General features: G+C 34.7%; 41 protein-coding genes, 1 tRNA gene and 1 pseudogene. 26 read left to right on the forward strand and 17 right to left on the reverse strand.

Annotation, left to right across the window (positions count from 1 at the left end; genetic code table 11):
- Positions 1 to 98 precede the first annotated feature (98 nt).
- From ACTND6_RS02970 to ACTND6_RS03015, 10 genes are all read left to right on the forward strand, one after another.
- On the forward strand, positions 99 to 512 hold the full coding sequence (locus tag ACTND6_RS02970; protein WP_441045049.1) for a phosphotransferase family protein: 414 nt from the start codon (positions 99 to 101) through the stop codon (positions 510 to 512).
- Positions 509 to 1,234, forward strand: a complete 726-nt coding sequence (locus ACTND6_RS02975) for a sugar phosphate nucleotidyltransferase (RefSeq protein WP_441021707.1) — start codon at positions 509 to 511, stop codon at positions 1,232 to 1,234. The genes ACTND6_RS02970 and ACTND6_RS02975 overlap by 4 nt, the downstream gene beginning before the upstream one ends.
- Positions 1,227 to 2,744 carry a BCCT family transporter gene (locus ACTND6_RS02980; RefSeq protein ID WP_441021709.1) on the forward strand — a complete coding sequence of 506 codons (1,518 nt, stop codon included), beginning with the start codon at positions 1,227 to 1,229 and terminating at the stop codon, positions 2,742 to 2,744. Before ACTND6_RS02975 ends, ACTND6_RS02980 begins: the two co-directional genes overlap by 8 nt.
- 71 nt (positions 2,745 to 2,815) lie before the next feature.
- Positions 2,816 to 3,601: a class B sortase gene (gene srtB, locus ACTND6_RS02985; RefSeq protein ID WP_441021711.1), complete on the forward strand. Its 786-nt coding sequence runs from the start codon at positions 2,816 to 2,818 to the stop codon at positions 3,599 to 3,601.
- Positions 3,591 to 5,417, forward strand: coding sequence for an LCP family protein (locus ACTND6_RS02990; protein WP_441021713.1), 1,827 nt, complete (start codon positions 3,591 to 3,593; stop codon positions 5,415 to 5,417). The genes srtB and ACTND6_RS02990 overlap by 11 nt, the downstream gene beginning before the upstream one ends.
- Before the next feature lie 15 nt (positions 5,418 to 5,432).
- Positions 5,433 to 6,104 carry an acyltransferase gene (locus tag ACTND6_RS02995; RefSeq protein ID WP_441021715.1) on the forward strand — a complete coding sequence of 224 codons (672 nt, stop codon included), beginning with the start codon at positions 5,433 to 5,435 and terminating at the stop codon, positions 6,102 to 6,104.
- A gap of 95 nt (positions 6,105 to 6,199) precedes the next feature.
- Positions 6,200 to 6,817, forward strand: a complete 618-nt coding sequence (locus tag ACTND6_RS03000; RefSeq protein ID WP_441021717.1) for a pentapeptide repeat-containing protein — start codon at positions 6,200 to 6,202, stop codon at positions 6,815 to 6,817.
- A gap of 211 nt (positions 6,818 to 7,028) precedes the next feature.
- The gene (locus ACTND6_RS03005) at positions 7,029 to 7,595 is read left to right on the forward strand and encodes a manganese efflux pump (RefSeq protein WP_441021719.1); all 567 of its coding nucleotides are present in this window, start codon (positions 7,029 to 7,031) and stop codon (positions 7,593 to 7,595) included.
- 2 nt (positions 7,596 to 7,597) lie between these two features.
- Entirely contained in the window at positions 7,598 to 8,167 is a 570-nt protein-coding gene (locus tag ACTND6_RS03010) for a TetR/AcrR family transcriptional regulator C-terminal domain-containing protein (protein WP_178176126.1), read from the forward strand.
- A 25-nt stretch (positions 8,168 to 8,192) separates the two neighbouring features.
- Entirely contained in the window at positions 8,193 to 9,488 is a 1,296-nt protein-coding gene (locus ACTND6_RS03015) for a carboxylesterase/lipase family protein (RefSeq protein ID WP_441021721.1), read from the forward strand.
- A gap of 19 nt (positions 9,489 to 9,507) precedes the next feature.
- Here the strand turns inward: ACTND6_RS03015 and ACTND6_RS03020 are convergent, their stop codons facing one another.
- Positions 9,508 to 11,874, reverse strand: coding sequence for an LTA synthase family protein (locus ACTND6_RS03020; protein ID WP_441021723.1), 2,367 nt, complete (start codon positions 11,872 to 11,874; stop codon positions 9,508 to 9,510).
- Positions 11,875 to 12,128: 254 nt separating this feature from the next.
- On the opposite strand from ACTND6_RS03020, the gene ACTND6_RS03025 reads away from it, so the two are divergent.
- Complete coding sequence (locus ACTND6_RS03025; protein WP_441021725.1) at positions 12,129 to 13,262, forward strand: acyltransferase family protein; 1,134 nt, start codon at positions 12,129 to 12,131, stop codon at positions 13,260 to 13,262.
- Between the two features lie 34 nt (positions 13,263 to 13,296).
- Here ACTND6_RS03025 and ACTND6_RS03030 read toward each other — a convergent pair whose 3' ends face one another.
- Complete coding sequence (locus ACTND6_RS03030; protein ID WP_178175710.1) at positions 13,297 to 14,238, reverse strand: TIGR03943 family putative permease subunit; 942 nt, start codon at positions 14,236 to 14,238, stop codon at positions 13,297 to 13,299.
- Position 14,239: 1 nt separating this feature from the next.
- Positions 14,240 to 15,415: a GTP-binding protein gene (locus tag ACTND6_RS03035; protein ID WP_441021727.1), complete on the reverse strand. Its 1,176-nt coding sequence runs from the start codon at positions 15,413 to 15,415 to the stop codon at positions 14,240 to 14,242.
- Positions 15,416 to 15,575: 160 nt separating this feature from the next.
- Between ACTND6_RS03035 and ACTND6_RS03040 the strand changes: the two genes are divergently transcribed.
- The 3 genes from ACTND6_RS03040 to ACTND6_RS03050 all read left to right on the forward strand — a co-directional run bounded on the left by ACTND6_RS03040 (position 15,576) and on the right by ACTND6_RS03050 (position 18,063).
- On the forward strand, positions 15,576 to 16,775 hold the full coding sequence (locus ACTND6_RS03040) for an extracellular solute-binding protein (RefSeq protein ID WP_441021729.1): 1,200 nt from the start codon (positions 15,576 to 15,578) through the stop codon (positions 16,773 to 16,775).
- Between the two features lie 60 nt (positions 16,776 to 16,835).
- The gene (locus ACTND6_RS03045; RefSeq protein WP_441021731.1) at positions 16,836 to 17,627 is read left to right on the forward strand and encodes a Cof-type HAD-IIB family hydrolase; all 792 of its coding nucleotides are present in this window, start codon (positions 16,836 to 16,838) and stop codon (positions 17,625 to 17,627) included.
- Positions 17,628 to 17,700: 73 nt separating this feature from the next.
- Entirely contained in the window at positions 17,701 to 18,063 is a 363-nt protein-coding gene (locus ACTND6_RS03050; protein ID WP_441021733.1) for a hypothetical protein, read from the forward strand.
- On the opposite strand, the gene ACTND6_RS03055 is transcribed toward ACTND6_RS03050, so the two are convergent.
- On the reverse strand, positions 18,057 to 18,857 hold the full coding sequence (locus tag ACTND6_RS03055; RefSeq protein WP_441021735.1) for a helix-turn-helix transcriptional regulator: 801 nt from the start codon (positions 18,855 to 18,857) through the stop codon (positions 18,057 to 18,059). The two genes, ACTND6_RS03050 and ACTND6_RS03055, sit on opposite strands and share 7 nt — an antisense overlap.
- Before the next feature lie 112 nt (positions 18,858 to 18,969).
- Between ACTND6_RS03055 and ACTND6_RS03060 the strand changes: the two genes are divergently transcribed.
- Both ACTND6_RS03060 and ACTND6_RS03065 read left to right on the forward strand, forming a co-directional pair.
- Positions 18,970 to 20,937, forward strand: a complete 1,968-nt coding sequence (locus tag ACTND6_RS03060) for an FAD-dependent oxidoreductase (RefSeq protein ID WP_441021737.1) — start codon at positions 18,970 to 18,972, stop codon at positions 20,935 to 20,937.
- Between the two features lie 243 nt (positions 20,938 to 21,180).
- Positions 21,181 to 24,450, forward strand: coding sequence for a response regulator (locus tag ACTND6_RS03065; RefSeq protein WP_441021739.1), 3,270 nt, complete (start codon positions 21,181 to 21,183; stop codon positions 24,448 to 24,450).
- A gap of 30 nt (positions 24,451 to 24,480) precedes the next feature.
- Here the strand turns inward: ACTND6_RS03065 and ACTND6_RS03070 are convergent, their stop codons facing one another.
- Positions 24,481 to 25,467: a S66 family peptidase gene (locus ACTND6_RS03070; protein ID WP_441021741.1), complete on the reverse strand. Its 987-nt coding sequence runs from the start codon at positions 25,465 to 25,467 to the stop codon at positions 24,481 to 24,483.
- Between the two features lie 105 nt (positions 25,468 to 25,572).
- Between ACTND6_RS03070 and ACTND6_RS03075 the strand changes: the two genes are divergently transcribed.
- Positions 25,573 to 26,157 (forward strand): class I SAM-dependent methyltransferase, encoded by a 585-nt coding sequence (locus ACTND6_RS03075; RefSeq protein WP_441021742.1) that lies wholly within the window; start codon positions 25,573 to 25,575, stop codon positions 26,155 to 26,157.
- A gap of 1 nt (position 26,158) precedes the next feature.
- Positions 26,159 to 28,636, forward strand: a complete 2,478-nt coding sequence (locus tag ACTND6_RS03080) for a DEAD/DEAH box helicase family protein (RefSeq protein ID WP_441021744.1) — start codon at positions 26,159 to 26,161, stop codon at positions 28,634 to 28,636.
- A gap of 21 nt (positions 28,637 to 28,657) precedes the next feature.
- Here ACTND6_RS03080 and ACTND6_RS03085 read toward each other — a convergent pair whose 3' ends face one another.
- Genes ACTND6_RS03085 through ACTND6_RS03095 form a run of 3 tightly spaced genes read right to left on the reverse strand, consistent with a single transcriptional unit; the run spans position 28,658 to position 31,419 of the window.
- On the reverse strand, positions 28,658 to 29,170 hold the full coding sequence (locus ACTND6_RS03085; RefSeq protein WP_441021746.1) for an O-acetyl-ADP-ribose deacetylase: 513 nt from the start codon (positions 29,168 to 29,170) through the stop codon (positions 28,658 to 28,660).
- Positions 29,167 to 30,279, reverse strand: coding sequence for a nucleotidyltransferase family protein (locus ACTND6_RS03090; protein WP_178175698.1), 1,113 nt, complete (start codon positions 30,277 to 30,279; stop codon positions 29,167 to 29,169). Before ACTND6_RS03090 ends, ACTND6_RS03085 begins: the two co-directional genes overlap by 4 nt.
- Positions 30,280 to 30,333: 54 nt before the next feature.
- Positions 30,334 to 31,419, reverse strand: a complete 1,086-nt coding sequence (locus ACTND6_RS03095) for a DUF871 domain-containing protein (protein ID WP_441021749.1) — start codon at positions 31,417 to 31,419, stop codon at positions 30,334 to 30,336.
- Positions 31,420 to 31,509: 90 nt separating this feature from the next.
- Between ACTND6_RS03095 and ACTND6_RS03100 the strand changes: the two genes are divergently transcribed.
- The 6 genes and pseudogenes from ACTND6_RS03100 (at position 31,510) to ACTND6_RS03125 (ending at position 36,322) form a co-directional block, all read left to right on the forward strand.
- On the forward strand, positions 31,510 to 32,142 hold the full coding sequence (locus tag ACTND6_RS03100) for a DNA-3-methyladenine glycosylase 2 family protein (protein WP_178175696.1): 633 nt from the start codon (positions 31,510 to 31,512) through the stop codon (positions 32,140 to 32,142).
- Positions 32,132 to 32,638, forward strand: a complete 507-nt coding sequence (locus tag ACTND6_RS03105; protein ID WP_441021751.1) for a methylated-DNA--[protein]-cysteine S-methyltransferase — start codon at positions 32,132 to 32,134, stop codon at positions 32,636 to 32,638. Before ACTND6_RS03100 ends, ACTND6_RS03105 begins: the two co-directional genes overlap by 11 nt.
- Positions 32,639 to 32,641: 3 nt before the next feature.
- On the forward strand, positions 32,642 to 33,778 hold the full coding sequence (locus ACTND6_RS03110) for an ATP-binding protein (protein WP_441021753.1): 1,137 nt from the start codon (positions 32,642 to 32,644) through the stop codon (positions 33,776 to 33,778).
- A 116-nt stretch (positions 33,779 to 33,894) separates the two neighbouring features.
- Positions 33,895 to 35,100: an aminopeptidase gene (locus ACTND6_RS03115; protein WP_441021755.1), complete on the forward strand. Its 1,206-nt coding sequence runs from the start codon at positions 33,895 to 33,897 to the stop codon at positions 35,098 to 35,100.
- 38 nt (positions 35,101 to 35,138) lie between these two features.
- A pseudogene (locus ACTND6_RS03120) lies at positions 35,139 to 35,456 on the forward strand (response regulator); the annotation flags it as partial.
- Between the two features lie 20 nt (positions 35,457 to 35,476).
- A complete protein-coding gene (locus ACTND6_RS03125) occupies positions 35,477 to 36,322 on the forward strand; it encodes a YitT family protein (protein WP_178175692.1) in 846 nt (281 codons plus the stop codon).
- Between the two features lie 122 nt (positions 36,323 to 36,444).
- On the opposite strand, the gene ACTND6_RS03130 is transcribed toward ACTND6_RS03125, so the two are convergent.
- Positions 36,445 to 36,517: transfer RNA gene (locus ACTND6_RS03130), tRNA-Thr, on the reverse strand.
- Positions 36,518 to 36,544: 27 nt separating this feature from the next.
- Positions 36,545 to 37,429, reverse strand: coding sequence for a helix-turn-helix transcriptional regulator (locus ACTND6_RS03135; protein WP_441021757.1), 885 nt, complete (start codon positions 37,427 to 37,429; stop codon positions 36,545 to 36,547).
- A gap of 96 nt (positions 37,430 to 37,525) precedes the next feature.
- Between ACTND6_RS03135 and rbr the strand changes: the two genes are divergently transcribed.
- Both rbr and ACTND6_RS03145 read left to right on the forward strand, forming a co-directional pair.
- On the forward strand, positions 37,526 to 38,065 hold the full coding sequence (gene rbr, locus ACTND6_RS03140) for a rubrerythrin (protein ID WP_441021758.1): 540 nt from the start codon (positions 37,526 to 37,528) through the stop codon (positions 38,063 to 38,065).
- A gap of 11 nt (positions 38,066 to 38,076) precedes the next feature.
- Positions 38,077 to 38,451 carry a desulfoferrodoxin family protein gene (locus tag ACTND6_RS03145; protein WP_178175689.1) on the forward strand — a complete coding sequence of 125 codons (375 nt, stop codon included), beginning with the start codon at positions 38,077 to 38,079 and terminating at the stop codon, positions 38,449 to 38,451.
- Positions 38,452 to 38,479: 28 nt separating this feature from the next.
- Here the strand turns inward: ACTND6_RS03145 and ACTND6_RS03150 are convergent, their stop codons facing one another.
- From ACTND6_RS03150 to ACTND6_RS03180, 7 genes are all read right to left on the reverse strand, one after another.
- Positions 38,480 to 39,001: a CYTH domain-containing protein gene (locus ACTND6_RS03150; RefSeq protein WP_441021760.1), complete on the reverse strand. Its 522-nt coding sequence runs from the start codon at positions 38,999 to 39,001 to the stop codon at positions 38,480 to 38,482.
- 2 nt (positions 39,002 to 39,003) lie between these two features.
- Entirely contained in the window at positions 39,004 to 40,332 is a 1,329-nt protein-coding gene (locus ACTND6_RS03155; RefSeq protein ID WP_441021762.1) for an MATE family efflux transporter, read from the reverse strand.
- A gap of 51 nt (positions 40,333 to 40,383) precedes the next feature.
- Positions 40,384 to 40,539, reverse strand: a complete 156-nt coding sequence (locus ACTND6_RS03160) for a hypothetical protein (RefSeq protein ID WP_441021764.1) — start codon at positions 40,537 to 40,539, stop codon at positions 40,384 to 40,386.
- A gap of 75 nt (positions 40,540 to 40,614) precedes the next feature.
- Entirely contained in the window at positions 40,615 to 42,042 is a 1,428-nt protein-coding gene (locus ACTND6_RS03165) for a 6-phospho-beta-glucosidase (RefSeq protein ID WP_441021766.1), read from the reverse strand.
- 82 nt (positions 42,043 to 42,124) lie between these two features.
- A complete protein-coding gene (locus tag ACTND6_RS03170) occupies positions 42,125 to 42,916 on the reverse strand; it encodes a MurR/RpiR family transcriptional regulator (RefSeq protein ID WP_441021768.1) in 792 nt (263 codons plus the stop codon).
- Between the two features lie 89 nt (positions 42,917 to 43,005).
- Entirely contained in the window at positions 43,006 to 43,218 is a 213-nt protein-coding gene (locus ACTND6_RS03175; RefSeq protein ID WP_441021772.1) for a zinc ribbon domain-containing protein, read from the reverse strand.
- Positions 43,203 to 43,793 (reverse strand): RNA-guided endonuclease TnpB family protein (locus ACTND6_RS03180; protein WP_441021770.1); only part of this gene is annotated, 591 nt, incomplete at its 5' end. The genes ACTND6_RS03175 and ACTND6_RS03180, both read right to left, overlap by 16 nt.

Raw genomic sequence — 43,793 nt, forward strand, 5'->3', positions numbered from 1 at the left:
GAAAAATGGCCGAAATCTAATAGAATTCTGCGCCATTTAGTTCTTGAAAGGGTTAGATTTAAGCGTAAATAAGCCATTTGTCAACCACACGATTGTAGATTAGCCGATTAAGAAATTTTGTGGAAAAACATATTGAGAAGCGTTGCTTAACGCATATCGATGCAGTTCCTGATAATTTCTTGTTTGTTGAGGATGGAAGTGTGCGATTGATTGACTGGGAATATGCTGGCATGCAGGATCCACATGTGGATATTGCGATGTTTTGCATATATGCATTATATGATCGACAACATGTGGATATGTTGATTGATCAGTATTTTGATGGAAGTTGTCCAAAAGAAACGCGAATCAAGATTTATTGTTATATAGCTTTATGTGGACTTCTCTGGAGCAACTGGTGTGAATATAAGAGAAATCTTGGTGTTGAGTTTGGTGAATATTCTTTAAAACAATATCGATATGCAAAAGATTATTATCGTATTGTTGAAAAAGAGCTGGGGAAAAATTTATGAATCAAGTTGAAAGAGCAATTATTATGGCAGCAGGAACTGGAAGTAGAATGCATCCAGTGACTTTAGATACTCCTAAACCAATGGTTGAAGTAAATGGAAAAAGAATGATTGATACTGTCATTGATGCACTGCATCAAAATGATATTTACGATATTTATGTTGTTGTGGGATATTTGAAAGACAAATTTAATGCGTTGCTGACGAAGTACCCAGATATTCATCTTATCGATAATCCTTATTATGATTCCTGTAATAATATTGCATCTTTATATGTTGCAAGAGATTATATCTGCAATGCAATTATTTTAGATGGAGATCAGATTATTTATAATCCAAAGATTCTTTTTAAAGAGTTTGATAAATCTGGATATAACAGTATTTATACGGAAACTAAAACAGATGAATGGCTGCAGACAGTAGAAAACGGTATTGTGACGCATTGTAGTCGTACTGGTGGAGAAAAAGGATGGCAGCTTTATAGTATCTCAAGATGGAATGAAAAAGATGGAAAGAAACTAAAACATCATCTGGAAATAGAATTTGAACAGAAGAAAAATAGACAAATTTATTGGGATGATGTAGCGATGTTCTGTTATCCACAGGAATATCAGTTAGGTGTTTATCCTATGGAAAAGGATGATGTGATTGAAATTGATAACTATGATGAATTGATTCAATTAGATAAGAAATATGTAAACTATGAGGCGAAAAATCATGAATAAGAAAAAAATAGACTGGATGATCACAATTGTTCCTTTAACGCTGATTATTGTTCTTTGCGTTTTGTTTTTCTTCATGCCAGAACAATCTAATGTAGTTTTATCGGAAATTCGTTTCTTTTTTGGAGATACATTTGGTGTCTATTATTTGGTGATTGGTCTTGGTATTTTCTTATTATCCTTCTATATTGCTTTATCTAAATATGGAGATATTGTTTTGGGAGAAAAGAATGAAAAGCCAAAATATTCATTTTTTGCATGGGGTTCCATGATGTTTACGTGTGGACTTGCGGCAGATATTTTGTTTTATTCATTTTCTGAATGGATTTTATATGCGACAGATCCACATATTAAAGAATTAGGCAATATTCAGGAATGGGCTGGTGTATTTCCATTATTCCATTGGAGTTTTATTCCTTGGTCCTTTTATCTTGTTTTAGCAGTTGCCTTTGGTTTTATGCTTCATGTAAGAAAAAGGAATCGTCAGAAATATTCAGAAGCATGTAGACCAATCCTTGGTGAACATACGGATGGATTTGTTGGAAGAGTGATTGATTTGCTGGCAGTATTTGCTTTACTTGCAGGTACTGCAACGACATTTAGTGTTGCGACGCCTTTGATGGCCGCAATCATTGAAAGATTATTTCATTTCGCAGTAGATAGAACTACGATCAATGTGATTATTCTTTTGATTACATGTGCAGTTTACACATATTCTTTATTACATGGTTTTAAAGGAATCAGTTATCTTGCAAATGCTTGCATTTATATGTTTTTTGGACTGCTTGCATTTGTATTTGTTTTTGGTGGACAGGCAAGATATATCATTGAAACAGGTTTTGCATCTCTTGGTACAATGATTCAGAATTTCATAGGATTATCTACATATACAGATCCTCTAAGAACATCTAATTTTCCACAAAACTGGACAATTTATTACTGGGCATACTGGATGGTCTGGTGTGTTGCGGCGCCATTCTTTATTGGAAATATTTCTAGAGGAAGAACAGTTCGCCAGACAATTTTGGGTGGTTATGTATTTGGCGTTGGATCTACATTGGTTAGTTTTATTGTTTTGGGAAATTATTCCATGGGACTGCAGATGAGCGGTGCTGTAGATTTTATCTCAAACTATCTTGCGAGTGGTGACATGTATGGATTAATTGTATCAATGATTGAAACAATGCCTTTTTCTAAAGTTATCATGGTTGTTGTATTATTTACAATGATTGCATTTTATGCGACTTCTTTTGACTCTATTGCTTTAACAGCGTCATGTTATAGTTATCATTCTTTAAAAGAAGATGAACAGCCACATAAGGCAGTACAATTAATGTGGTGTATATTATTGATATTATTGCCAATTGCATTATTATTTGCGGATAGTTCTATGAGTAATTTGCAATCCGTCAGTATTGTTGCGGCATTTCCGATTGGAATTGTTATTGTTTTGATTTCTATGAGTTTCTTGAAAGATGCAGAGCAATATATAAAAGAACTGAGTGAGAAGTAATGATACTAAAGTTATTATGATTTCCTTAAGCTTCCTTGAATCATAGCTGGATTACATTTAAAATAATGTCTATGGCAAAGAAAAAAAGAAAATTAACAAAATTTGGAAGAATATTATCAGATATTGTAATAGTAGTTTGCTTAATCATAGCTGGTTTTTCAGGATGGAATCTTTATAAAGAATTACATGAATATCAAGAAAGCAAAGAAACGTATGAAAAACTGACACCATCAGTTGTGATTGAAAAGCCAAGTACAGATGAGAGTGGCAATACAGTTACTGCACCTGAATTTGATTGGGAAAAATTGAAAGAAATCAATGGTGATTTTGTTGGATGGATCAGACTGGATGACAGTACAGTTGATTATCCATTTGTACAAGGTACAGACAATGAATATTATTTAAGACATTTATTTGATGGAACATATAATAATTCAGGCTGCGTATTTATGGATGTGAATAACAATAGAGACTTCAGTGATAAGAACACAATTCTTTATGCGCATAACATGAAGAATGGGACAATGTTTGCTTCTATTGAGAAGTACAAAGATGCTTCATATTATGATGGCCATAAAGTGATTCATATATACACAGAAGCAGCGACGTATGATGTTTACCCAGTTGCTGGTATTGTGACAGATGGACAAGATGATTATGTTCGTACGTCTTTTAGCGATGATAATGATTTTATGTCTTATGTAAATCGCTTTGTGAGTTCGTCTACATTTACATCTGAGCAGTCTATTGAAGCATCGGATCGTATGATTATGTTAAGCACATGTAATTATGATAGAAGTGATGGTAGATATGTTCTGATTGGGAAACTAGTTCAAGAGGATAATAATGCACAATAAGCATAGAAACGAAGAATACATTGAAGATGTTCAAATGATTCAACCAGTAAAAAGAAAAAAGAAAAAGAAGAAAAAAAGAAAGAGAAGACTATCTTCTCAATTTTACTGGATGCTGCTTGTAATATCTGCCATTGCGACGTTTTTAGTTCTTTTTAATGCGCCTATGTTTCCAAAGAAATGGTCATTTTTAATACTGTTTTTATTGGTGGGGATATTACTTTTAACAGGTATTTTTACAGCTGTTTTTTCTCCGAGAAATAGAATTCAAAAGTTTATTAACTGTACGCTTGCGTTATGTTTGGGTTTTGTATCTGTATTAACACCTTACTATATAAATAAAATTACTGAATTATTTGAAAGTGCTTTAGGAGATAAAGTAAGAATTAATCTATATGTTTTAACGGATGAATATAAATCACAATATCCTGACACTTTTAGAAATGTGATTACACTGCCAGAAATGGATAGTAACGGAAATTTTAAAAATGTCGATATGAAGGATTATGCAGATGCGGTATATGGTACAACAATTGAAACAGATACAACGAATCAACAATACGCACTCAAACAGTTAAAACAATTGTGTGGAAAACAGGTACAGACAATTGATAAAAATGCATTATCTGATGCAGTTCAGGCATTTTATGATAATCACACTGATATTCTTATTATGTCAGAAGCTTTAGCGGGAACCATTTCAGATATTCAGGGATTTGAGAATTTTGAAACAGACACGAAGATTCTATATTCATTTGATCGTCCAATTGATGCATCTGCTTCTGATACAGTTGCGGTAGATATGACTACAAAACCATTTACAATCTTCTTTGGAGGAAATGATACAACAGGTGCATTATCTTTAGAGGGAAGAACAGATGTTGATATGACGGTTACCGTAAATCCAAATACACATCAAATAATTATTTCTAATCTGCCAAGAGATTCCTGGATAAAGAATCCATATTACAACGATAAGAGAGATAAATTAACACATCTTGGATTAGCAGGTATTGATAATACATTAAAGGGATTGGGTAATATTTATGGTATTGAAATTCCAAACTATGTTATCGTAAACTTTACGACATTTATGTCAATTGTTAGTGCACTTGGTGGAGTAACAATCCAAAATCCATATACGTTTACCGCAATTACAGGTACAGTTTTCTATGAAGGGGAAATATCTATGCCTGCGGATATCGCATTGTTATATTGTCGCGAACGAGAAAATCTGCCTGGTGGAGATTTTGATAGAAATATGCATCAACAAATTGTAATGAAAGCAATTATTGATAAATTAACATCAAAAGATATCATCACAAAATTTGATTCATTGTTAAATGAGATTAATGGACAGTTCTTAACAAATATTTCCCCAAATTCTTTGTATGCATTAGCACAAAAGCAATTAGATGAAGGAATTGAATGGAATATTGTGAATTATCATGTTGGTGGTGAAACAGGTATGGAAATCTGTGCTTCTGCAACAGGTCAATATTTATCTGTTGTGTATCCATATGATAACCAGATTGAATTTGTAAGAAATGAAATTCAAAAAGTCATGGATGGCGAAACAATTACACAGGAAGAATTGCCTGAAGGAAGAATTACGTCAGATTATTCTGCAGATCATATCTCACTGAATTCACAAAAAAATCAAACATATCAATACGAAGAAGATGATTATAATGAACCTGTAGAAGATTCTACTGACTATGAAGAACCATCGTATGATCAAAATTATAGTGAAGATGATGATAATCAGGACTATAATAGTACGGATGAAAATACATACAATGAAGATGTAGAAGAATAGAAAGAAGGAAAATGTATGTACACAATAAATGATTTATACGATTTAGATCACACACAGGCAAAAGAATACTTATCTAAGTTTACATATCCATGGGAAGCATTAAAAGGAATCAAAGATATGATTGTTGAAATTGGTTCTCAATTGCCAAAGGATGAATATGACGAAGTGAAAGAACATGTATGGGTTCATAAAACGGCACATGTATTTGCATCTGCATATTTAGGTGCACCTTGTATTATTGGTGCGAATACTGAAGTTAGACATTGTGCATTTATTCGTGGTTCTGTTTTGGTTGGAGAAGATTGTGTTGTTGGTAACAGCTGTGAATTGAAGAATGTCATTTTATTTGATCATGTGCAGACACCACATTATAACTATGTTGGTGATTCCATTCTTGGCTATTATGCACATACTGGTGCTGGTGCGATTACTTCTAATGTTAAGAGTGATAAGAATCTGGTTGTTGTACATGATCGTATCCATCATGAAGAAATAGAAACAGGCTTAAAGAAGTTTGGAGCTATGCTAGGGGATCATGTTGAAGTTGGATGCAATAGTGTATTGAATCCTGGTACAGTGATTGGTAGAAATAGCAGAGTTTATCCTACAAGCTGTGTAAGAGGTGTTGTTCCTGAAAATAGCATCTGGAAGAATGATGGAACAATTAAAATGCAAGAAAATGTGTGATGAATGGGAGTATACTGGAGTATACTCTTTTTGTAAGTTTAGGGAAATGAATGTATGTTGTTTACAAGTGAAGCAATTGATAAGGATAATGCAAAATGAAAAAAACAGTATTACCGAAATTTTCACAAGAATGTGTTCTATGTAACTGTAATGAAATCAATGACCGTATGGATAATGTATGCTTCAGTGAAGATAGTATTACAGATGATCTGTACCAACAAGAGTTTTTTGAGTGTGAATTTAAAAATGTATCCATCCATTCAAAAATGATTTCCTGTTTATTTGCGGATGTGATTTTTGATCATTGTGATTTATCTAATGCTTGTTTCAGTGAATCTGTTTTTCGAAGATGCATCTTTCGTAATTGCAGGATGACAGGTATCGATTTCTCGGATTGTTCTTTTACAGATGTAACGATGCATGATTCCCTTGCTTTATTGGCAAATCTGAATCAATCAACATGGAAAAATGTGGAATGGAAACAAATGTGTTTTCAGGAAACTTCCTTCTATAATGTAAAGCTTAAAGATATCAACGTCAAAGATTGTGATTTTACATCCAGTGAATTTAACCAGACAAAACTATCGGGTATTGATGTATCTTCAAGTAATATTGAATCTATCGCTACACAGCCAGAAAATTTAAAAGGGATGATTGTCAATCGTGAACAGGCAGTTGCTTTAGCACAACTGTTAGGAATTATTGTTAAGTAACTACTTTCACAATACTTTCACAAATTACACATATATTTCTCACAACTACTGTGTAATATATAATTGTTTTCAAGAAGAATAATTTCTTTCCCTCCCAGAAGATCTGTTTCAACAGGTCTTTTTTTTACGAATGAACAAAAGTATAGGATTGTATATCACAATTGTTTGATTCTTTATGTAAAATATGAATGCTGAAGAAAAGGAGAGAAACATGCTGAAGGAGATAATGATTTTTTTTGGATTGTCCATTGATAGTTTTGTGCTGATGATGAATAAAGGTGCACAATTAAGAAATATGAATATGAAGAAAATTTCCACGTACGCACTAGAATTTGCATTTGTAGCGATGGGAATGTTTATGTTTGGTTTTTTGTGTAGCAAACCATTTATAGTCAGTATTGCAAGAGTAAAAATTGAAATTGCAATTGCTTGTCTGATTATTTTGATTATTGGTACAGTGATCGCAACAAAAGCAGTTTTAAACAAAGATTTTGAAGAAAGACTTGATACTAGCTTTGATTGTAAAGTGTTATTGAAGCAGGCATTATTTACAAGTATAGATGTATTCTTTGTTGGTGTAGCGTATGGATTTTTGGAAGTTCATGCAATTAATGCATTGATTATTTCTTTCGTAATTACATTTTTAGCTGTGTCAACTGCACTGCTAATAGGGTATAATTGTGGTGCGAAGTATCAAAGAATCATACGATTGGTTGGTGGAATTCTTATGATAGTCTTCGGCATTTATTTGATAACTACTTATATAGTGATGAGGTAATTATGGAATATCATAAAAATCTCATGAAAATATCTTTGGCTGAGAATTTGAGAAGTCTGATGCTGCGTCATATGTTTGAAAAGATTACAATCAAACAGATCTGTGATGCAACGGGAGTCATTCGTGCTACATTCTATAACTATTTCAGTGATAAATATGATTGCCTGAATTGGATCGTTTATCATGACATTGTAGAAAACACAAAAGATTACGTAGAAAGTGGCGATTTTGAAAAAGCTCTGACAGCTGCGCTTGAAGTTCTCATTCAAAACAAGCAATTCTACCGTATTGCGTATCACGTAACGGGACAGAATAGCTTTGAAGATATGATTCGTGATAACTTAAGAATATTAGTCATGAAATTTCTGGAAAAATATCGTAAAGAAAATTTTCTTCCTCAATATTCAAATGAATTATTGTCTCGATATGATGCAGAATCTTTAGCGTTTAATATTCGTATGTTTGTCAACGAAATTGGTGGTGCAAAAAGTGTTGAAGAAACAAAACAAATGACACTTGATCTTATGAAGAATTCATTCTTTGACTTTGCGGATGTAAAAGAAGTCAAATGAATGAGTTCTTTTTTTAGAGGTTACTATGAAAACAATACAAGTAAAAACAAAACTAGGAATATTAGAAGGCGAATCTAAAGTGAATTCTATGATCTTTAGAGGAGTACCATATGCAGAAGCTCCTGTAGGAGATAGAAGATTTAAAGTACCGATGAAAAAGGCAAAATGGGATGGGATTTATGAAGCATTGGAATTCAAGAGCCAATGTCCTCAGGCAGATCCAACGGAAGGTTTCTATGGGAAAGAATTCTATACGGATCCAAAGTATCCATTGCCTCCACAAAGTGAAGATTGCTTGTACTTGAACATCTGGGTGCCAAAGAAAGAAGGGAAATTTCCAGTGGCATTCTGGATCCATGGAGGTGCATTTGATCATGGCTTTTCTTCAGAAATGGAATTTGATGGAGAAAAATATGCCTCTCATGATGTTATCCTTGTAACAGTGAATTATCGTGTTGGTGTATTTGGATTTTATGCAGATCCTGTCTTAACAAAAGAGAATACATTCCATACAACAGGAAACTATGGCTTATTAGATCAAATCATGGCTTTGCAGTGGGTGTATGACAATATTGATGCATTTCATGGAGATCGTAACAGAATTACGGTGTTTGGTCAGTCTGCAGGTGCAATGAGCACACAGGCACTGATTACTTCGCCTTTAACGAAAGGCTTGATCCATAGTGCAATTTTCCAGTCAGGTGCAGGGGTGGAAAATGGCATCACACGTACAAAGAAGATGAGTGATGCATATCATACAGGAGATTTGATTCGTAAGCTGTGCAAAGTGAAAAATGTCAATGCACTTAGAAAACTGGATGCGAGTAAACTTGTTTCCATTTTACCGGAGTTATATAAAGAATGTGGCGGGCTTGCGTTTGGTCCTGTGAATGATGGATATCTTCTGCAGGAAGATATGGATGTTGCCGCAAAGAATGGCAGAATTCATAACATTCCTTATATGATTGGTATGACAAGTGATGATATAACAATTGAAAAAGGTACAGATGCTAGAAAATCAAAGTTCTATGAGGGATGTATGAAGTTTCTAGAGCTTCGTTTGATTTATTCCAAGAAGCCTTGTTATATGTATTATTTTTCTAAGAATTTACCATCAGATGATGCTGGTGCATTCCATTCTTCTGAATTGTGGTATATGTTTGGTACATTGGATCGCTGCTGGAGAAATATGAATGCACGTGATTATCGTTTGTCGGAAGCAATGATTACTGCGTGGACAAATTTCATGAAAGATGATGATCCGGGTGCTCAATGGAAACCATATACAAAGAAAGAACAATTTGTTAGAAATTTTATGTAAGATGACAAAAAAAAGCAGATTAGTCCGTAGACGCATCTGCTTTTTTGTCATTTTTGCTTTTTGGGTAGAATAATTCAACATCACGATTTTTATCAAATACGTTGTTGTATTGTAGCATTCTATATTCCTGAATACATTCATCATCAATGTCATCGACAGATTCATAGAAGTTACCTTCAGCATCATAACATCCATATAATGAAATAACAGGATATTGATCTTTTAATTCATACAAGAACTGCTGGTATGGAGTGAGTTCCATATTCGCTGTGTGAAGAATTAAACTAGATAGATAGTTTGCGCTGAGCTTGTCATATGTCTGATCTTCAATGTCATAGTTTGCCCAGATCAAGAATGGTGTAACATACTGCTTGATATCTTCTTCTGGCGTTCCACTTGTTGGGAAGAAGAGACGATCACTTGCAGAACCAAGGGATGGCTGGTGGTCACCATACATGATGATCATGACATTTTCATCGACATTCTCAAAGTATGCAATGAGTTTTTTAAAAGCCTCGTCTGTTAGTTTGATCAATGAAAGATAGTTTTCTGCAGTGTCATAGTTTTCATTGCCATAGCTTGTAAGATCTACAGTCTGCGTTAAATCATCCGCATTTTTATAAGAGCCGTGGTTCTGATAAGTAACGTTGAATAAGAATTGATTCTTACCTTTGTTTTCTTCGTAATTCTCGATAACTTTTTCAAAATCCTGTTCATCTGTTGGATAACCGTGAATTGTATCTAAACCATCAAATGTTTCTGCGAAAACCGTATCTTTGAATTGGAGTTTCTGGTATGCAGTTCTTCTGTTCCAGTTTGTTGATTTGCCTAAATGCATGCCTGTTGTTAAATAATCATTACGATTCATATAAGAAATCGTTGAAGGAACAGAACGGTTCATATACATGTTGTATGGATATACACCTGCCTGGAAGAATGCTGTTGAGTTACCTGTGAGTGTTTCATATTCTGTATTACATGTACCACCGCCACGAACAGATACATAGAGATTTCCGCGAATCGTATTCTCTAAGGAATTAAAGTAAGGCGTCATGCCTTCGGCAATCGTTGTGCCGCCAATATCTAGATCAGAGAATGATTCATTCATGATCTGAATGATTGTTGTTGGTTTTGTGTTTTTTTCATCTGCTTCTGCATCTGCTTTTGCTTTTGTACTGTATTCTTCTTTTAATGCATTGAGTTTATCTTCACTGTATCCATCTGGTTTTGTTGGCTGGTTTTCTAAGAACTGACGAACCAGACCCGTGAAAGTTAAAGTTGTACCTTCATTCTGGAATGTGGATAGTAATCGAATATCCCATAAATAGTAAGAACCAATACTGTTAAAGAACAATGCAACGACAAGTACAATGATTGGATACGCTGTATACCATTTATTGATCTTTGTTTTGTCTCTTGGTACACAACGCATAACGAGATATAACATTGCATCCACGATGAATGCAAAAATCATAATGTAATTTAAACGAATATCATAGTTTGCGGCAACATCCATTGCAGTTCCGAGTGCTGTAAAGTCCCAAGGGGCAATTGGACGATTTCTAAATACGACTACAAATGTGGAAACAATTGCATAGAGTGTAAATGTGATATTCGCAAGATTTAATCCCATTGGCCTTCTAAAGCAGATGAGATGGAAAATCTTGTAGATGACAATCATAATACCGACGTTTAATAAACGTAATCCAGTATTAATATAGAAGAAGTTGCCTAATATGTTCTCCATCATGAAGAATACCCAGCATGGAGCTGCGAGTAACATGAGTTCATTTAATGGAATGGCGTTAGATAATTCTAAATGTTTATCAATCATTACCGCAATGATCCATGCGAGTACCATGATAAATGCATAAACTTGAATGATAATAAATTTTGGAAGATATTCTTCTGTCTGGAATTGTACCCAGCCTTCTACATTCTGCAGATTCAAATGAATTTGATCATTTTCAAGAGAGATATCAATGCCTTGGGAACCTGCTAATTGAGATGTAAAGTTGCTGGAAGTATATTCACGAACAGTCATTGGACCAAACGACAATGTAATTTTATTGATGGTCATGCTCTTTACACCTTGCAGCTGCATCTGCAGGCTGTTTGTTACGATAGGTACATTCGTAATTGCAATCTCTTTATAATATGGTGCGACATCGTACCATGTTTTATGACCGTTGTAGTTGTATGTTTCGAAGATTTCTTCGTTACGATCAGTGTTGTAGTTGGCAAGTACAATCGTTCCTTCACTGCAGCTATCTAGATCTACATGGTATGACAAGTGTGGTGTATATAATACAAGAAATAACCCTGAAACAAATAAGAACCACACAATTCTTTTAATAGAAAATATCCGTTTTAATTTCTTCAACATATTTCACAAAAATTTCACTTTCTTTTATAACCGTTATAGTTTAGCACTTTTCGCATATAAAATCTTGTTAAAAACGTGTGAAAATCTGAAGATTCAGTGAAGATGAGAAAAAAGTTATACAATAAGATAGAAGCGAATAACATCTGTTAGACATTTTATCATTGAGTCTTATAAAAACTTAGAAAATGTGAGATGATTTTAGAACGGAATTTGATGAATCACTAGATAATGAACTTGTTGAAACTGGAGGAAGAATGAAAAAAGAAAGAGAATCGGGCATAGAACTATATAAAGTGATTGCCATTTTTTTGATTGTATTATCACATGTAATACAAACTTTAACAGAACCAAACTATGTTTTAGGAATAGGAGAAGGAACATTTATTAATATTGCTACTGCAACAACAGATTTGTATGTTTTGCTGCTGGCTCTTTTTAGAATTTGTGGTGCATTAGGAAATAATATGTTTTTTATATGTTCTGCATGGTTTTTAGTGAACAGTAAAAAAATGAGTTTGAAAAAAGTAATTCATATGGTACTTGATGTGTGGATCATCAATATGATTGTTTTTTGGGGGTTGCATGCAATTGGAATACAATTTCAGATATCTGATACTGTAAGAACATTCTTTCCAACAACATTTGCGAACAATTGGTATATTACTTGTTATTTGTTGTTTTATTTGATTCATCCATTCTTGAATCGCATGCTGGAACAGTTAAATATAAGTGAACATTTTGCCTTAACATCTTTTTTATTTATGATTTATTTTATTATTCCTGTATTACCTTTAGAGGAAATCAACTTGTTCTTTGCAAATGAATTAGTGATTTTCCTTGCAACATATGTCATTGTCAGTTTTATAAAAACCTATAAAAATGAATGGACAGAAAATCTAAAATTAAATAAAGGTATTCTTTTTGTTTCTATCGTTAGCTATGTTGTATTGATTCTAAGTGTGGATTATCTTGGGCTTAGAACAAATTATTTTTTAAATAGACTCGTACGCTGGAATATGAATAATAGTTTATTTATGTTTCTGATTGCATTTTCTTCATTTAATATGATGAAAAAAAAGAAGTTTATCAATCGTACGATAAATTACTTTTCTTCTTTATCATTACTTGTGTATATATTTCATGAAAATCTTGCTTTTAGAAGATATTTTAGACCAGTGATTGAATTTTCAATATTGCGTCGATTTGGTATAGAACATGCATTTATATGTGCTGTTTTTATGGCTGTTTCTTTAGCAATCCTATCATTCATCATCAGTGCAATCTACAAGATATTCTTTACAAAAATTGTATCGAAACTGAGTTCCATCATTTCCCAGAATATTCAAACATTGTGGAAGAAATATGAACGTTTGGTAATAGAAGAATAATGAAAAAAAGATGACGTCGACGTCATCTTTTTCGCTAATTAAAGGTTACAAATTCATCTTCTGGTTTATGATAGTTGGAAATACGGTTTGCATATAGAACGCATGTTTTACCGCCATTTTCCATAGGGATTGTTTTGAGATGCCCTTGTACTTCATACCAGTTGCCTTTTGTCATTTCCTGGATCTTTACACCTGTGACTGTAATACCGCATTCAGATGTATCTGCTGCACAGCAAACCATTGCACGTCTAGCCATAATAAATGTCTGATGATAGCCTGGAATACTTTCAGCATAGTATCCACGAAGAATAACTTCTTTTTCATCATATTTATCTGGATTTTCCACAGCATCCATATACCATAATCCGTAGTCATCATCTTTGATGTCAATGATGGGAGCATTGATATCAAATGGCAGACCACCATCTTTTAATTCAATTGCTTCACCAAAATTTCCTTCATAGAAGATTTGTGCCCTGCGGTTAATTGCTTTGATATTTCCTCTTAGCATGCTTCCGGATGTTTCTTCTGTGCATCGATTACAGATAACAGTATCAGAATAACGAATCTGTTCATACATCATTTGACGTAATGGTCCCATGAATGTAGCAAATGTTGAAGCATCTACTGGTGTTAGAATCTGTACAAGTGGCCAGAAATCAGGCATGTTAGAAATGATACTTTCAGGAATTGCCAGTGTACCATTCCATTCAATGAATACCTGATCTGGATGATAGATTGTATCTAATTCATGCATCTTTTCTGGTGTAAATGTTTCCACATCATCAACATATTCAATAAATGCATGATGATCATTCAGCCAGTCTTCTTCATATTCTTCTTCGCCTTGTTCAAAGCAGACAATTAAAGTTCTAGATACACCTTCCATGAAGTTTGGATCACTTAATGTATCTTTAATTAATGTTGTTTTTCCAGAATCTAGAAAACCAGTGAATAAATATACAGGTGTTGCCATATTACTTCACCCTAAATAATGTCTTAATGTTTTCTACATCAACATGTTCACCAATGACAGTAATCAATCCAGTATAGGCAGCTTTACCTGTACGGATATCTACATCACCAGGAACATAGTCAAAGAATAACCAGGATCCATCTGTTGCAGGAACGATACCTTTCGCACGAACGATATTTTCGCCAAGGCCTTTGAGCGCTTCACGAATGTCGTCTTCTGTATAACGGTTAACTGTTTCAATACCAATAGAATCAAATACATCATCTGCATCTAATCCGTGATGGTGATGATGGTGGTGATGGTGTTCATGTTCACCTCCACCAATATGTACTTTATTTCCTTCACTTAAGCCTTCATTTGCATGTTCAATTTCTTCGGAATGATCATGATGGTGGCAGCATTCATGCTCTTCATCATGGTGATGTCCACAACAGCATTCATGTTCTTCTTCGTCATGATGGTGATGGCATTCATGCTCTTCGTCATGATGATGTCCACAACAACATTCATGTTCGTCCTCATCATGGTGATGATGTTCATGTTCCTCTTCATCAAAATCTAATTCTTCCAGACCTTCAGGGAAGCCGTTACTGGAACCAGTCATTGCTTCATAGATACTTTCCCCATTGAGATCATCCCATGGTGTTGTGATGATTCTTACATCAGGATTCAGCTCACGAATGATAGAAACATCTTCATTTAATTTTTCTTCATTGACCATCTGTGTTCTACTTAAAATAACACAACAAGCTGTAGAAATTTGATCATCAAAGAATTCTTTGAAGTTCTTGTGATAGATCTTGCATCTTTTCGCATCTACGACAGCACTATAGCTGTTGAGCTCCAATCCTTCTACAGATTTTACGATAGAAAGAATATCTGATAATTTACCTACACCACTTGGTTCAATGATGATATGGTCAGGATGGTATGTATTTTCAACTTTTTCCAGAGCATCATGGAAATCTCCCTGCAATGTGCAGCAGACACATCCACCATTAATTTCATTGATTGTGATACCAGCTTCCTGTAAGAAACCGCCATCAATACCAATTTCACCAAATTCATTTTCTACTAATACTACTTTTTTGCCCGCAAATACATCTTTGATTAATTTCTGAATCAATGTTGTTTTACCAGCACCTAAGAATCCGCTAATGACATCTACTTTACTCATTTTTTTATCCTCACTTTCACGTGCTTTATCATTATAACAAAGTCGTCAAATATTGGTTGTAAAGTGATTTTTGAAATATTCAGAATTATTTGAAGATAATGGAGTGAATGTTGTAAAATCTATAAGTGTTATGAATATGAACCAGGAGGGAATGAGTAATATGAATACGAACAAGTTAATGAAAATAGGACTATCCGCATTGATATCTACGAGTATGCTGGCTGGTTGTACAAAAAAAGAAATATCTAAAACTTCTGAAGAACAAACGTCTACTGTTGAAGAAGAATCCTTAAGTGCGACGTTAAAAGTCTGGGCACCTGAAGAAGAAACTGGAAAAGACAGCTGGATGGAAAAAGAAATCAAAGCATTTAAAAAAGCACATCCAAAATGGGATTTAACAATTGAAACAGAAGCAGTTGCTTTTGCGGATGTGAAAAATAAACTGGCAGAAGATGCAGAAAATTTACCTGATGTATATTTATATGATTCGAATGATCTTCCAAGTCTTATCGAAACAAATGCTATTGCAGAGCTTGGTGGTGAAACTTTAAATACAATTGAAAATGAGAATAGCTCTACAATTGTAAATACAGTGACATATGATGGTGCAGTGTATGGTGTTCCGTATACATCTAGTGATACGTGGTGCATGTATTATGACAAGAGTGTGTTTGGTGAAGATGTTGTTAAGAATATTGATGCAATGCTAAAAAAAGGAAAAGTTGGCTTTTCTTTACTGGATGGGAAATATATTTCAGCATTCTATTTTGGTGCTGGAATGAATAGTGCAGTTGATTTTGCCAGTGAAAATGCAACGGCAGTGACAGACTATCTGGTTGATTTAAAGAATTCTAAAAACTTTGTGAATTCCAAAGAAGATCCCGCAACACTTTTAAAGAACGGTACAGTAAATGCGGTATTTGCTTCCACAAGTGATTATGCATCCATGGAAGAAGCACTTGGAAAAGAAAACATTGCGGTATGTGCAATGCCTGAATATACATTGAACGGAAAAGAAGTACAGTTGAAAACAACAGTTTCTACAAAAGCAGCTGCAGTTGTTCCAACAAGCAAAAGTATTAAGGCAGCCGTGGCATTTGCAGGCTTTTTAGGCAGTGCACAGTCACAATTGAATCATTATGACAAGTGGCATGTACTTCCAGTCAATATGAGTATTGAAACAGATGATGCTGCAATCAAAATACAGATCGATGCTTTGCAGAATACATCCATTGTTTTGACATCACAGAATAGTGATGTTTCTCGTTTTGAAAAAATGGGAAATGATATTGCAAGTGGTGTTGTAAAACATACTGTTGTTGAACAACCTGTTGAAGAAAATAGCACTTCAAATGAGTAAAAAAAGATTTTTATTCAAAGCAGTTTTTGTATATAATCATTTCGATGTGAGGAAATGATTATGAAAGCTGCTTTTTTTGATATTGATGGCACATTAAAACCATTTAATGAAATTGAATTACGAGATACAACGATTGCAATGCTGCATGCATTACAGGAAAAAGGAATCAAGGTGTTTCTGGCGAGTGGTAGACCACCTGTACAATTACCATTGCTTGGAAAGAAATTGAATGCTTTTCCATGGGATGGGTATGTCCTTTTGAATGGTCAATACGTCATGGATAAAGACAAGCATTGTTTTTATAAACTGCCGATTTGTAAGGAAGCGTTGCATTCTTTAGTTCCATGGCTCAAAGAGAATGCGGACTATGCTTGTACATTCATGGAAGAAAATGATTCTTATGATATTACATTTAATAAAGCACATTATGAATATTTAAAAAGTATTGGAAAAGAAGATTATATGTTAAGAGTAGAAGATCCGGTTCGCTCATATACACATGATACGTATCAGATCTGTCCACGTATTCCAAGCAAGGATGATGCGGAATGGGTAAAACATGCACCAGGTATGAAATCTGCAAGATGGACAGAAGAATTTGCGGACATGATTCCATTAGAAGGTGGAAAACCTGTAGGGATGCGGAAAATACTGGATTACTATGGTATTGATCAGAAAGATACCATTGCCTTTGGTGATGGTGGAAATGATATGACAATGCTTGAATTTGCGGCAATTGGTGTTGCGATGGGAAATGCGAATGATGAAGTGAAATCACATGCAGACTACGTTACAGATACAAGTGAAAACGATGGTATCCTGAAAGCATTTCAGCATTTTGGTATTTTATAATATTCAAGTTTTGTTCACTTAAAGAAGAAAAAAATGTTGTATTCTAGATAGGCAAAAAAGTGGGGAAAAGAACATGTTTAATTTCTTGAAAAAACTGAAAAAAGAGAAAAAAGAAGAAAACAGAACAGAAGAAAAAAGCGTTGCCGCAAAACAAGACCTCAGTAATGGGATTGCTAGAGGAATGTATTGTGAATTATGTGGATATATGGAAGTAAATGAAGATAGTAATGAACTTCCAATGGAAGGCTATGCTATTTGCCCAAATTGTGGCGGTACTTTAAAAATTGGCTGGTTTATGAAAACAGAAGATGGATATCATCTGGCTGAAAATGCTGCACCAGTTGCATTGGAAAAGAAGAAAACAAGTGGTGGACATTATCGTGTGAGAAAACCTGGTCCAAATAGAAGCAGAAGAAAAGGAAATCGAAATCATTGATCATTGAGATTGATGATTTTTTGATGGCTTTTTCGGAATTGTTTTGGTGACATGCCTGTATATTCTTTGAAGTTTCTTGAAAAATGGGAACGATCATGATAACCATTGAACTCAGCAATTTCTTGAATTGTCATTTCTGTTGTGAGTAGAAGATGCATGGATTCTTCCATTCTGATGGATAATAGTTTTTTTGAAAATGACATGCCTGTAATCTTTTTGAAGCGATAGGAAAGATAGTCTGGGTGGTAGTTGAATTCTTTTGCGACCTGATCTAACGTAATATCGCGATAGTGCTCTCCAATATATTTCATGATTTTACCAAAGATATGATTCTGGATCATTGTGGATCTTGGAATGAGTAAAGTTTCTGAATGATTTCGATCTAAGAATGAAAATAAGCCTACAAGTAATAAACGGATTATTTTTTCATGATATATATCATCTCTTGGAAATTCGTTGAAAATGAGTTCAAGTGTATAGAGTGCATCATTGCCAATATTAGAAAAATATAAGTGTTCTCCACTTGCATCTGGCGCATGTAGAAAATCATACAGGATCCTGCAGTCTGAAATCTGGGAATCAAATAGACTGTCAAAAAAGGATGCTTGAAAATCATAGACAAGAAGTGATTCTGTTGCCTGATATTGCATGTCTTCTCTTGAGAATATTAAATCATGAGACAGTGCATGATATGTTGTTCCGTCTAATGCAATTTCACATTCATTTTGCGGAGTGATCATTGTGAAATATGTACTGATACCTTCCGTGGTAATCGATGCTTGAATATCTTTCATGACCAATAGTATATCATTCGAATATAAGAATCAGCCACGTTTTTAATTGGATTAGTCCATTGTTCACAAATTCACAACCTCGTACACTAGTAGCACTGAAAGGGTAGAGGAAATGAAAAAGAAATTATTAACATGCATGCTTGCATGTGTAATGAGTGTTTCTCTTTTTGGATGTTCCAGTACTTCTAATAGTACAGCGGCAGAAGCAAAAGATGGCACTTACACAGCAACAGCACAAGGATTTGAAAAGGGTGATGTTAAAGTCACAATTACAGTGAAAGATGGAAAGATTACAGATGCTGAAGTAGATTCTAGCAGCCAGTCAAAAGGCTATGGTGCAGATGCTGCGGAAGGGTTAGCAAAGGAAATCGTAGAAGCACAGTCTGGTGATATTGATGTTGTATCTGGCGCGACTGCTACACGTGATGCGGTAAGCGAAGCTGTAGAAGATTGTATGAAGCAGGCTGGTCTATCCACAGAAACAAAGAAGGGTGAAGATGAAACATTAGAAGCAGATGTTGTCGTTGTAGGTATGGGTGCATCTGGTACAACTGCTGCTTTAAGAGCAAGTGAAGGTGGTGCTTCTGTCATTGGTATTGAAGCAACAGAATCTATTGGTGGCTTTGGTAATGCAGCGCAGGGGATGTTCGCAGTTGGATCTGTTGAACAAAAAGCACGTTATGCTGATGGTGAAACAACAGATGAAGAATACTGGTATGATCACTTCCAGGAACGTAACAACAACATGGGAAATTCTAAGCTGATCCGTGAATTTATTGCAGAAGCTAAGAATACAGTTTCTTATATGTTAAATCATGGAGTTGGATTCTTCCTGTCTGAAACAGCACAGCAGATTGCACACTTTGATACAGAAGTTGTATACCACAGATGGAACAATGCAAACCCATTTGAATATTTAGGGGATGCATTGGATAAAGCTGGTGTGGATGTGCATTATGCTACTACAGCGAATTCTATCATTGTTGACAAGGATGGAAACGCAACTAGTGTAAAGTGTACAAAGAAAGATGGCGGCACATTAACGGTCAATGCAAAATCCGTTGTAATTTCTACAGGTTCTTTCGCAAATAATGAAGAACTTATGAAAGAAACATTAGGTGAAGATGTATATGCAAACTGCAATGTTTTAGCTGGTTCTTATGCGCCTGGTGTGGATATGATGTGGAACATTGGCGCTGACAAGGGTGAATTGTTAACAATGAACCATGGTGTTACAACACAGGGATGTGATGATGAAGTTGTATCTCAGTTAACACTCAACTCTCCAATTTTATGGGTCAATAACCAAGGCAAGAGATTTATGAATGAAGATTTATTGAAAGATACTGTTGAATTTACATCTTCTGTACTTTCTCAAGGTGGCTATGCGTATACAATCGTTGATCAGGCTACAGTAGATAGATGGACAGATATGTCTCAGGAAAATACAGGTACCTGGGTACATTACTGGGATCGATTTGGTATCGTTGATGAAAATGGCAATCCAACAATCTACCATGCACCTGTCAGCAGTGATGATTGGAAGAGTGGCTTTGATCAGTTGACAGAAGCAAATGAAGGTGGTGTATTTGATACACTTGAAGAAGCTGCAGAATTTATTGGATGTGATGTAGAAGATCTGCAGGAAACAGTAGATAACTATAATAGCTATGTGAAGAGTGGCAAGGATGAAGAATTCTTCAAGTCTAAGGAATCTTTGAAGTATTCTGTTTCTGAAGGACCTTACTATGTAACTAAGGGACATGCTGGTGTATTAGGCGCTCTTGGTGGCGTGAATACAAACGAAAAGCTTCAGGTATTGAATGAAGATCATGAAGTCATCAAGAATCTCTATGCAACTGGTAATAACGTTTCTGGTATCTCTTATGGTACATATCAGGATGTTGAAGGTGTTGGTTTAGGTTTCTCATTGACTTCTGGCAGACTTGCAGGTATTCAGGCCGCAAGAAATGCTGGATATGAAGTTGAAGATGACACAACAGCATTAACAGAAACTGGTAAAGAAACGATGCAGACAGCTACAGAACGTGGTATGAATGGAAATTTAGAAAGTCATTAATTCTTTAGGAGCTTAATGAAGTAAAAACAGCTTTAAATGGCATCAACAAGCCTTTTAGAGCTGTTTTGTGTTTTGTTGATGTTTATCGTATTTTTTGCTTTTCATATGAGATATATTTGTTTTTCTTTTTTTTGAATCGCAGTGAAAAATCTTTTCTAATTTGTTAAAAATTCATTTGAACTATACCCGTTCTCAATTTATATTATTTTTACCAGATATATCCTTGATGGAAAGGAGCCTTGTGTGAGACACTATGTAAATAATGAAACAGACTCCGCATTGTATAAGGAGTTGAAATACTCACAATTACTACAAGAAAAAAATGACAGTGAGCAATTTTTAAAATTAATCGCACCTAAGTATCTAGGTGTTTATGTTGTAGATAAACAAACAGATCAATTTAGAGAAATCATAACACCGGAATTTTTCCCAACACTACTGAAAGATAAAGAGTGGAAGTTTTCAACGATGATAGATGAATATCGGAAGCATTTTGTAAAGGAATCTTATCGTAGTGTATTTGATGCGGTGATGGATTATGGCTATGTGTATTCTGTTTTAAAAGAAAAGTCAGAACTATGTTATCTTTACCGCAAGATGGATGGTGATTTAGTAAAGCTTCAAATTAAATCATATTCAAAACAGGATGAGAATTTATCTATCTGGATTTTTACGAGCGAAGAGAGTGATGAAGCAATTTATGAATCATTAGGCACTGCGAGATGGAAGATCATGTTTGACGAAAATGAAAATCCACTTGTATATCAAGGGAATAATGCATTATGTCGTATGTTCCATTATGCATATGAAGATTTTTCGAGTGGTTTTCGTTCTTTCTTGTCTTATGTACATCCAGATGATGTCAATAAAGTAAAACAATCCATTGATAGATTTAAAGCATTACGCAATCTAAATGAACAACATGATGATGAATTTCGGTTGAGAAACTCTGATGGAGAATATCAGTGGGTACATTCCATTGGAAAAACAATTTGGCAAGAAAATGGAAAAATCAAGAATGTCTGTGGAATTTTTATTGATATTAACAAGAGAAAACAAAAAGAAGAGAAACAGAGAAGAATCATTGATGGGCTTGCGAATGAGTATGTAACGATGTGGCTGGTCCATCCTGATCAGACTTGTGAGCTTTGCTGTTATAAATATGCGGAATGGGTCATTCAGGAAGCCATCGAGATGTTTGAAAAAATCAATCACTATACAAAATCTATGCGTGATTATGCTGAACGTTATATTGACGAAGAAAATCGTGCAGCATTTTTAAAAGACACAGCATATGAAACCGTATTGAAAGAAATACAGGAAAATCCAATCTATAAGGTAATTTATCAAAGAAATACATATGGACAGCGGGCATACTATCAGATTTCGTTTGCAAAACTGGATAAAAATGATAATTCTTTCGTCATGGGATTTAAAGATGTGAACGAAGTTGTTCTGGAAGAAATTAAAAAGAACAATCAACTCGAAGCTGCATTACATAAAATTGAAAAAGAAAAAGATATTCTAGATAAGTTATGTTCTGACTTTACGGCAGTTTATTTTGTTGAATTAAATTCTAAAACATTTGAATCTGTACATATTTCTTCAAATACAAACGCAGAAGATATCTTAAGAAAGCAAGTGTTCTATAATTTTGATAGTTATTGTATGCGTTATGCATCTTCTTATATTTCTGAAAGTGATAAAAAAGATTTTCTGGATTGGTTTAAATGCGAAAATTTAAAGAAAAATTTAACTGAAAATAACCGTATAACATATCACTATCAAAGTTTTTCTAACAAGAGTCATCAAAAATACTTTGAAGCACAGGCAATTAAGGTTAAAGAAGATGAAAAACATTGTTATGCACTTTTAGGTTTTAGATATATTGACGATATCATGGAGAAAGAAAAAGCAATCCAGGAACAAATTCAAAAGGCATATGAAGAAGTGATTGAAAGTAATGAAATCATTTCTGCAATTGCGAAATCATATTGTCATATTTATTTAATCAATCTTGAAAAAGATGAATTTGAAGAGATATCGCATGATAGTACAGTACATCATTTCACAGGAAATAAAGGTTGTGCTTCAAAACGATTTAAAGAGAGATGTGAAGAGAGTGTTGAGTTAGAATATCGAGAGATGTTTTATGAATTCACAAATTTTGAAACCATTCAAAATCATTTAGCAAAGGATGATGAAACTGTCACGGAATATAAGATGCTTGATGGAAACTGGCATCGTCTTGTGTTTATTGCGAAAAATCGTGATGAAAATGGGAAAGTGATTGAAATCATCTGTACAATACGTAGTATCAGTGAAGTGAAGAGAAGGGAATTGAATTTACATTATGAAGCAGAAGAAGCAAGACATGAAGTTGAAGCGAAGAATCGATTCCTTTCAAATATGTCTCATGATATCCGCACACCATTAAATGGCATGATTGGAATGTTGCGTATGGCAGAACAATATCCAGATGATTTGGAAATGCGTCAATCATTAAAAGCGAAAGTAAATGAATCATTGGATTATCTAGTTACATTGATCAACAATATTCTTGAGCTTAATAAGCTGGAAACAGATAAAACGGAAATTGTATGTATGCCATTTAATATGATTGAAGTCATTCAAGATGCATGTTTCCGTTCATACAGAAAAGCGAAAGAAAAGAATATTACGTTCCATATGGATGTAGATAAAAAAAGCATTCAATATCCATATGTAGTAAGTAACGCTACATATATTGATAGAATCTTTGCAAACTTAACTGAAAATGCGGTAAAGTTCACGGAAGAAAATGGAAATATTGATGTGTATTACAGAGAAATTCATCATGATGATACACATGTGACAGTTGAATTTGGATGTAGGGATGATGGAATCGGTATGTCTGAAGAGTTTATGAAATATGCTTTTGATGCATTTTCACAAGAAAAAAAGACAAGTCGTTCTAAGTATGAAGGAAGTGGTTTAGGTTTATCGATTGTAAAGAAACTTGTAAATAAGTTAGATGGAACCATTGAAGTAGCCAGCAAGAAAAATGTTGGTACAGATATTAAGGTCTGTATGACATTTGAGATTGGAGAAGAAGTAAATTCTAACAGTATTCTAGAAAATTATTCTGATTTGAAAGGATTAAGAGCACTTGTTGTAGAAGATAATGAATTAAATACAGAAGTTGTGAAATTCTTGCTTGAAAAGAATGGAATCATTGTAGATTGTGTTGGAGATGGTGTGCAGGCTTTGGAGAGTTTTGAAAAATCCAGTCTTGGATATTATGCGATGATATTAATGGATATTCTGATGCCAAGAATGAATGGGTTAGAAGCTACAAGAAGAATTCGAACTCTACAAAGGAAAGATGCTTCTTTGATTCCGATTATTGCGATGAGTGCAAATGCTTTTTTGGATGATATCATGCGTGGAAAGATGGCTGGTATGAATGAATATCTTGCGAAACCATTAGATGAAGAAATGTTGATTCGTGCAATTAGAAAATGCTTAAAATAAATATGCAAAATGCAGTCATTGACTGCATTTTTACTTGAGGCTGAATGTAATAGATGCTTGATGGTGTTTGTAGTTAAAGTTAAGGATTGCACCATTGATCATTGTGAAATGTGGATTTGTGTGACCGATATCTGCATCATAGATCACAGGAATATCTTCACATGAAGTTGTGAGTGCTTCTTGATAGCTCATGCCAGTCTCACTGGATTCAAACAGTGTTCTGCCCACAATGATTGCTTTTGTGCTTTCAAACCATCCAGCATAACGCATCTGAATGAGGGTACGGTAGAGTACTTCTGCACTGAGTGAGAAGTTATCGAAATACCAGATGATTCCGTCATCTGCATACTTTTCAATAAACTTCTTTGTGCCATCAAACTTTGTACCAATTAAATCTTTTAATACATCAATACATCCACCAATACATCTGCCAGATGTCGTGAGTTCTTCTTGTGTACAGTTCCATTGTACTTTTGTATCTGGAACAAATCCTTCAACATCCCATGGCAATGCTTTCTGGTATTCTGGATAGTTTGTCTGTTCAATGAGATTTCCTTTGATGATTTCGAGGTTGTTTTTTACAAATTGTGGTAATGGTTGCAGGTCATAGCTGGATCCTCCATTGAAACCGTAGATCGTAGCGACATCGCATAGTGTTGTGTATGGATATAGGACACCTGTTGGATCACTTGCACCCATAATGAACTTTGGATGCTTTTTTAATGTTTCAAATGAAATGTATGGAATCATTTCGTTTAAGAAATCTCCACCTTTTGCACACATTACAAAATCTACTTCTGGATCTTGAAAGAGTTGATTTAATTCATCTCCTCTTTGTTTTGCGTTTCCTCCTCGTGGATCATTGACTCTAACGTGCTGTGTTTCTTTGATGTTGTAACCTTGTTGTTTGAGTGTATCTAAACAGGCATCAAAGCTTTCTAGATCTTTTCCTGCACCTGCACTTGGTGCGCAGATTCCTATTGTTGAACCGTTTGTTAAAAATGATGGATAAATCATGAGTAACTCCTTTTTGAAATATTATAGAGAAAAATGTAGAGGATGGGGAAGAGGATATATTTTAAGTATATTGTGATAAAATGATTATCAAAGGAATTGAATCGTATGGATAAGACACTGGAATACTATAATCAAAATGCAAAGCAATTTACTTCAACAACACAAACATTAGAGTTCTCTCAAACACAGGATAAATTTTTGAACTATTTAAAAATTGATGCGAAGATCCTGGATTTTGGTTGTGGCGCTGGTAGAGATACAAAGTACTTTCTGGAACATGGATATGATGTAGATGCAAGTGATGGTTCCATTGAAATGGTCAAAGCTGCATCAAAATTGACAGGATTGGATGTTAAATTGTTATTGTTTGAAGATTTGAATGAAAAAGATATGTACGATGGTATTTGGGCGTGTTCTTCTATCCTGCATTGTAAAAAGGAACAATTGGTCATTGTATTTCAAAAGATGGCAGATGCATTAAAAGAGAATGGAATTGTATATACTTCTTTCAAATATGGGAATGATTCTTGTGAAAGAAATGGTAGATATTTCACAGATTTCACAAGTGAATCATTTCATGATTTCATGCTGAAAATCCCATTTGCACTTGTGGAAGAATGGCAATCAAGTGATATTCGACCAGGCAGAGAAAATGAAAAGTGGCTGAATCTGATTCTGAGAAAAAAATAATATGAATGAAGCAGAATTCTTAGAAAAGTATCAAATGTGCAGGAAAGAAAAAGTAATGTATCCAAATGGTGGATACAGTATTTTCTATGCAAAAGATGATATTTCCATCATCATTGATATCGATATATGTAAACAGGATACAAAAGCATTTTCGTATTCTCTTTTGACGGATAAGCAGAATGCTTATATGAAAGAATATATGCATGTGTATCGCTTTCTTGGGTATGATGAAAAAAGAATTGATGCATGTATGCGTGGTCAAATGGATTGTGAAGAAAATTATCTGAAAATCAATGATCGTTCAAATCATGCGGAAGCATCTCCTTTAGAAATGAAATTTGAAGATAGTTTTGCTTCTGTCTATGGAATGTCTTCTTTAAAGTATTTGAATAAAGAATATGCGATTACAACACAACAGGGGAATCATTTTTACCTGGATTACTATATTTCAAGTGAGAATGGAAATATCGCAATTGAAGAAAATGGTATTCATTATCATCATCCAATGATCATTCGTGAAAAGAAATATATTCAGCAGTTAGATAAGCAAAATGCATGTTCCACACAGAACATTAAACTTTATCGATTTTCCAGTGAGGATTGTCTGTTTGAAAATCGTATTGAAGATGATATCAAAACATATATTGGTGAAAATACATCTTCTTTTAAAGAAACAGGTATTTTGGCGGAAAGAAAGTTCAAACTGTATGAACATCAGGAGATCACATTAGAGGAAATTCATCATCAAAGAAATAATGGCGTGAAATCATTTCTTGTAGTACTTCCTACAGCGAGTGGAAAATCTAAGATCATTGAAGAAGATATCCAGTCATATGCGAAATCTTTTGTGGATTTGAAAGTGTTGATTCTTGTTCCTACAGTGCGTGTGAAAGAGGATTGGGAAAATCGTGTGAATGCATCATTGAAGGGAATGCATGTGGATGTGAAAACATACGCATCAATGATTCGCCATATTTCTCAATATGATCCACATTCTTATGACTATATTGTGGTGGATGAAGCGCATCATGCGGTTGCACCTGTATTAAAGAGAACGATACAGTTTTTTGATCCTTCATTTTTAATTGGATTGACCGCAACAGATCAACGACCGGATAAAAAGAAACTGGAATCTATTTTTGGCAGCTATTCTACACATCTTTCTTTGAAAGAAGCAATGGATAAAGGAATTATTGCGAAAGCAAATGTGTATCGTTTGAAAACCAATCTGGATTTAAGTAAGATTCGATTTAATGGAAAAGATTATGTGAATGCAGATCTTGAAAAGACAATCAGCATTACATCTAGAAATGAATTAATTGGACAAGTTTTAAGTGAATATTTTAGTGATGGTCAATGCAAAGAGTATCAAGGTGTCATCTTTTGTGTGAATACAAGGCATGCATCTAAGATGGCGGAGATACTGAATAAACAATTTGGTATTTCGGCAAAAAGCTATACAAGAGAAAGCAAACATCCAGAAGAAATCATGCAGGATTTTAAGAATCATAAGATTCGTTTCTTGTGTGCCTGTAATATGATTTCTGAAGGATGGGATTATCCTGAATTGCGTATTATTGTGATGGCTAGACCAACATTGTCAAAAGTTCTTTACCAGCAGCAGATTGGAAGAGGCCTCCGAAAAACAGATACAAAGAAAAATGTTTTTATCATTGATGTTGTAGATGAATATGGTGCTGCTTTGAAAGCTTGTAATATGCATGTGCTGTTTGATAATCCTTGCTATGTTCCTTTTGGAGATATTTCTCAAACATACAATGTTGGTGATGTGATTGAAGTGGATGGAATTCATGAAGAAATCGAAAGGATTGAATGGGTAGATATTCATTCGTTTGAAGAAGAATATGGTTCGTATTTGAGTAAAGAACAGGTTGCGCGTGAATATTTCGTAGATACAAAAACAATTTCATCATGGATCAAAAAGAAAACGATTCTTCCAACAAAAGAATTTATGTTTGGAAGCAAATCCATTCCACTATTTTCGAAAGAAGATGTTGAGAAATATCGAACACAGTTAAAGATTCCAATGCATACAGATGAAACAATCAAAGAAGACTTTTTTTCGTTCTTGAAAGAAAGAGATTATTCCTATTCGTATAAAATGGTGTTTTTGTTGTCCGTTATTCATCATATGAATGAAATTGGAGATGTGAATATTGATGAAGTATTAGATTCCTATCGCATGTTTTATGAGGATCGTATTGATCATGGTTTGAAAGTTGATCGAAACGGATGTCCATATACAACTGATACATTAAATGATATCTCTTATGTGAAAAGAAGTATGTTGACAAATCCATTTGAAAAGTTTGAAAGAAAAAGATTTATGTATTACTCCAAAGATTTAAAGATGCTTTCTATCAATCATGCTTTATTTTCTAAAATGAATGCTGAAGACTGGAAGATGGTTGAAAATCAAATGCGAGAAGACTTAAACAATTATTATCAAAACATATAAAAGGATCCAATGCGGATCCTTTTAACCTTCTTTGATTGCTTTATCGTATGCTTTCTTTGTCTTTTCATCAAAGCATACCCATACAATTTCCTCAAATGCATCTGGTAGAGCATCTGTAAATTCCTTCACTGCCTGATAGGCTATGTGAGCAGCTTCATTCAGTGGATAGCTATACACACCTGTAGAAATAGATGGAAATGCAATTTTTCTGATTCCATTGATTGAAGCAAGCTCTAAAGAATTTACATAACAATTTTTTAACAGCTGTGCTTCATTACCATTTCCATAATAGACAGGTCCTACTGTATGAATGATATATTCACAAGGAATACGATAGGCAGAAGTAATCTTTGCTTCACCTGTAGGACAGCCATGCAGTTTTCTGCATTCTTCTAATAAAAGTGGTCCAGCTGCTCTATGGATTGCACCATCCACACCGCCTCCACCAAGTAAAGATTCATTTGCGGCATTGACAATGGCATCCATGCCTTTGATTTTTGTGATGTCTCCTAAGACTGTAGTAATCTTTGTCATCGGATGTAATGTGCTCCTTTGATTTCTAAATCTAATAATCGTTTTCTTTCTTCTTCTGGTAATACACTTGTGTATAGCTGGGTGGCTTGAAATTCTATATCACGATATGACTTTGGAATTTCTGCAAACTTTGAAGCAATATGTACTTCTTCTTTGCGTTTTGAATGCAGCCATTCTCTACCCTTGTTATTAAATGCCAGGATACGGAGTGTATCTAGCTTTGGCAAGTTCTTTACGTCTTCTTTTGTAATCTGCATCATGATCTGTACAAGACATCTTCTGATCTTGCTTGCGGTATAGCGATAGTTCACGCACGCCTGTATGAATTCCTGGTATGTTGCACATTTCTCTGCGTTTTTCTTTAGGTGATTTTCAATGCCTTCACTGATCAAGAAATATTCAGATAACTTAGAAGATGGCGTCATCATTAAATATGTTCGAATATATGGATAGAACATATCCATTGTGACATAAGATGAGTGCAACAGTTCTTCTTTCATTGGTGTAGTGATTTCAATGTCTTTCTTCTGCATGCATGCATTTCTAATGGCATATGCACTTGCAAGCGGCTGAATCGTTTCATCGAAGTATCCTGTATTTCTTTGAATCAATACTGGTTTGATCTTTGTATCTTTGATGGCTTTTAAATAACATACAGCTAAGATGTCATTTGGTTCCATTTGTGATGTGAGTAATGAATAGGCTTTTGGAAAGGATACACCTGTATCCATGATTTCTTTGATGTGATTGAGATTGACAGGGGTATCTGCAATCTCTGACAGGTTTTCAATATTTCCACATTCGCTGCCAAATGAAATATAATCTACATCTGCCAGTTTCAATAGATCTACACCACCTTGTGCAAATTGATGGGCAGCTTGTGTTGCGTAGATGTATGGTAATTCAATGACAACGTCAATTCCATTTTTTACTGCTGCTTCTGCTCTTTTCCATTTATCAATAAATGCGGGTTCTCCTCGCTGCATAAAATGAGATGACATGATGGCAATCATGACATCTGCGTTTGTTTTTTTTCTTGCTTGTTCAATCTGATATTGATGTCCATTATGAAATGGATTGTATTCGCAAATAATTCCACATGTTTTCATGTCTCTATTGTATATGAAAAAAAGTTGAAAGCCAAAACTTTCAACTTTTGTGAATTAAAGAATACCGAATGGAGTGTCAGCTACGACCCAGTCAAGAAGAATTTCTTCATTTGAATTGAGCTTGCCAACGAGGTTGTATTCATTGGATACTTCAATATCATGACATACGACCCAGAGTTCACCACGGTAATGTTCCAGGTTGTCGTTAACAATCAATAGATCACCACGATGTGCTGTAAAGCCTTCCTTTGATCTTGGTGGAATGGACTGTCCCTTGAATACAACACGTGTTCCTGAGCTTCTCAGGATGTCATCGTTGCAGTCACCACGCTGGTTGTGCTTGTCGTAATATACGATTTGTTTTTCAAGTGGTGTGATGTCATCAACAAGTGTAGCTTTCATTGTGATCTTTGTAAGATCTGTATCAGCCATTGCTTTGAGTTCTTCGTCACTTGCATATGCATTACCAACTAAGATATCCTGACATAGATTCATCGCAATTAGGTGTCTTAGCTGAAGATCAATTGGAAGATCTCTATGCATTTCCAGTGTTGGCAAACCATCAAATACTGGCCATGGACCAAATGTGTTCTTTTCGTTAGAAGAAACGAAAGATGCAACTCTGAAACCTGCGTTCTTGTATCTAGATGTTAATTCTAGATATCTCTTTAATCCCATACCTGTATGGCGCTGTGGGAAGAAGTTGGAACAGAAACACATATTTTCCTGATCTGCACCTGTTTCAATCAAATTTCTGAAAGCAATGTTGCCAGATGCGTTGTATTCGATCTTGATACCATATGGGTTTCTTGTGATTGCGGCATCTTCTTGAGAAGAGAAATGACCATCTAAACGGATGATATCAAGTCCAATCTCATGGAAAACGGACAAATCATAAGGTGTTGCACCAATGTGTGCGAATACTTCTGGGTTTGTATCCGCAGATACTGTTAAACCACATTCGTGTGCGACCTGACAGAACTTTGAGAAGTTTTTAACGAGTTCCTCTTTGGACTCCTTTACTGATAGGAAACATGTAAAAACTCTCTTGAAGCCTAGTTCTCCTGCTTTTTTCATGTAAGCAAATACGTCTTCGTAAGTGCTATGTTCTGGATAAACAGATATACCTAATGTTTTCATAACTCCATTGTAAAGGAGGAAAAAAAATAATCAATATGGTAGTTTTTTTCAGATGCATTAAAATATAGAAAAAGACCTAAGGAAATCATTATGAATGAATTTATTTATGGGAAAGAAGAGATGGACTATCTTTGTCAAAAGGATGGAAAGATGAAAGAAGTGATTGAAACACTTGGGATGATTCATCGAGAAGTGGATGAGGATTTGTTTACAAGTGTGATCCACCATATTGTTGGTCAACAGATTTCTACAAAAGCACAGAAAACCATTTATCAAAGAATGAAAGATGGATTAGGTGTAATTGATGAAGATACGATATGTGAAGCAAGTGATGCATATTTACAGAGCTTTGGTTTAACATTTCGAAAAGTTTCGTATATGAAAGACTTTGCTTTGAAAGTTAGAAATCATGAGATTGATCTAGATGGATTGTATGAAAAGAGTGATGAAGAAGTAATCGAAATTTTGCAGTCATTGAAAGGCATTGGCAGATGGACTGCGGAAATGATTCTTTTATTCTGCATGCAGAGAAAAAATGTATTTGCGTATGATGATTTAGCAATTCAAAGAGGTTTACGTATGGTTTATCATCATCGTAAGATTACAAAACAGCTGTTTGAAAAATATAGAAGAAGATTTTCACCCTATTGTTCCATTGCGAGTTTGTATCTTTGGGCAGTAGCTGGTGGAAAGATAGAGGGAATGAAAGATTATGGCAAATAATATTATGTATTATGATTCACCAATTGGTAGAATGGTGCTTGTTTCAGATGCAGAAGGACTTTGTGGTGTGTATTTTGTTGGGCAGAAGTATGATCGTGCTGGGGTTGATGATGTCATTGAGCAGGAAGATGAATACTTATTGGATGCAAAGCGATGGCTGGATATTTATTTCCAGGGAAAAGTGCCTGATTTTCTTCCAAATCTGCATATGATTGGAAGTGAGTTTCAGATGGAAGTATGGAGTCAGTTATTACAGATTCCTTATGGTCAAACAACAACATATGGTTGTATTGCATCTCATTGTAAAAAAGAACATATGTCTGCGCAGGCAGTTGGCGGTGCGGTTGGCAGAAATAAAATTTCTATTATTGTGCCTTGTCATAGAGTCATCGGCAGTGATGGATCATTAACAGGATATGCTTCTGGATTGGATAAGAAAAAGCAATTGTTGCGTCTAGAGGGTATAAAAAACAAGGAGATTCCTGTAAAATACTAAACTATGAATGAAATAACAATTGATGAATTAAAGAAGTTAGATGCCAGTACATATGTATTGGTGGATATTAGAGAAGAAGAGAAAGTATTAAAGAATCCAATTGACCATAGTGTTGTTCTATCAATGGATGAAGTTGAAAAGCATGCATTTGATCGTGACAAGAAGATCGTTGTTGTGTGTGATCGTGGAAAATTGAGTATTCCTGTTGTACTTGCTTTGTGCGATCAAGGATATGATGCGGTGAGTCTGCATGGCGGATATGTTTCCATTGTCATGGATAAAATGAAAGAAAATAATTCCATACAATTTGCGGAAAAAGTGGAAAGAAGTATCATTAAAACATATCGTAAACAGATCTGGTCAAAATTTACAAAGGCGGTACGTGATTATGAATTGATCAAAGAAGGAGATCGGATTGCGGTTTGTATTTCTGGTGGAAAAGATTCGATGCTGATGGCAAAGTGCTTTCAGGAATTGCATAAGTATTCTGAGATCCATTTTGATGTGAAGTTTGTGGTCATGGATCCTGGATATTCAAAAGAGAATCGCTTGATCATTGAAGATAATGCAAGAAAGTTGAATATTCCTATTGAGATCTTTGAAACGGATATCTTTGAGAATGTATTCCATATTGATAAGAATCCTTGTTATATCTGTGCAAGAATGCGTAGAGGACATTTGTATAACTATGCTAAAAATATAGGATGTAATAAGATTGCATTAGGTCATCATTTTGATGATGTGATTGAAACAATTGTGATGTCTATGTTATATGGTGCACAGATTCAGACAATGATGCCTAAATTACACTCCAATCATTTTGAAGGCATGGAAGTCATTCGTCCTTTATATCTTGTAAGAGAAGATGATATTAAAGCATGGGCAAAGCATAATAATCTGTACTTTATTCAATGTGCATGTAAATTTACAGACACATGTTCTTCAGAAGCGTGTTTAACGCGTCCTCGTTCAAAACGTGTTGAAGTAAAGAATCTGATTCGTGAATTGAAGAAGACAAATCCATATGTGGAACAGAATATCTTCAAGAGTGTTGAAAATGTCAGTTTGAAGACAATCATTGCCTATAAAGATGATAAAGAAAAGCATCATTTCTTAGATACATACGATGATGTGAAATGAAACTTATGAAACAAAACTACATTTCATAAGTTTTTTTCTTTAGAAATATAGCAATACATGCATAGTATGACGGGATCATTATGATAAGATACGTGCATTGAATCGAGGAAAAAAATATGAATTTAGAAGAAATGAAAAGAAAGTACGCATATACATTGGCACGTGTTGGTTTAAACGTACAAAAAGGACAGACAGTTCTTGTGGAAGCGGCAATTGAAGGAAGTGCATTTACACCAGTTTTCTGTGAAGAGTGTTACAAGCTTGGAGCGAGTAATGTAGTGGTGCATTATCTAGATCAGGCGAATTTAAAAGTTGCATCGTTATATCGCAGTAAAGAAGATGTTGAAAAAGTAGAAGACTGGGAAGTTTTACAGAATCAGAAATATCTTGATGAAGGCGCATGTTATGTGCGTCTTGAAGGGGTGAATCCAAAACTGATGGAAGACCTTCCAGAAGAAAAGGCAAATGCGGTATTTGCACATGTGGATGCAGTGAGAAATATTATGCGTAAGGCAAGTCGTGATAAGCATTGTCAATGGCTGATTGCGATGATTCCTACAAAAGAGTGGGCAGACTATATTATGCCAGATGTAGAGGAAAGCAAACGTTTAGAGGAATTATGGAAGCTGTTATTGAAGCTTTGTTATATCGATGAAACAAATGATGTTGTTCAAACATGGAAAGAAAAAAGGGACAGAAATCATGAAAGGGGAAAGAAAATTGATGCGTATCATTTTACGAAATTTCACTATACCGCATCCAATGGAACAGATCTGGTTGTGGAATTGACACCGGATTCTAAATTCTCTTTTGAAAGAAAAGAAGATGGTATCTCTTTTACACCAAATATTCCGACAGAAGAAATCTGTACAACACCGGAAAAGTTTGGGACAAATGGTGTCGTATATGCTTCTAGACCACTTGTGCTTGGAGGAAAGAGTGTAGAAAATTTTGGCTTCCGCTTTGAAAATGGAAAAGTTGTAGAAGTCATTGCAAATGAAGGAAAAGAAATGTTAGAAGCATTGGTTCGTATGGATGAAAATGCTTGTTATTTGGGAGAGTGTGCTTTAGTGGAATATCATTCTCCAATCTCTATGAGTCAACGTGTGTATTATACAACATTGATTGATGAGAATGCTTCTTGTCATTTAGCACTTGGTAGAGGTTTGAATGTGCAGCAGCCAAAAGATTCTAGATATACATTCAATGATTCAAAGATCCACATTGATTTTATGATTGGCACAAGTGATATGCATATTGTTGGTACAACAGAAGATGGAAAAGAAGTTGTGATATTTGATCAGGGTGATTTTATGCTGTAAGGGCATAATATTGCCCTTTTTTTGATTTTCTTGAACGGTGTGGTATTCATACACAAAGAGCTGGTAATGGAAAAGAATGTGTAGATATATTGGAAAATAGTGAGGAACATGCATTTGATTTTGTGTTTATGGATATTCAGATGCCGATAATGAATGGCTATGAAGCAACAAAACTCATTCGTAAATCGCAGAGAAAAGATATCCAGAATATTCCTGTTGTTGCGATGAGTGTGGATGCATTTGCGGAAGATGTTGAAGCTTGTTTGAAAGCTGGCATGAATGGTCATATTTCAAAACCAATTGATTTTATAGAAGTGATGAAAGTGATTGAAAAGTATTGTTCAACAAATCAATGAGACGCTATAATAGTTGCGTTATGAAACGATATCTGAATGTAGTATTAGGCTCTGTGTTATTGAGCATTGGTATCTGGCTGTTTGTGACTCCAAATGGAATTAACTTTGGAGGAATGATTGGTACAGCTCAATTAATTGAACGCTTGCTTCGTATGTTGATACATATTCCAGCAAATATCAATGTGCTTGGTATTATTAACTTTTGCTTGAATATTCCTTTATTCTTTTTTGCATTGAAAATCATGCATAAAGATTTCTGCGTAAAAACAATTCTTTCTTTGGTGATTCAAACAGTGTTGTTATCTGTTTTGCCGCCATTAAAACAGCCCTTAGTGAATGATATGATACTGAATACGATTTTTGCTTCAGCAATTTGTGGTATTGGGGTTGGAACTGCATTGAGTGGCAGTGGATGTTGCGGTGGTATTGATATTGCCACGATGTGTATTGTGAAAAAACATCCTGATTTTAAAACAGGACAACTATCTATTTATTTCAATATTGTATTGTTTGGTATTTGTCTGTTCTTTGATGATTTGAAAACAATTATGTATTCTGTTTTGTTTGTTGGATTGTTATATACGATTGCTGATCGTTGTCATGCGCAGAATATTAATGTAACTGCTTTGATTTTTACAAAGAATCACGATTTGAAGAAGACAATTATGTCGACGATGGGACGTGGCGTTACGTATTGGAATGGGAAAGGTGCATATACAGAAACAGATACTGAAATCTTGTATGTTGCCATTAACAAATATGAAGTGCAGCAATTGAATGAATTGATTCATGAAGCTGATCCACATGCATTTGTGACTTTATCACAAGGATCTATGATTCATGGAGGGTTTGAAAAACGATTATAGAAGACATGGAATGATCTGTGTCTTTTTTTATTTTGAAGATAAATAGTTCGCTCAAAAGTTCGCTCGAAAAAAATGGATACAAAAAAACCGCATAAATAAGCGGTTTTTAGAGCTTAGTACAGTGCCGACTATAGGACTTGAACCTACGACCTATGCGTTACGAGTGCATTGCTCTACCAACTAAGCTAAGTCGGCAGTGCAAATATTATAACTGATTTTTTCTTAATGTACAAATTTATCACATGGATGTTTGCGATAGGCTAAAGGTGTACAGCCATATTCTTTCTTAAACATGCGATTGAAATATGATTGTTGATCAAAACCGCAGGAAGAAGAGATTTGAGAAATGGACTGCTCTGTACTTCTTAAAAGATTTGATGCAATTTCTAAGCGATATAGATTTAAGAAATCAATGGGTGAATGTTTTGTATATAGATTAAACATTCTTGAACATTTTGATATTGATACATTTCCGTATTCAGCAATATCACGCAATGAAATCTTATCTGCATAATTCTTGTATATGTATGAAGTCATTTTATTTAACAGTTCCATATCATCTAAATGATGTGGATCAACTTCTGGAATGTGTGTTTCTAATCGTTCATAAATCAATTGCAGGATTGTATATGCATCAGAAAGCATGCCAAGCATGTATGCACTTGATTGCATAGCGTCTAACTGCTGGATGTGATGAAATGCATTGATGAGTGAAGAATGCTGATCAAAGATCATATAGTCAATGCTTGTGTTTTCAACAATTGGTTTTGCATAATTGGCATAAATCAATGGATCATTGGAATAAATTGATGGATGAATCAATACAACATTAAATTTACAATATTCTGATTCGTTTAATGTTGATGAGTGTAATTGATTTGCATTCACAAATATGATTTGACCTTTTGTTACTTTTACCTGTTCATCATTAATGTTGTAATAGAGATATCCTTCTAATATTTCCATCATTTCAATTTCTTCATGAATATGCTGGATGGAATGAAAGTTAGAATCTGGAAGCATTTCTTCTTGTTTTGCAAAAATCTTTAAGTTGTCGTCTGTGTAATGGACATTGGATGTGTAATTTCTATATAAATTCAGTGTCATGACAAAATTATACAAAAAATAAAGCAAAAATCTACTATTATTTATCTAACAATGCTAATATTATATTACCAACAAGTCAAAGAGGAGGACTTACATATGACAAATAAATACGCAGGTACAAAAACTGAAAAGAATTTACGTGAAGCATTTGCTGGCGAATCTCAGGCTAGAAATAAATATACATACTTCGCTAGCGTTGCTAAGAAGGCTGGCTATGAACAGATTGCTGCTTTGTTCTTGAAGACAGCTGAAAATGAAAAAGAACATGCGAAACTATGGTTTAAGGCCTTAGGCGAATTAGGTGATACAGAAGCTAACTTGAAGGCTGCTGCTGAAGGCGAAAACTATGAGTGGACAGATATGTATGATCGTATGGCACAGGAAGCTGATGAAGAAGGTTTCCATGAACTTGCTGAACAGTTCAGAGGCGTAGGTGCTATTGAAAAGCATCATGAAGAAAGATATAGAAAACTTCTTGCAAATGTAGAAGAAAAGAAAGTATTTGAAAAGAGTGGCGTTACAGTTTGGGAATGCAGAAACTGTGGTCATATCGTAATTGGTACAAAGGCACCAGATGTTTGCCCAGTATGCAAGCATCCACAGTCTTACTTCGAAGTGCATGAAGAAAACTATTAACAGGTGAGAATATGAAATTTTATAAGTGTGAAGGATGCGGTAATTTTATTACATTCTTAAATGAAAAGAGTGGCTGTACTCCAAAATGTTGTGGAGAAACAATGAATGAAGTGATTCCTAACACAACAGATGCTGCAAATGAAAAACATGTTCCTGTGATTGAAAAGAATGGAAATGTTGTAAAAGTAACTGTTGGTTCTGTAGAACATCCAATGGTTGAAAAACACTATATCCAATGGATCATTCTTGAAACAAAGAACGGTTTCATGAAGCATGATCTTCATCCAGAAGAAAAGCCAGAAGCTACATTCACATTGAATGATGGTGATGAAGTCGTTGCAGCATATGAACTATGCAACCTGCATGGACTTTGGAAAGCTGAATAAAACAAACAAAACCACCGAAAGGTGGTTTTTACTTTTGTCTAGTCTGTTGCCAGTATGCTGCCATGGATTGATTTGGCTGATTTGTTACATCATCATCGAGATAGTCACTCAGATCAACCTGCTTTGGATCAAATGCATTTGCTTCTTCTTCACTCTTGAATTCAATTTCAGCGTAAAAGAATTCTGAAGGCAATCCTTCATCAACATGACTGACTTCTAAGTGGTGTCCATCTTTTAATAAATATGTGTTTCTTAGTTTATTGATGAGTGGTAAGCCAATGAGATCTTCTAATTCTTCAAACTTTTCTTCTGGAATTTCCATCTCAATTTCTTTTCTTGTGAGTAATCCTGAAGATTTGAAGCAAAGAATGAATTCATCTTTTAATGGCTGATCTTTGGATGAATAAATCATTTTTTCTTCGCGGATGCGTACAGTTGGATGTGTTGCAATATATCCTTGACGCATTTGCTGAGTGAATAGTAATGGTAGATCAGGAAAACCATTTACCATCCATTTTCTTTCAATTTCTAATGGTGTTTTATTTGTCATATTTATATTCTATCTTGTTTTCGATAACGAATGAAGAAAAAAACACAAATCAGAATTTGAATGATTCCTCCCATTGGTGCAGCAAGACCCATAGGGAATAGTGTATCTGGATAGTAAATAGAAGCAAGATAAGCACCTGGTACTCTACATATAATAATACTGATGACATTGTTCAAGAAGGAAATGAATGGATAGCCACTTGCTACAAAAAAACCTGACAGACAGAAATGAATTCCCGCAATAGCACAATCAAATACATAGGAATGCATATAGGAAGAACCTAGTGAAATAACAGTTGCATCATTTGTGAATAAAGAGAGAACATTTTGAGAAATAAACTGGAAACATATCGCTATGACAATTCCAAATGTAAAAGCAATGCTGGAACAAATGGATAGTGTTTTTCTTGCGAGTGGTTTGTTATTGGCACCGATTGCCTGAGAAACAATTGTGGAAACAGTAGACATCATTGCGGAAGGAACTAGAAATAAGAAAGAAATGATTTTTTCTACGACACCTACTGCGGCAGATACTTCAACACCTCTGCTGTTTGCGATAATTGTGATGATTAGAAATGAGACTTGAATGAAACCATCTTGTAAAGAAACAGGTACACCGATCTTTAGAATGTTTTGCAGTGTTTCTTGTTGTATTTTGAGATCAGTTTTATGAATGTGAATGAGTTTTTTGCTTTTGATTGCGAGTAATGAGATAACTACACTGACTGCCTGAGCAATAACGGTTGCCAGTGCTGCGCCTGTTGCGTGCATATGAAAAAATCCGACAAATACATAATCTAATACAATATTAGAAAGACAGGCAATGAAAATGAAATACATTGGTGTTTTAGAATCACCAAGGCCTCTGAAGATAGAAGAAACAACATTGTATGCAATGATAAAAGGAATGCCTAGAAAACAGATCGTTAAGTAATTTTTTGTTTCCTGGATTGCTTCTATTGGCGTATTCATGATTGTGGTAATCATTGTTCTACAGCAAAGCAATGCAATAAGCAAGATGAGTGATAGAAAGGAAAAGAGTGTAATACTGTTTCCGATAACTGTATTGACTTGTTTTTCGTTGTGACTGCCTACATAACGGCCTATCATAACAACAGAGCCTAAAGATAAGCTGACGAGCATGACAGTAACCATATGCATGAACTGTGAACCAATGGAAACGCCCGAGATAGAGGATGCACCATTGTATTGTCCAACAATAAATAAATCTGCCATACCATAGAGTGTCTGTAGAAAATAAGACAATAAAAATGGAAGTGAGAATGTAATAATATTTTTAATTAGGTTGCCTTGTGTGAGATCTTTTGTCATTGTGTAGTCCTTTCTGAATGTTAATACAAAAAACCTATCCGAAGATAAGTTTTAGAATTTTGTGAAGTTTGTTTTTTCACCATTGAGCCATCTTCTGTGAGAAATTGTACGTTCTACAGCTAATGGGCGAGGTTCTTCAGGGAAAGTAACCATGTTTTTAGCTCCATTTTTCCATAAATCATAAATATCTTCTGCATCTTCAATCAATGAAGTATCATTATTATTACTATTTTTTTACCTTTCAAAAGTAAAGTAAGGTATTGTGAAAACACAATTTGTCAATCAGCTCAGATCCGTTCCATTTGTCGCAATGACTTTTTTGTACCAGTAGAAAGAGTCTTTTTTAATTCTTCTGTAAGTTCCATTGCCCTCATTGTCTCTATCGACATAAATAAATCCATATCTTTTTTTCATTTCACCTGTTCCATTTGAAATAAGATCCAAGCATCCCCAAGTTGTATATCCTAGAAGATCAACACCATCTTTCTCAACAGAATCTATCATAGACTGAATGTGCTGTCTTAAATACTCTATTCTGTAATCATCGTGAATTTTCCCGTTTTCTTCAACACAATCTGCTGCTCCCAGGCCATTTTCAACAACAAACAATGGTTTCTGATAGCGATCATACAGCTCGTTAATCGTACTTCTAAATCCAAGAGGATCAATAGCCCATCCCCACTCACTTTCTTTCAGATAAGGATTTTTGGCAGATGCAAAAATATTACTTTCTGATTGTTTTGCTTTTTCCAGATTACTACTGCTTACTCGTGAAGAATAATAAGAAAAACTAACAAAATCAACAGTATTATCTTTTAATACTTCTACATCTCCTTCTACAAAAGGAATTTTCGCATTTCTTTTTTCAGCCCATTTCAGACAATAATCAGGATATGATCCTCTAGCCTGTACATCTGCAAACATATAAACTTCACGATTATCACAAATTGCCTTCCAATAATCTTCTGGACGGCACGTTTCTGGATAGTAGGATCCTGCCGCCAACATACATCCAATCTGATTTTCCGAATCTACTTCATGCGCAAGTTTTGTTACCAATGCGCTTGCAACAAGCTGATGATGAACAGCTGTAAGCATTGCCTGTGTCTTGTTTTCATTTTCTTCAAAACTAAGTCCAGCAGCCACAAAAGGAAAATGCAAAATCATATTGATTTCATTGAATGTTATCCAATATTTTACAAGGCCTTTATATTTTTCGAAAAGTACACGACATAGTTTTTGATAATACCCAATCATTTCTCTATTTCTCCATCCACCAATTTTTTTCACAAGATACATTGGACAGTCAAAATGATTTATTGTCACAAGAGGTTCAATACCATATCTATGACACTCTTTAAATATATTTTCATAGTATTTTAATCCAGCTTCATTCGGAGTATTCTCATTTCCATCAGGAAAGATACGTGTCCATGCAATGGATAGGCGAAATGTTTTAAATCCCATTTCTCCAAATAATGCAATATCTTCTTTATAATGATGATAAAAGTCAACTGCTGTTAAGGCTGGATAATAATGCTGTTCATCAAAATCATACATCTTTTTCTCACCTGTACCGACAAGATAACGGTCCTCTCCCGATGGCATAAGATCAACATTAGCTAATCCTCTGCCATCTTCACCAAATCCACCTTCACATTGATTTGCAGCTGTTGCACCGCCCCATAAAAAATCTTTTTTTAATCCCATAATTATTTTTCCTCCTCGCACAAAAACATTATAGAGCAGTACTTATTTTTCCTTGAAAAGAAAAAGTTTCTAAAATAGAAACTCAATGCAAAAGAATAAAATCAATCATATGTCTTAAAATAATGGCATTATACTTTTCTTTTATCGTTGGTATATATAGAAACTTCTCAGAAAAATCAATATTCTTTTTACAGCTGATCAACCAGGTATTCACAGAACAATTTAAAATATTTTGAATTACTTCTTTTTCGAAATGGAATGTATTACCATTGATGCTGATTATTATTAGAATATCTGATTCATAAAAAACATACTTCTTTGCAAAATCAACATCACAAATCACCGTTTCCTTTCCTTTTGCAGATAATTCATTCTGAACATAGGAACAAAGTGTACTTGCATGTCCATGTCCATAAACAAATACTCTTTTACTTTTTTGCAAATCTTGTAAAAGTGCACATAACTTCTTTTCATCTATCGCTTCCATTGCATAATACAATTCACAAATCAAATCTTTGGTAAAATCTGTAAACTGTTCTATAGTATTTTTTTGCAGAGAAAAAAGTGTGATGTTTGTTCGCTCAAAGCCAGACACATTGTCCATACATTCAGTTTTGAATTCTTTCATTGTTCTATACCCAAGAGATTTTATGTACTTAGAAATTTGACTTTTAGATGTATGACATGAGCAGGCAATGTAATTGATAGATAGTTCTGGAATCTCTTTCAGATTTTTTTTAATAAACAAACTAATTACATAACTGACTGATGATTCATCTTCAGAATTCAATATTTGATTCAATTTATCTATTAGCATTTTTCCTCCATTGACACTCCCCATGCCTAAAGTCAGGGGATTCTTGCTACCTGCCAAGTTTGTTGGCCGACCAGTCCATTTCTGGCAGATCGTAGTGCAAGTTATGGGTATGCCATTACCCTTCCTAGAGCAGAACATATAGTTCTCTAGGCAGTATGTCTGATATTGCTATCGCCAGCATACTCAGTTGAGTTACAAATATTTATCGCACCAAGCAAATCCCTATGGATACGGAAGCCACAGGAGCATGTGTAGTTTCTATCTCTGGCGTGATGAACACTACCACAGACAGGACATCTTTGGCTTGTATATGCTGGATTAACATACTCAACTTTTATTCCTGCTACTTTGCCTTGTATTCTATAAACTGTGCAAGCCTATAGAAAGACCATGTATGCAGACTGGGATTGTTTTTTCGACTTGTTCTTGTCGTAGAGCGAATGTTTGCCAAACGTTCTAATTTTATAACTTTAACATCATGAACAGCAGCAGCCTCAACAATCTCGCGGCTTATCTTATGGTCAATGTCCTTCATGATGCGCTGTTCTTTATTGTTGATACGTTTTATGGCATCAGGCTTTTTAGCTTTGCCTAGTTTCTTGCGAAGATATTTATAATGCCTGCGCATATATTTATTTTTACGGCCATTGCCATAGAACTTAACGCTGCCATCAGATGTATATGATACCGCAGGACATTTAATACCAAGGTCAACACCCATGGCACTGCCATCGTCAGTATACTCAGGTTCATTAACCTCATATACGACTTGAGCAACTATCTTGCTGCCTTTATAGACAATACGCATGGTTCCATGTTTTGTATTCGCAAATATCAATTTCTGATTATCCGTCATAGAAGTACGGACAGCTATGCGCCTTGATTTACCGTTGATCAGAACTGGAAATTCAATGCAGTTATCTTTAATCTTAAA

The organism is Bulleidia sp. HCP3S3_C9, from assembly GCF_052064035.1.
Lineage (GTDB): Bacteria > Bacillota_I > Bacilli_A > Erysipelotrichales > Erysipelotrichaceae > Bulleidia.

Bases quoted from the DNA above. Each gene is read 5' to 3' on its own strand.
- ACTND6_RS03035 (WP_441021727.1), bottom strand. From the start codon at position 15,415: ATGAGTAAAGTAGATGTCATTAGCGGATTCTTAGGTGCTGGTAAAACA.
- ACTND6_RS03020 (WP_441021723.1), bottom strand. From the start codon at position 11,874: ATGTTGAAGAAATTAAAACGGATATTTTCTATTAAAAGAATTGTGTGG.
- ACTND6_RS03125 (WP_178175692.1), top strand. From the start codon at position 35,477: ATGAAACGATATCTGAATGTAGTATTAGGCTCTGTGTTATTGAGCATT.
- ACTND6_RS03085 (WP_441021746.1), bottom strand. From the start codon at position 29,170: ATGACAAAGATTACTACAGTCTTAGGAGACATCACAAAAATCAAAGGC.
- ACTND6_RS03010 (WP_178176126.1), top strand. From the start codon at position 7,598: ATGGAATATCATAAAAATCTCATGAAAATATCTTTGGCTGAGAATTTG.
- ACTND6_RS03145 (WP_178175689.1), top strand. From the start codon at position 38,077: ATGAAATTTTATAAGTGTGAAGGATGCGGTAATTTTATTACATTCTTA.
- ACTND6_RS03050 (WP_441021733.1), top strand. From the start codon at position 17,701: ATGTTTAATTTCTTGAAAAAACTGAAAAAAGAGAAAAAAGAAGAAAAC.
- ACTND6_RS03055 (WP_441021735.1), bottom strand. From the start codon at position 18,857: ATGAAAGATATTCAAGCATCGATTACCACGGAAGGTATCAGTACATAT.
- ACTND6_RS02990 (WP_441021713.1), top strand. From the start codon at position 3,591: ATGCACAATAAGCATAGAAACGAAGAATACATTGAAGATGTTCAAATG.
- ACTND6_RS03075 (WP_441021742.1), top strand. From the start codon at position 25,573: ATGGATAAGACACTGGAATACTATAATCAAAATGCAAAGCAATTTACT.
- ACTND6_RS03030 (WP_178175710.1), bottom strand. From the start codon at position 14,238: ATGGCAACACCTGTATATTTATTCACTGGTTTTCTAGATTCTGGAAAA.
- ACTND6_RS03090 (WP_178175698.1), bottom strand. From the start codon at position 30,279: ATGAAAACATGTGGAATTATTTGCGAATACAATCCATTTCATAATGGA.
- ACTND6_RS03025 (WP_441021725.1), top strand. From the start codon at position 12,129: ATGAAAAAAGAAAGAGAATCGGGCATAGAACTATATAAAGTGATTGCC.
- ACTND6_RS03005 (WP_441021719.1), top strand. From the start codon at position 7,029: ATGCTGAAGGAGATAATGATTTTTTTTGGATTGTCCATTGATAGTTTT.
- ACTND6_RS03095 (WP_441021749.1), bottom strand. From the start codon at position 31,419: ATGAAAACATTAGGTATATCTGTTTATCCAGAACATAGCACTTACGAA.
- srtB (WP_441021711.1), top strand. From the start codon at position 2,816: ATGGCAAAGAAAAAAAGAAAATTAACAAAATTTGGAAGAATATTATCA.
- rbr (WP_441021758.1), top strand. From the start codon at position 37,526: ATGACAAATAAATACGCAGGTACAAAAACTGAAAAGAATTTACGTGAA.
- ACTND6_RS03000 (WP_441021717.1), top strand. From the start codon at position 6,200: ATGAAAAAAACAGTATTACCGAAATTTTCACAAGAATGTGTTCTATGT.
- ACTND6_RS03135 (WP_441021757.1), bottom strand. From the start codon at position 37,429: ATGACACTGAATTTATATAGAAATTACACATCCAATGTCCATTACACA.
- ACTND6_RS03080 (WP_441021744.1), top strand. From the start codon at position 26,159: ATGAATGAAGCAGAATTCTTAGAAAAGTATCAAATGTGCAGGAAAGAA.
- ACTND6_RS03150 (WP_441021760.1), bottom strand. From the start codon at position 39,001: ATGACAAATAAAACACCATTAGAAATTGAAAGAAAATGGATGGTAAAT.
- ACTND6_RS03155 (WP_441021762.1), bottom strand. From the start codon at position 40,332: ATGACAAAAGATCTCACACAAGGCAACCTAATTAAAAATATTATTACA.
- ACTND6_RS03110 (WP_441021753.1), top strand. From the start codon at position 32,642: ATGAATGAAATAACAATTGATGAATTAAAGAAGTTAGATGCCAGTACA.
- ACTND6_RS03115 (WP_441021755.1), top strand. From the start codon at position 33,895: ATGAATTTAGAAGAAATGAAAAGAAAGTACGCATATACATTGGCACGT.
- ACTND6_RS02995 (WP_441021715.1), top strand. From the start codon at position 5,433: ATGTACACAATAAATGATTTATACGATTTAGATCACACACAGGCAAAA.
- ACTND6_RS03165 (WP_441021766.1), bottom strand. From the start codon at position 42,042: ATGGGATTAAAAAAAGATTTTTTATGGGGCGGTGCAACAGCTGCAAAT.
- ACTND6_RS03045 (WP_441021731.1), top strand. From the start codon at position 16,836: ATGAAAGCTGCTTTTTTTGATATTGATGGCACATTAAAACCATTTAAT.
- ACTND6_RS03040 (WP_441021729.1), top strand. From the start codon at position 15,576: ATGAATACGAACAAGTTAATGAAAATAGGACTATCCGCATTGATATCT.
- ACTND6_RS03060 (WP_441021737.1), top strand. From the start codon at position 18,970: ATGAAAAAGAAATTATTAACATGCATGCTTGCATGTGTAATGAGTGTT.
- ACTND6_RS03100 (WP_178175696.1), top strand. From the start codon at position 31,510: ATGAATGAATTTATTTATGGGAAAGAAGAGATGGACTATCTTTGTCAA.
- ACTND6_RS03015 (WP_441021721.1), top strand. From the start codon at position 8,193: ATGAAAACAATACAAGTAAAAACAAAACTAGGAATATTAGAAGGCGAA.
- ACTND6_RS03070 (WP_441021741.1), bottom strand. From the start codon at position 25,467: ATGATTTATCCATCATTTTTAACAAACGGTTCAACAATAGGAATCTGC.
- ACTND6_RS03105 (WP_441021751.1), top strand. From the start codon at position 32,132: ATGGCAAATAATATTATGTATTATGATTCACCAATTGGTAGAATGGTG.
- ACTND6_RS02980 (WP_441021709.1), top strand. From the start codon at position 1,227: ATGAATAAGAAAAAAATAGACTGGATGATCACAATTGTTCCTTTAACG.
- ACTND6_RS02975 (WP_441021707.1), top strand. From the start codon at position 509: ATGAATCAAGTTGAAAGAGCAATTATTATGGCAGCAGGAACTGGAAGT.